Consider the following 55,436-nt stretch of genomic DNA (forward strand, 5'->3'; position numbering starts at 1 on the left):
TAAGCCGGGCATGAGCCGGATGGACCTGCTGGAGACCAACGCCAAGATCGTCCGGCAGGTCTCCGAGAACGTCGCCAAGTACGCCCCGAACGCCGTCGTCATCGTGGTGTCGAACCCGCTCGACGAGATGACCGCGCTGGCCCAGATCGCCACGCAGTTCCCGAAGAACCGGGTGCTCGGCCAGGCCGGCATGCTCGACACCGCCCGGTTCACCAACTTCGTCGCCGAGGCGCTGAGCGTACCGGTGAAGTCGGTGCGGACCCTGACCCTCGGCTCGCACGGCGACACCATGGTCCCGGTCCCGTCCAAGAGCACCGTGAACGGCAAGCCGCTGCGCGACGTCATGCCGGCCGAGCAGATCGAGGAACTGGTCGTCAAGACCCGCAACGGTGGCGCCGAGGTCGTCGCGCTGCTGAAGACCGGCTCGGCCTACTACGCCCCGTCCGCCGCCGCGGCGCGGATGGCGAAGGCCGTGGCCGAGGACTCCGGCGACGTCATGCCGGTCTGCGCATGGGTCGACGGCGAGTACGGCATCTCCGGCGTCTACCTGGGCGTCGAGGCCGAGATCGGCGCCCAGGGCGTGAAGCGGGTCGTCGAGACCGACCTGGACGCCGACGAGCTGGCCGCCCTGAAGGAGGCCGCCGAGGCCGTCCGCGCCAAGCAGGCCGACATCTCCTCCCTCTGACCCACCCCGCACCACCCGCCGAAGGGCGGCCGGCGGCCCGCCGGCCGCCCTTCGGCGTCCCCCGGCCCGACGGCGACCGGGTCCCGACGGGCCGCCTCGCGCTACCGCGCGTCGGTGGCGCCGGGGAACGCCGCCGCGCGTGGCTGGAGGGAAGGACCCGCCCGGTCCGGCAGCGCGGTGATCGTGATAGACCCGAGCGTGTGCGTCAGCGGCATCCGGGAAGGATGCCACCACGAGGCCGGCTGGGGCGCCCCGGGCGGTTTCCAGTACGCTCGTACTGCTTGAGCACGTGTCCCCCGAGAGGAGCGCCGGCCGATGGCGAAGATCAAGGTAAACAACCCGGTCGTGGAAATCGACGGCGACGAGATGACCCGGATCATCTGGAAGCAGATCCGGGAGCAGCTGATCCTGCCCTACCTCGACGTCGACCTGCACTACTACGACCTGTCGATCCAGTACCGCGACGAGACCGACGACCAGGTCACCGTCGACGCCGCCAACGCCATCAAGGAGCACGGCGTCGGCGTCAAGTGCGCCACCATCACCCCGGACGAGGCCCGGGTGGAGGAGTTCGGCCTGAAGAAGATGTGGCGGTCGCCGAACGGCACCATCCGCAACATCCTCGGCGGCGTGGTCTTCCGCGAGCCGATCATCATGTCGAACGTGCCGCGGCTCGTCCCGGGCTGGACCAAGCCGATCATCATCGGCCGGCACGCGCACGGCGACCAGTACAAGGCCACCGACTTCGTGGTCCCCGGCCCGGGCAAGGTCACCATCACCTACGCCCCGGCCGACGGCTCCGCGCCGATGGAGATGGAGGTCGCCGACTTCCCCGGCGGCGGCATCGCCATGGGCATGTACAACTTCGACGAGTCGATCCGGGACTTCGCCCGCGCCTCGTTCCGCTACGGCCTGGACCGCAACTACCCGGTCTACATGTCGACCAAGAACACCATCCTCAAGGCGTACGACGGCCGGTTCAAGGACATCTTCGCCGAGGTGTTCGAGGCCGAATTCAAGGCCGAGTTCGACGCCGCCGGCCTGACCTACGAGCACCGGCTGATCGACGACATGGTCGCCGCCGCGCTCAAGTGGGAGGGCGGTTACGTCTGGGCCTGCAAGAACTACGACGGTGACGTGCAGTCCGACACCGTCGCCCAGGGCTTCGGCTCGCTCGGCCTGATGACCTCGGTGCTGCTCTCCCCGGACGGCCGTACCGTCGAGGCCGAGGCCGCGCACGGCACGGTGACCCGGCACTACCGGCAGTACCAGAAGGGCGAGAAGACCTCGACCAACCCGATCGCGTCGATCTACGCCTGGACCCGTGGCCTGGCCCACCGGGGCAAGCTGGACGGCACCCCGGCGGTCACCGAGTTCGCGAACACGCTGGAGAAGGTCATCGTGGAGACCGTCGAGGGCGGCCAGATGACCAAGGACCTCGCGCTGCTCATCTCGCGGGACGCTCCGTGGCTGACCACCGACGAGTTCATGAACGCGCTCGACGAGAACCTGGCCCGCAAGCTCGCGGCCTGACGCGCAAGGAAGGGCCCCTTCTTAACGCCTGGCGTTGTAGAAGGGGCCCTTCTTAACACCTCAGAGCCCGTGCGGGCCGGCCCGGCGACACTCGACTGGCGTGACTTCGCTCGGTGCGCCCTCGTTGACTCTGGTGGACGAGATGCCAGTCGCGTCCAGGAAGGTCGGCCGCGATCACGCGCCGATCAGCCGACCTTCGTGGCTGCTGAGCGCAGCCAGCCGTCCCTTTCTGCGGGGGGCCCTGTCCCGGGCCCCCCGCGCCCTCACGCCTTGCGCCGATGGTTGAGAAGGGGCCCTTCCTCTACCGGAGGCGTTAAGAAGGGGCCCCGCCTTTCACGCGGTGCGCAGCAGTTCGGCGGCGCGCTCCGGGGCGATGTCGTTGATGAACACGCCCATGCCGGACTCGGAACCGGCCAGGTACTTCAGCTTGTCCTTCGCGCGCCGGACGCTGAACAACTGCAGGTGCAGGTGGCCCAGTTCCCGGTCGACGCGCACCGGCGCCTGGTGCCAGGCGGCGATGTAGGGCATCGGCATGTCGAACAGCCCGTCGAAGCGACGCAGCAGGTCGAGGTAGAGCGGGCCGAAGGCGTCGCGCTCGGCGTCGTCGAGCGCCGGGATGTCCGGCACCGGGCGGTGCGGGGCCACGTGCACCTCGAACGGCCAGCGGGCCGCCGCCGGCACGTACGCGGTCCAGTGTTCGTTGCTCGCCACCACCCGGTCGCCGGCGGCCCGCTCGGCGGCCAGCACGTCGGCGTAGAGGTTGCCCCCGGTGCGCTCGGCGTGCCGCCGGGCGGCGGCCAGCAGGCTCCGGGTCCGCGGCGTGACGAACGGGTACGCGTAGATCTGGCCGTGCGGGTGGTGCAGCGTCACCCCGATCTCCACACCCCGGTTCTCGAACGGGAACACCTGCTCCACGCCGGGCAGCTCGCTCAGCGCGGCGGTGCGGTCGGCGAGCGCGTCCAGCACGGTGCGCACCCGCAGCGGGGAGAGGCGGGCGAAGGACGCGTTGTGGTCGTCGGTGAAGCAGACCACCTCGCATCGGCCGAGCCCGGGCCGGACCGGGGTGAACGGCGTGATCTGGGCCGGCTCGTCGGCCGGGCGTTGGCTCAGCGACGGGAACCGGTTCTCGAAGACGACCACGTCGTAGTCGGGCGCCGGGATCTCGCTATGCCGGTCGGCGCGGGAGGGGCAGAGCGGGCACTGGTCGGCGGGCGGCAGGAAGGTGCGGGTCTGCCGGTGCACCGCCACCGCCACCCACTCGTCGGTCAGCGGGTCGTGGCGCAGTTGGGAGGCGGGCGGCGGTGGGGGCAGGTCCCGTCGGTCCGGCTGGTCGCGCACCGCGTCGTCCCGCTCGTCGAAGTAGATCAGCTCACGGCCGTCGGCCAGCTCGATCTGCGTACGCTTCACTCCGCCCCCTTCGTCGCCGGCACCGTCACCAGCTCACCGACCCTGTCCTCGAGTACCCGCCGCGCGTCGGGTGTCAACCGGTCGTCGGTGACCAGCACGTCCGCCGCGTCCAGGCCGACGATGGAGGAGATGCCGACCGTGCCCCACTTGGTGTGGTCGGCGAGCACCACGAGCGCGTCAGCGGCGGCCACCAGCGCCCGGTTCGTGTCCGCCTCCATCAGGTTGGGGGTGGTGAACCCGGCCCGCTCACTGATCCCGTGCACGCCGAGGAAGAGCAGGTCCAGGTGGAGCGCGGCGATCGCGGCCACGGCCAGCGGGCCGACCAGCGCGTCCGACGGGGTGCGGACCCCGCCGGTGAGCACCACGGTCTGGTCGGGCCGGCCGCCGACGTGCAGGATCTCGGCCACCGGCAGCGAGTTGGTGACCACCGTCAGGCCGGGCACGTCCACCAGCCTGCGGGCCAGTTCCGCGGTGGTGGTGCCGGCGGAGAGCGCGATCGCGGCGCCGGGGCGGACCAGCCGGGCGGCGTGCTCGGCGATGGCCGACTTCTCCGCGGACTGGCGCACCGACTTGGCCCGGAAGCCGGGCTCGTCGGTCGAGCCGGGCCCGGCGAGCGTCGCCCCGCCGTGCACCTTGGCGAGCAGCCCCTGCTCGTGCAGCGTCTCCAGATCCCGCCGGATGGTCATGTCGGAGACGCCGAACTCGGCGGCCAGGTCGGTGACCCGGACCCCGCCGGCGGCGCGGACCCGTTCCAGGATGGTCGTCTGCCGCTGTCGCGCCAGCATCCCCGCCTCGCCTCCCGAGCGTCACCGACCGTGTGAACGCGGTCGAACGTGTTCCAACAAAGACGAACACTACCGCGCAGGAGAAGTGGACGCGAGGTGGGACGACGACGGTCGGCGGGTCGGCGCCGGGGAGGATCAGGCCGGCTGGAGGCGGGGCTCCACCCAGCCGGTCTCGCCGAGGTGCTCCATCACCCGCTGCACCGCCTCGTCGACGGTCAGGTCCGAGGTGTCCACCACCAGGTCGGCGTCGGTGGGCTCCTCGTACGGGTCGTCGATGCCGGTCATCCCGGTGATCAGGCCGGCCCGGGCGCGGGCGTAGAGGCCCTTGCGGTCGCGCCGCTCACAGACGGCGAGCGGGGTCGCCACGTGGACCAGCAGGAAACCGGCCCCGGCCGCCTGCGCCATCTCCCGGGCGGTGGCCCGGGCGGCCGCGTACGGCGCGATCGGGCAGCAGATGCCGACGCCCCGGTGCCGGGCGATCTCGGCGGCCACCCAGCCGATCCGGCGCACGTTGAGGTCGCGGTCGGCCTTGCTGAAGCCCAGCCCGGCGGACAACTCCCGCCGCACCACGTCACCGTCGAGCAGCGTGATGGTCCGGTCGCCCTGCTCCCGCAGCACGTCCGCCAGGCCCCGGGCGATCGTCGACTTGCCCGAGCCGGAGAGCCCGGTCAGGAAGATCACCAGCCCGCGGTGCCGCCGGGGTGGGCGGGCCCGGGCCAGCTCCCGGGCCACCGCGGGCGGCGTGTGCCACTCGGGCAGCGGGAAGCCCCGGTCGAGCAGGTCGTCGATCTCCTCCCGGCTGAGCGCCAGCCGACGGTTGCGCGGCGGGATGTCCTCCCGCCAGCGCCACTGCCCGTCCCGGTTGTCGTACGCCAGCTCGCGCGGCACCAGCACCCGCAGGCCGGCGCCGGAGAGCATGCCCTCGGTGGAGAGCAGGTGGGTCACGCCGTAGGCGGCGGCCACCCGCGCCCGCAGCAACGCGTCGCTGATCTCGTCGGGCCGCCGGGCCAGCGGCACCGCCACCAGCGTGGCCGGCGGCATCCGGTCGCGGGCCGCGAACACGCTGCGCACCAGTGCCTCGGCCGGCAGGCCACCGGTCGACTCCTCGCCCACCGGAATGAGCACCAGCAGGTGCGCGCCGAGCGTACGGGCCGCGTGCGCGATCTGCGCCAACTGCGGGCGGTGCAGCGGGCGGTCGGCGAAGACGCCGAGCACCCGGCCCGGCGGCAGCAGCCCCCGCACCTCGTCCGGGCTGCGCCGCAGGCGCTGGAACGGCCCGTGGCCGCCGTCGCCCAACCGGCGTACCGCGCCGCCCACACCCACCGTGCCCTCGCGGGCCGGCCACACGTCGGTCACGTCCATGGCCGCCACCGGGGCGCCCTCGCCGTCGGTGAGCACCAGCGCCCGACGGGCCGGGTCGGTCAGCTCCAGCCCGTCCGCGAGCGCGGGCGGCACCTGGAGCGTCACCGGCACCGGCCACGGCGTGCCGTCGGCGAGCCGGCCGCGCCGGGCCAGCGCGGCCAGGTCCGCCCGGGTCATGAAGCCGGTCAACGGCGCGTACGCCCCGGTCAGCAACAACTCGAGATCGGCCAGCTCAGCGGGCCTGGGCGCGTACGACGGCGCATCCCGCAGAACATCCTCGGGCAGGATCCACCCGTTGCTCATCGAACCCCCAACTCGCCGGCCGGCACACAGTTTCGCAGCCCACCAGCGATCGGTCGAGAGCGCCACTCCACCTCCCGGCCACGCCGCTGTCGGCCGGCCGTCGCCGGTCGCTCAGCCGGCGGGGGCCAGCGCCGCCGCGCCGAACGAGACGGCGAACCGTTCGCACCAGATCGAGACGCTGGTCAGCCCGGTGAGATCGGTTCCGGCGGGAATCGGGTACGCCTGGTCGCCCCGGTTGCCCTTGAGCGGACCGAGCGCCACGTGCCGGCCGTCGTCGAAGACATGCCACCCGGACGGACCGGTCCGAACCGGCTGGTCGGTCAGCCAGACCTGAAGATCCGGGCCGTTGGAGGTGTCCAGCCCGACCAGCTCCAGCCGGTGCCGCCCGTCGGCGGTGCGGACGATCCGCGCGGCGCCCCTGGTCTCGTGCTCGTGGCTGACGAAGGAGCCGCCGCCGACCAGCACCGGGCCGGCCGGCGTCGACGCGGGTACGGCCGACGACGCCGGGCCGGACGGCGACAGCGCCGGCGCGGACGGCACCGCCACCAGCTCCTCGTGCACCTCGGTGTCGGTGACCAGCTTCCAGGGCTGGAACCAGTAGAGCGCGGTCGCCGCGCCGAGCGCGAGGACGGCGACGGCGACCCAGGTCAGCGGGGCGCGCAACAGACGCATCGGCATGCGTCGAGTCTCCCGGGCGCCGGCCGCCCGGTCACCGGTCCGGCCGCTTACGGAAGCCTTACCGGCGGCCTACGGGCGGAATCAGGGACATCCCCGAGCGTTTCCCGGTGCACCGGCGAGCCCTCGCTTCCTAGGCTGGCAGCGTGACACTGCTCGCGACCGAGTCGCTGACCAAGACGTACGGAGGCCGGGTCACCGCGTTGGCCGACCTCACCGTGTCGGTCGAGCCCGGGATCATCGGGCTGGTCGGTGCCAACGGCGCCGGCAAGTCCACCCTGATCAAGATCCTGCTGGGTCTGCTCCCGCCGACCACCGGCCGGGTGCGGGTGCTCGGCCTCGACCCCACCACCGACCCGGCCGCGGTCCGCGCCCGGGTCGGCTACATGCCCGAGCACGACGCCCTCCCGCCGGACCTGTCCGCCGCCGAACTGGTCACCCACCTGGGCCGGATGAGCGGGCTGCCGCGCACGGTCGCCCGGGAACGGGCCTCCGAGGCGCTGCGCCACGTCGGCCTGCACGAGGAGCGGCACCGAGCGGTCGGTGGCTACTCCACCGGCATGAAGCAGCGGGTCAAGCTCGCCCAGGCCCTGGTGCACGACCCGGACCTGCTGCTGCTCGACGAACCCACCAACGGCCTCGACCCGGCCGGCCGGGACGCGATGCTCGCCCTGATCCACCGGATCGGCACCGAGTTCGGCATCTCGGTGGTGGTCTGCTCGCACCTGCTCGGCGAGGTGGAGCGGATCTGCGACACGCTCGTCGCGATCGACGGCGGCCGGCTGCTGCGCGCCGACCGGGTCGCCGCCATGACCACCGCCACCGACGTGCTCGCGGTCGAGGTGAGCGAGGGCACGGAGGAGTTGGCCGCCCGGCTGGCCGCGCTCGACCTGCCGGTGTCCCGCGACGGGCGACTGCTGCTCGTCCCGCTCGCCGACGACCACACCTACGACCTGATCCTCGGCGCGGTGGCCGAGCTGGACCTGCCGTTGCACCGGCTGGACCAGCGGCGGCACCGGGTGGCCGAACTCTTCGCCCCGAGGGAGCCCAGCCATGCCTGAAGCCACCGGCGTCATCCACGACATCGGCTACCAGCGCTACACCGGCCCCCGGCTGGGTCGCCGGCAGGTCTTCGGCGCGCTCTACGGCCACGGTCTGCGTACCGTCTTCGGGCTGGGCCGCAGCGCCAAGGCGAAGATCTTTCCCTGGCTGGTGGTGGCCGTGGTCACCGTGGTGGCCGCCGGGCTGACCGCGGTGCGCAGCCAGATCGGCCAGGTGGTGCTGACCTACGCCCAGTTCGCCGACGCGATGAGCTGGCTGGTCATCTTCTTCGTCGCGGTGGCCGCGCCCGAGCTGGTCTCCCGCGACCTGCGCAGCGGCGTGCTGCCGCTCTACTTCTCCCGGCCGCTGCCGCGCGGCGACTACGCGCTGGCGAAGCTGCTGGCGCTCGTCACGTCGCTCTGGCTGCTGCTCGGTGGCCCGCAACTGGTGATGTTCCTGGGCGCCGCGTTCACCACCTCCCGGGGCATGCGCGGGGTGTGGGACGAGCTGCTCGACCTGCTGCCCGGGCTGCTCTACGCCGGCTTGTGGGCGGTGGTCTTCGCCTCGATCGCGCTGCTCGTCGCCTCGCTCACCGGCAAGCGCGCCTTCGCCGCCGGCGGCATCGTGGCGGTGTTCCTGATGACCACGCCGGTGGTCGGCGTGCTGAACATCATGCCCTCCCGGACGGTGAACGAGCTGTCCTTCCTCGCCTCCCCGTCGACGCTCGTCGGCGGCGTGGGCAACTGGGCGCTCGGCGACAAGCTGACCCAGGGGCGCGGCGGCATGCCGATCGGCGACTTCGGCCCGGTCTACGCCGTGGTCGCCGTCCTGCTGGTCGCCGCCTGCGTCAGCCTGCTGCTCCTGCGATACCGGAAGGTGGCCGCCCGATGACGGCGCTGCACACGCAACCGGCGGCCGACGTGCCCGCCGCGACGACCAGCACCCTCGACCTGGCGGGCGTCTCCCGCTGGTACGGCAACGTGGTGGCGGTCAACGACGTCACCATGCGGCTCGGCCCCGGCGTGACCGGCCTGCTCGGCCCGAACGGCGCCGGCAAGACCACGCTGCTGCACATGATGGCCGGGTTCCTCGCCCCGTCCCGGGGCACGGTGACGCTGGATGGGGAGCCGACCTGGCGCAACCCCGGCGTCTACCGGCGGCTCGGCCTGGTCAGCGAGCGGGAGGCGGTGCACACCTTCCTCAGCGCGTACGAGTTCGTGCTGGCCAGCGCGAAGCTGCACCGGTTGCCCGACCCGGAGGCGGCGGCCCGGCGGGCGATCGAGCTGGTCGAGATGGAGAGCGCGCAGGGCCGGCGGATCGGCACCTACTCCAAGGGCATGCGGCAACGCACCCGGGTGGCCGCCGCGCTGGTGCACGACCCGCAGGTGCTGCTGCTCGACGAGCCGTTCAACGGGATGGACCCGCGGCAGCGGCTGCACATGATGGCGCTGCTGCACCGCCTCGGCGACGCCGGCCGGACCATCCTGTTCAGCTCGCACATCCTGGAGGAGGTCGAGCAGGTCTCCGGCACGGTCCAGGTGATGGTCGCCGGCCGGCTGGCCGCGTCCGGCGACTACCGCACCATCCGCCGGTTGATGACCAACCGGCCGCACGTCTTCACGGTGCGCTCCACCGACGACCGGGCTCTGGCGGTGGCGCTGATGGCGGAGACCTCGGTCTCCGGCGTCGAGCTGGGCCGCGCCGGGCTGACCGTGCAGGCCGGTGACTACGGCGCGTTCACCCGGGCGCTGCCCAGGATTGCACTCCGCCACGACATCCGGGTCCGGCAGTTGCTGCCGGAGGACGAGTCGCTGGAGAGCGTCTTCTCGTATCTGGTGGAGGCCTGATGTCCACAGTCACCTGGATCACCGCCCGCGGCCTGTTCGGTCGCAGCCGGTTCCTCATGCTCCTGCCGTTGCCGCTGATCCTGATCGGCCTGGCGGTGCTCTGCCGGTCGCTCGGGGTGGACCCCGGCCAGTGGGGGCCGCCGGTGCTCGTCGGCCTCGGCCTCGCGGTGGTGCTGCCGGTGGTCGCCCTGATCGTGGGCACCGGCGTGCTCGGCGCCGAGATCGACGACGGCACCGTGGTGCACATCCTCACCAAGCCGCTGCCCCGCTGGCAGATCGTGCTGCCGAAGCTCGCGGTGGCGGCCGTGGTCAGCGCCGTCACCGTCGGCATCCCGCTCTACGTCGCGGGCGTGCTCGCCGACTCGGTACGCCTCGGGCTGGCCCTGGTCGCCGCGTCCGCGGCGGGTGCGCTCGCCTACTCGGCGCTGTTCCTGGCGCTCAGCCTGGTGAGCCGGCGGCCGGTGCTGCTCGGCCTGGTCTACGTGTTGATCTGGGAGGGTCTGCTCGGCCGGTTCGTCAACGGCACCAAGGTGCTCTCGGTCCAGCAGTGGGTGATCGCGTTGGCCGACCGGATGGCCCCCACGTCGCTGCTCGGCACCACGGTCTCGGTGTCCGTCGCGGCCGTGCTGACCGCCCTGGTGGCGGTCGGTTTCACGGTGCTGGCGATCGACCGGCTCCGGTCGTTCAGCGTGGCCGGCGAGACGAGCTGAGCCGGGCGGGACCCCGGCCCCGCGCGCTACGGCGGCGGAAAGGGGTCCCGCCCGACCTCCGTGGTTCTGTTACGTTGCGGCGGCGACAACACCAGACACGGGGAGAACAATTTCCGTTCCGCTCGACACGCCCTGCTGGCTCCGGCCGCGGCGGCGCTGATCATCATGTCCGGCTGCACCACCGACGGTGACGACACGTCGGTGGCCGAGCCCGCCGGATCGTCCGCGCCGGCCGCGTCGACGCCGACCGCGTCGTCGGTGTCACCCGCCCCGGTCGGTCTCGACGAGGCCACCCGGACCACCTGCGCCGCCGCCGAGAAGGACATCAAGGCGGCCCTGAAGGAGGTGGCCGAGGCGGAGAAGATCGGCCCGCCGGCCGGGCACTCCGCGGTGAGCGCGCAATACTCCGCCGGCGCGGCGACCCTGTACACGCACGCGTTCACCAGTAGCGACGAGGTCAACGGCGCGGTGAAGGCGGTCGCGACCGAGATGGGCGACCTGGCCGACACCTGGGCCGAGGCGCCGAAGAAGGCACCGAGCAAGGCGGATCTCGCCGCCGCCCAGGGCAAGCTCAAGACGGCCTGCGCGGCCGGCTAGCCCGCCGGGACGGGCGGTCGGCGTCTGCCGGCCGCCCGTCCCGTCCTCAGAACGCGCAGGCGATGACCAGCTCTCCGGTGCGGTCGGGAAGCAGGTCGAGCTTCGCGATCCGCCCCGCCGCTCGCAGGTCGTCGGCCACGGTGGTGAGCTGGTCGAGCACCGCCGCCGGCCCGAGCGCCTCGGCCAGCGGCACGTCCGCCTTCATCGACAGCTTCCGTTCCGACTTGGCCCGGCGCACCTGCCCCAACGCGTCGGCGGCCAGCCGCAGCAGCTCCGGGTCACCGGGCACGGCCATCGCGCGGCCCACCTCGTAGGTGGTCGGCCACGTGGAGCGGTGCACCGAGCCGTACCGCCACCAGGACCAGACCTCCTCGGTGACGAACGGCAGCACCGGGGCGAAGAGCCGCAACTGCACCGACAGCGCGGTCGCCAGCGCCGCCCGGGCCGAGTCGGCCGCCGGGCCGGAGCCGTAGGCGCGCTCCTTCACCAGCTCGATGTAGTCGTCGCAGAACCGCCAGAAGAACGCCTCCGTGGCCATCAGGGCGGCCGTGTGGTCGTACCCGTCGAGGGCGGTGGTCGCGGTGGCGACCACGCCGGACAGTTCGGCGAGCATCGCGGTGTCCAACGGTTGCGTCACCGGCGCCCGCAGCGCGTCGGCGGCGCCCAGCCCGAGCGCGAACCGGGACGCGTTGAGCACCTTCGTGGCCAGCCGGCGACCCACCTTGACCTGGGCCGGGTCGAAGGCCAGATCCATGCCCGGCTTGCCGTTGGCGGCCCAGTAGCGCACCGCGTCGGAGCCGTGCTGCTCCAGCAGCCCCATCGGCGTGACCACGTTCCCCTTGGACTTGGACATCTTCTTGCGGTCCGGGTCGAGGATCCAGCCGGAGAGCACCGCCGTGCGCCAGGGCAGCACGCCGTGCTCCAGATGGGCCCGGACCACGGTGGCGAACAGCCAGGTGCGGATGATGTCGTGCCCCTGCGGGCGCAGGTCCATCGGGAAGACCCGGCGGTGCAGGTCCGGATCGGTCTCCCAGCCGCCGACGATCTGCGGGGTCAGCGACGAGGTGGCCCAGGTGTCCAGCACGTCCTGCTCCCCGGTGAAACCGCCGGGGACGTCGCGCTGCGCCTCCTGGTAGCCGGGCGGCGGCTCGCTGCTCGGGTCGATCGGCAACATCGCCTCGTCCGGTGTGAGAGGGTGGGTCCAGTCCGGTTCGCCAGTGTCGTCGAGCCGGTACCACACCGGCACCGGCACGCCGAAGAACCGCTGCCGGCTGACCAGCCAGTCACCGGTGAGACCGCCCACCCAGTGCTCGTAGCGGTGCCGCATGTGCTCCGGCACCCAGCGCAGCTCGCGCCCCCGGGCCAGCAACTCCTCGCGCAGGTCCGCGTCCCGGCCACCGTTGCGCAGATACCACTGCCGGGTCGAGACGATCTCCAACGGCCGGTCGCCGCGCTCGTAGAACTTCACCGGGTGGGTGATCGGGCGCGGCTCGCCGACCAGGTCGCCCGCGTCGGCCAGCAACTCCACCAGGGTCCGCCGGGCGCCGTTGACCGTCTGCCCGGCCAGCGCCGCGTAGGGCCCGGCCGGCACCCCGGCCGGCGGCTCCGGCAGCAGCCGACCGTCCCGGCCGATCACCACCCGGGTGTCCAGCCGCAGCTCCCGCCACCAGGTCACGTCCGCCAGGTCACCGAATGTGCAGACCATCGCGATGCCCGTGCCCTTGGCCGGGTCCGCCAGCGGGTGCGCGCGCACCGGCACCTGGACCCCGAAGACCGGGGTACGCGCGGACGCGCCGACCAGGTCGCCGTAGCGCTCGTCGTCCGGGTGACAGACCAGCGCCACGCAGGCCGGCAGCAGCTCCGGCCGGGTGGTGTCGATCAGCACCTCGCGCCCGCCCGGCCCGGTGAACCGCAGCCGGTGGTAGGCGCCCGGCCGCTCCCGGTCCTCCAGCTCCGCCTGGGCCACCGCGGTGCCGAAGCCCACGTCCCAGAGCGTCGGCGCCTCCGCCTGGTAGGCCTCGCCCCGGGCCAGGTTGCGCAGGAACGCGCGCTGGCTGGCCGCCCGGGCCGCCCGCCCGATCGTGGTGTAGGTCAGCGACCAGTCCACCGACAGGCCGAGCCGGCGCCACAGCGCCTCGAAGACCTTCTCGTCCTCCACGGTCAGCGTCTCGCACAGCTCGATGAAGTTGCGCCGGGAGATCGCGGTCGGGTTCTTCCGCGCGTCGTCGCCGACCGGGGCGGCCGGCGGCCGCCAGTCCCTGCCGTACGGCAGCGCCGGGTCGGGGCGCACCCCGTAGACGTTCTGCACCCGGCGTTCGGTGGGTAGCCCGTTGTCGTCCCAGCCCATCGGGTAGAACACCGTCCGCCCGCGCATCCGCTGGAACCGGGCCACCGTGTCGGTGTGCGTGTAGGAGAAGACGTGCCCCATGTGCAGCTCACCCGACACGGTCGGCGGCGGGGTGTCGATGGAGTAGACGTCCGACCGCTCCTTCGACCGGTCGAACGCGTACGTGCCGTCGGACTGCCAGCGGCGGGACCAGGTCTCTTCGAGTCCGTCCAGGCTCGGACGCTCGGGGACCCCGGCGCGGGCCGTCCTCGTCGTGTCGGTCATCTGCCGATGGTAGGCAGGTGCACCGGACCGCTCCACGGCTTTCGCGGGCCAGCCGACGAACCGGGCGAACAGCGCTTGCGGTGACGGTGCCTCGTTCGGGTTGAGGCGGTGCAGGTCGGTCGCCGCTTCGTAGAGCTGCCCGCACAGGTAGACCGACATGCCCACCCGATCATCCGCGTACTCGGCGACCAGGGCCAGGCGGGCGACCGCGCACGGCCATGGCTGGGCGCAACGCTTGCAGAGCCAGATCGGGCGTAACGGCAGGTGCGGGCGGCCGGCGCCGCTCATGCCCGCACCGACGCCTTGCCGCGGGGCGGGCGACGGCTGGAAGGCACTGCCCGAGTGGGAGCAGTGAGCCAGCGCAGCCCAGCGGGCTGTACGAACAGTTCCCGCTTGGCGACCGCCTCTCCCGCGACGTTCAGCGCGTAAGCCTCGATCCAGGTCCAGCCGTCGTAGCAGTGCCGGTCGGTGATCTCTCGAATGACGCGGACGATGATCGGACGGACGAACTGGACGCTTGCGGAGCGGGCCAGGTGCAAGACGTCTCCGCCCTTGATCAAGCCAGTGGTCGCCGGCATCCTTCCCCTTCCGTTGCTGGGAAGGGGCCGTCCCTGGCTGCTCGGCCACGGACGGCCCCGGGCAGTGCTCCCGCCGGAAATCGGGCCTCCCCCGGGTAGCACCGCTCATCTGCCACCCTGCCGAGAGCGACGGGATCAGTACACAGCGTGCATGTATGGTGCCGAGATATCCGGGGCGTCCATAGGGGAGGCGGGATGAACCACGTACTCCAAGCGGCGATGGCCGCGGCCGGTGAGACAGCCGAGAGCCTTGCAGCTCAGACCGGCGTAGACCCGAAGACGGCGGCGCGTTGGATCTCCCCGGGACGTGTGCCGCAACCACGCCGACGCGCGCAGCTGGCCGCACTCCTTGGCCGGGACGTGGGGGACCTATGGCCCGATGTCCTGAAGCGACGTGAGCCCCAGTGGCTGCGCGAGTGGGTCGACTGGGAACGGGAGGCCGTAGCCCTCCGCTGGTTCGAGCACTGCTGGATACCTGGCCTGCTTCAGACCGAGTCGTACGCGCGGGCGACGCTTGCCGGTGAGGCGCTGACCTCGGCGGAGGTGGACGAGCTGGTTGCCTCACGCATCGAGCGGCAAGCCATCCTGCGCCGGGAGTGCCCACCCCTGTACGTCGCCGTCATCTTCGAAGGGGTGCTGTACCAGTCGGCGTACGGCGATCGTGAGCTGATGCGCGAGCAGGTCGAGCACCTTGCCCGCTGCGCAGCTCTCCCCATGGTGCAGGTGCACATCGTGCCGAGGGGGGTTGGCATGTATCCAGGGCTCGGCGGGGGCTTCATCATCGCCGAGCTACCCAGCGGTGAGCATGTCGCGCACGTCGACAGTCAGGGGCCGGCGCAGATCGTAAATGAGGCTGCGCCCGTTGCTACGCTCAGTCGCAGGTGGGAGCGCATCAGGGGTGAAGCCCTCTCCCGCAACCAGTCTCTAGACCTGATCAGAGAAGCGGCAGGATCATGGACATGACCGGTGCGCAGTGGCGCAAGAGCACGAAGAGCGGCAACAACGGTGGCTCATGTGTCGAGATCGCCGACAACCTTCCCGGCGTCGTCCTGGTCAGGGACACAAAGGACCGCGACGGCGGAACGCTGACCTTCGGGCCGGCATCCTGGCGGGGCTTCGTCAACCTGGCCAAGAAGATCGGCCCCTCGGGCTGACCAAGGACCAAGAGCAGCCCCGGCACCCATCAGGATGCCGGGGCTGCTTCGTGTCGGGGTACGTGAGAAATGGTTATCACCAGCCGCCCTGTTGCATCGAACGTACGAACAGCCGTCCGATATGGTGTCTCCGGCGCACGACATTAAACCCGAACTACTCCCTGAGAAGCAGGCCGGCGCGCCCGTCCTGACGCTAGCGGGGGACGGACCCCCGACCTCTGAATCTCAGGGAGCGTGGCGAGTGACGACGCGCCGAAAGGGACCTTCGGGCCCCATGAGGTACCGACCGACCAGCACCAATCGGTGGCGGGAGGTCACGGAGTGGGCGGCACTGATACTCAAAGTGCTTGCCTACGCCGCAGGGCTCGCGGTGACGGTAGCCAGCCGGGGATGCGGGCCCAACTGACCAACCGTCAGCCAACCCCACATCCCCACCCGAGGAAGGTAAGGCCCCTCGCCCGGCTCCCATACCTGTGGCGGGGGGTACTTCCTGTGCTGTGCTGTCGTGCACGGTCTCGTTCGGTCGTGCACGGTCTCACTCTGTCTCAGACGATACACAACACGGAAGAATGCCAAGCGGCGATGTAGCGCCATTTTTCTGCGCCGTGTAGCGAGTATGCGAGCTTGCTCGTCTAGTTAGCGACGCCTTCTCGCCGCCTATCGTCGTGTCCGGAAGTCTCCGCAGAGCTTGATAGGGCCGTGACCTCCGATATTTCCGGGGTCGGGACATGCAAACTGCGGAGCTTCACTCCCGGTGAGGTGGCCAACTGCATCTCAGGACGGTAGGGGCGGGAACCGTGGCCCGAATCTTGAGATGCGTAAAGATCTTGGTATGAAAGTGCCCCTATGGGGGCCATTTCGTACCAAGATCGCCTCGCGCCTCGCGCCTCGCGCCTCGCGGACGATCGGCCTGAGACGCGTTCAGAGCAGCGAGTCGCGCCACTGGCGGTGCAGCGCGGCGTAGCGGCCCCCGGCGGCGGCCAGGTCGGCCGGCGAGCCGTCCTCGACGATCCCGCCCGCGTCCAGCACCAGCACCCGGTCGGCGATCTCCACAGTGGAGAGCCGGTGCGCGATCACCAGCGCGGTGCGGTCACGCAGCACGTTCCGCAGCGCCCGCTGCACCAGGCGTTCGGTCGGCACGTCGAGCGACGACGTGGCCTCGTCGAGGATCAGCACCCGGGGGTCGGCCAGGAACGCCCGGGCGAACGCGACGAGCTGCCGCTGCCCGGCGGAGAGCCGGCCGCCACGCCGGTGCACGTCGGTGGCGTACCCATCGGGCAGCGCGGCGATGAACTCGTGCGCGCCGATGGCCCGCGCGGCGGCGACCACCGCGGCGTCGTCGGCGTCCGGGCGGCCGAACCTGATGTTCTCCGCCACGGACCCGCTGAACAGGTGGGTCTCCTGGGTGACCAGCACCACCGCCCGGCGCAGCTCGGCGTCGGCCAGGTCGCGCAGGTCCACACCGTCGAGGCGGACCGCGCCGGCGTCCGGGTCGTGGAACCGGGCCAGTAGCTTGGCCACTGTGGACTTGCCCGCACCGGTCGGCCCGATCAGCGCGACCGTCTGCCCCGCCGGCACGGTCAGCTCCAGGCCGGACAGGATCGGCGTCTCCGGACGGTAACCGAAGGAGACCGAGCGGAAGTCCACCGCGCCGCGAGGCGGCCCGGCGGGCAGCGGCGCCGGCCGGGCCGGCTCGGCCACCGCCGGCCGCTCGTCGAGCACCCCGGCCAGCTTCTCCAGCGCCGCGGTCGCCGACTGGAGCGAGTTGTAGAACTGGCTCAACTCCTCCATCGGCTCGAAGAACCGCCGCAGGTAGAGCAGGAACGCGGCGAGCACGCCCACCTCGGTGTGGCCGCCCAGCACCCGCCAGCCCCCGTACGCGAGCACCGTCGCGGCGGTGAGGTTGCCGATCAGCCGGATGCCGGGGGAGTAGACCGCGATCAGCCGGAACGCGCGCAGGCTGGCCCGCCGGTAGTCGTCGTTCACCGCGTCGAAGATGCGCTGGTTGCGGGTCTCGCGGCGGAACGCCTGCACCGCCCGGATCCCGCGCAGCGACTCGACGAAGTGCACGATGACCAGCGCCACCGCCTCCCGGGTGCGCCGGTAGGCCCCGGCCGACGCCCGGGCGAACCAGCGGGACAGCCAGAACAGGAACGGGAACGCGAACAGGGTGACCGCGGCCAGCGGCAGGTCCAGCCAGAGCAGGATGCCCGCCACCGACAGCACGGACAGCACGGCCATGACCAGCCGGTCGATCCCGCCGTCGACCAGCTCGCCGATCGACTCCAGGTCGCTGGTCAGCCGGGACACCATCCGACCGGACGTGTAACGCTCGTGGAAGCCGACGTCGAGCCGCAGGAAGTGCGCGTAGACCCGGCGGCGCAGGTCGAGCAGGACGGCCTGGCCGATCCGGGCGGCGAGGGCGAGGAACGCGCGCCGGGCCGCGTACTCGACGGCGGTGGCCACCACGAAGGCGGCGGCCACCGCGACCAGCGGGCCCGCGTCGCCGGCCCGCAGCGGACCGATGCCCCGGTCGATGCCGAGCATGACCAGGTACGGACCGGCCATCGCGGCCGCGTTCTGGGCCAGCAGCAGCGTCACGGCCAGCCCGAGCGGGCGCCGGTGCGGGCGGAGCAGTTGCCGCAGCAGGAGCCGGCTACGGGCGCGGAGCCGGGTCACCGCCGCGGGTGACGAGTCCTCGGCGCGGCTTCGGTCGGCGTCCGGGTCGGTGGCCCGCCCTCGCCACCGGGACAGGTCGCCGTCGGGCTCGGGCTCGTCGGTGCCGGCGTGGCGCGGGGCGGCGGCACGTCCGTTGGACGCGCCACCCCGCGGCAGGACGCGTGGGGCGCGCCAGGTCACGAGCGCACCAGGCCGACGCCGCCGGCACGGCGCTCCGGCTCGGCGGAGAGCACCGCCCGGTAGGCCGGCACTTCCGCCAGCATCTCCGAGTGGGTGCCGACGGCGACGATCCGGCCGCCCTCCATCAGCGCCACCCGGTCGGCGAGCGCCACCGTGGAGGGTCGGTGCACGACCAGCAGCGCCGTCGTGTCCCGCAGCACCCGTCTAAGCGCCGCCTCGACGAGTGCCTCGGTGTGCACGTCGAGCGCGGAGAGCGGGTCGTCGAGGACCAGCAGCGCGGGCCGCCCGAGCACGGCCCGGGCCAGCGCCAACCGCTGCCGCTGGCCGCCGGAGAGGGACAGTCCCTGCTCGCCGATCCGGGTGGCCAGCCCCCACGGCAGCTCGTACGCGAAGTCGGCCTGTGCCAGCGCCAGCGCGGCCCGGACCTCCTCGTCGCCGGCGTCCGGCCGGCCCAGGGTGAGGTTCTCCCGGACCGACATGGAGAACAGCGTCGGTTCCTCGAAGGCCACCCCGACCAGCCGGCGCAGCGAGCCGAGCCGCAGGTCGCGCAGGTCGTGCCCGTCGAGCGTGATCCGGCCGCCGGTTACCTCGTGCAGTCGAGGGACCAGCGAGAGCAGCGTGCTCTTGCCGCACCCGGTGGCGCCGACCAGGGCGAGCGTCTCGCCCGGTTCGAGGGCGAGATCCAGCTCGTGCAGCACCGGGGTGGGCGCGCCCGGGTAGCGGAAGCTCACCCGCTCGAACCGGAGCCGGCCATGGACCTCGCCTCGTCGCAACGGCCGGGCGTGCGGCGCGTCCACGATGGTCGGCGGCGTGTCGAGCACCTCCTGGATCCGGTCGGCGGCGGTGGCGGCCTCCTGCCCGTTGGCGATGATCCAGCCGAGCGACTGCACCGGCCAGATCAACATGAGCTGGAGGCTGACGAAGGCGACCAGTTGCCCGATGGTGAGCGCGCCCCCGGCCACGGCCGCGGCGCCGGCCACCAGGACCGCGCCGAGCGTCAGGTTGGGCACCAGGTCGAACAGCGCGGACGTGCGGGCCAACAGCCGGGCCTTGCCGACCCCGGTGTCGTGCAGCCGGTGGGCGCCGGCGGTGAACCGGGCGGCCAGCTCCGGGCCGCGCCCGTACGCCCGCATGGTGCGCAGGCCCTGCGCCGTCTCCTCGACGAGCGTGGCGACGTCGCCCTGCTGGTCCTGCATGCGGCGGGACGCCGCATGGTAGTGCCGGGCGAACCGGCGGCTGATCAGGAACAGCGGCACGGCGCTGGCCGCGACCAGCAGCCCCAGCCACGGGTGCAGCCGGATCAGCAGCACCACCACCGCGACGTAGGTGATCAGGTTGAGCACCAGGAAGAGCAGGCCGAAGGAGAGGAACCGGCGGATCACCGAGAGGTCGCTGGTGATCCGGGAGAGCAGTTGGCCGGACTGCCAGCGGTCGTGGAAGCCGGCCGGGAGGCGTTGCAGGTGCGCGTAGATGTCGGCCCGGATGGCCGCCTCCATGCCGACCGAGGAGGAGGACTGCGTCCAGCGCCGGATGAAGATCAGCACCGCCTCGGCGAGCCCGAGCAGCAGCGCGAGCATGCCGAGGCGGAGCAGCCCGGCCTCGTCGTGCCGGGCGACCGGGCCGTCCACCACCCGCTGCACCACCAGCGGGACGGCCAGGCTCGCCGCGGTCGCGGCCAGCGCCGCGACCAGGAGCCAGGCGAACTCCGCCGCGTATGGGCGCAGGTAGGGCCGCAGCCGCCAGAGGTTGCGCAGCGGCTGGGACCGGGCGTCGGGTGGCGCCGCGGGATTGCCGTCGCTGGGCGCGGGCACCAGCCGACGGTAGCGGCCCGGTGCGACGGTGCGGGGTCAGCTAGCCGTCACCCGTCCCTCATGCCCGAGAAGCCACTTCTTCACGTCCAGCCCCCAGCGGTAACCGCCGAGCGTGCCGTCGGTGCGCAGCACCCGGTGGCAGGGGACGAAGAGCGCGGCGGCGTTGCGCGCGCAGGCCGCCGCGGCGGCGCGGACCGCGGCCGGCCGACCGGCCAGCGCGGCGAAGCCGGTGTAGGTCACCGGGTCGCCCGGCGTGACGTCGCGCAGCACCCGCCAGGCGTGCGCCAGGAAGCGCCCATCGGTGTGCTGCTCCACCTCGACCGCGTCGATCGCGGCCAGGTCACCGTCGAGGTAGGCCCGGACGGCGGCGGTCACCGGGCCGAGGTCGGTCCGCTGCCGCAGGTCGCCGCGCAGGCTGAGGTGCGCCAGCGGCACCAGCGTCGCCGGGTCGGCGGTGAAGCCGGCGGCGCGCACCGCCCCGGAGGGACCGGCGAGCACGCTCAGCGGGCCGGCGGGCGTGTCGATGACGGTGCTGTCCAACGTGGTCATGCCGCTCTCCAGAGTCGGATCGTCGCGTAGGACCGCCAGGGGCGCCAGCGGTCGGCGTGGGCGTGCAGGGTCTTCGGGTCGTCGGGCAGGCCGAGCGCGGCGGCGCCGCGGCGGACGCCCAGGTCGGTGGCGAGCACGACGTCGGGGTCGCCGAGCGCGCGCATGGCCAGGTAGCCGGCGGTCCACGGCCCCACCCCGGGCAGCGCGGAGAGCTGCCGCACCGCCTCCTCCCGGTCGCCGCCCGGCTCCAGGTCCAGTTCGCCGTCGGCGATGGCCCGGGCCAGCGCCCGGATCGTCTCCCGCCGGGCACCGGGCATCCGGAACGCGGCATCCGGCGCCGCGAGCACCTCGGCCGGGCTCGGGAACGCCCGTAGCCCGCCGTCGGCGGCCGCCGCGTCGGCGCTCCGGACGGCGGCGAGCAGGTGGCCGAGCGTGGTCCGGGCGGAGCGGAGCGAGACCTGCTGGGTGGTGACGGCACGGACGGTCATCTCGAAGCCGTCCACCGCGTGCGGGAGCCGGACCCCCGGCTCGGCGGCGACCGCCGGCGCCAGGGCCGGATCGGCGGCCAGGGCGGAATCCACCGCGACCGGGTCGGCGTCGAGGTCGAGCAGGCGGCGGCAGCGGGCCACCGCGGGGGCCAGGTCGCGCATGTCGGCCAGCCGTAGGGTGGCGGCCACGTGCCCGTCGGCCGGGGTCAGCGCCACCGCGCCGGGCCCGTGCGGCAGGCGCAGGCCCCGGTGGTACGTCCCGTCGCCGACCTTCTCGACGCCGGGCAGCGCGCGCAGCGCGAGGAAGTCGAGCAGCGCGCCCGCGTGCAGCGGCGGCCGATGAGCCAGGCGCAGCGAGAGGGTGCCCGCGCCGTCGGCCGCCGGTCGGCTGCTCCGGCCGGCCCGCAGCTCGGACGGGGTGGTGCCGTAGACCTCGCGGACCGTGTTGTTGAACTGCCGCACGCTGCCGAAACCGGCGGCGAAGGCCACCTCGGCGAGGCCGAGCCCGGTGGTCTCGACCAGGATCCGGGCGGTCTGCGCGCGCTGCGCCCGGGCCAGCGCGAGCGGACCGGCGCCCAACTCCGCCCGGAGCATCCGGTGCAGGTGCCGCTCGGTGTAGCCGAGCCGGGTGGCCAGCCCGGGCACGCCGTCGCGGTCGACCACGCCGTCGGCGATCAGCCGCATCGCGCGACCGACCAGGTCGGCCCGGGCGTCCCAGAGCGGGGAGCCCGGCGCGGCGTCGGGCCGGCAGCGGCGGCAGGCCCGCAGCCCGGCACCCTGGGCGGCGGCGGCGGACGGGAAGAACCGGACGTTCTGCCGTTTCGGCGTCATCGCCGGACAGGACGGCCGGCAGTAGATCCCGGTCGAGGTGACACCGGTGTAGAACCAGCCGTCGAACCGCGGGTCGCGGCTGTCGACGGCCCGGTAGCACCGCTCGAAGTCCAGTTCCATGACACCGATCCTGCCTCGCAGGTCGAACGCTCGGCTGGCGGGATTCGGACGTGACGTGCGGCAGCGCCGCCAGCTCGGGGAGGTGGCGGTTTCCCGGGTCCCCGGATGCCGCCACCGCGGCGAGGTGGCGTGGATCTTGGCGACCGACCCGGGAAACTGTCGTAAGTGGTCGGTACCGTCCCGCCACCAACTCAAGAAAAGGTGCGTGGCATGGCGAGCGTGGCCGGGCGGGGTGTCCGCTGATGCGATCGGGGCGAGCGCGCATCGACGCCGCGGTGGTGCAGGGCTTCTACGACCGGATGCGGGCGGTGGCGCCGGCCGCCTACGGCGCGATCGAGCGGGACCGGGTCGGCGACCCGGGGCGACCCTTCCCCGACACCGCCTGCGGCCGGCTGGTCGGCTCGCTCGACCCCGCCGGGCTGCGGGCGCTGGGCATGTGGGCGCACCACTGGTGCATGCGGTTCTACGACGACGACACCCGGGCCGGGGTGCGGTTGGTGCGGGAGATCGCCGCCCGGTCCGGCCTCGGCTGGACCGTCGACGAGGTGCGCTGGCTGCTCGACCGCTCCCACGAGGCCGGGCCCGCCGTCGCGCACCGGTTCGCGCTGCCGCTCGCCGCCGCCGCCGAGCTGCCGCCCGACGGGGTGGCCGACGCGGTGGCCGACGACGCCCGGCCCGACGGGTGGCGCCGGCTGCGGGCCGGCTGAGGGGGCGACACCCCGACCTCGGGTCCAGCGGCCGGCGCGCCGGGCCGGCCGCCGGTCGCGGTCCGGTCCGGAAGCTGGCCGAGCACCAGGGCGGCGACGGCCACCGCGAAGCCGGCGAGCTGGACCGGCCCGAGCGCCTGGCCGAGCACCAGCCACCCCAGCGCCGCGGCGGTCAGCGGGCTGAGCGCGCCGAGCATCGACACCTGCGCCACCGGGAGCCGAGCCGCGCCCCGGAACCACAGCACGTACGCCAGCGCGGTGCCGACCAGCCCGAGCCACGCGTACCCGAGCAGGGCCGGTCCGTCGGGCGCGGGCGGTGCGCCCTCGACGGCGGCGGCGACCGGCACGATCAGCAGGCCGCCGGCGACAAGCTGCCAGCTGGTGGCCGCCAGCGTGCCCACCCCCGGCGGTCGGCCCCAGCGGCGGGTGAGCACCAGCCCGGTGGCCATGGCCGCGGTGCCGGCGAGGCCGGCGGCGACGCCGAGCGGGTCGAGCCCGGCGCCGGGCCGCAGCACGACCAGCGCGACGCCGGCCGGGGCGGCCACGGCGGCGAGCAGCGCGGGGCGGCCCGGCCGGTCCCGGAGCAGGGTGACGGTGAGCACCGCGACCAGCAGCGGCTGGGCGGCGCCGAGCACCGCCGCGGTGCCGCCGGGCAGCCGGTAGGCGGCGAGGAAGAGCAGCGGGAAGAACGCCCCGATGTTGAGCGTGCCGAGCAGGGCGGCCCGCCCCCACCAGATGCCGTGCGGTCGGCGGCGGGTCAGGGCCAGCAGCAGCAGGCCCGCCGGCAAGGCCCGGATCGCCCCGGCCCAGAGCGGGCGGTCGGCGGGCAGCAGTTCTGCGGTCACCAGATAGGTGGTGCCCCAGGTGGCGGGCGCGAGCGCGGTGAGCGCGACGTCGGTCCGGCGGGTCATCACGGCCTCTTTCTATGACACTAAGTATCTTAGCCCTAAGCCACTTGGTGTCGAGTAAAAGCGGAAGGGCGAGGTACGGCACAATCGACAGCCGTGGCAACGGACGAGGTCGACGCGATCGTCGAGCAGTGGCGTCGGGAACGGCCCGGCATGCGGCCCGAGCCGATGGCGGTCTTCGGTCGCATCTACCGGCTGGCCCGGCTGGTCGGCGACCGCCAGGAGAAGGTGTACGCCGGCTGGGGCATCGGTCGGGGCGAGTTCGACGTGCTCGCCGCGCTGCGCCGCGCCGGCGCGCCGTACACCCTCGCGCCGAAGGCGCTCACCGCCACGCTGATGCTCACCTCCGGCGGGATGACCGGCCGGCTCGACCGACTGGAGCGGGCCGGGTTGGTGCGGCGCGCGCCCGACCCGGCCGACCGGCGGGCGCTGCGGGTCAGCCTCACCGACGCCGGCCGCCGGGTGGTCGAGGAGTCGGCGGAGGCCGGGCTGGAGGTGCAGCGCCGGATCCTCGACGCGCTGCCCCCCGCCGAGCAGGACCGGCTGGCCGACCTGCTGCGGACGCTGCTCGCCGCCGCCGAGGCGGCGGAACCGGCGCCGGACGGGGCACAATGATCTCGACAGCCACCGGCCGGAAGGACGCCCGTGCCCGCCTCTGAACCGACGATCGTCGCCACCAGCATGGGCTACTTCAGCCGGCGCCGGGGCCCGTGGGACGCCCGGCCCAGCCAACTCTTCGAGCACATGGCCGAACTGGCGCAGGCCGGCGACGCGCCCCGGGTCTGCTACCTCGGCCAGGCCGTCGGCGACCAGCCCACCGGCCTCACCGTGTTCTACGGCGCGTTCGCGAACACCCGGTACCGCGCGTCGCACCTGGCGCTCTTCCCGATGCCCACCGTCGACGACGTCCGGGCGCACCTGCTCGCCCAGGACATCATCTGGGTCGGCGGCGGCAGCGTGGCGAACCTGTGCGCGGTGTGGCGGGTGCACGGCCTGCCGGAGATCCTGCACGAGTGCTGGCAGGCCGGCGTGGTGCTCGGCGGCGTCTCCGCCGGCTCGATCTGCTGGCACACCGGTGGCGCGACCGACAGCTACGGCCCCGACCTGCGGGCCTTCACCGACGGGCTGGGCTGGCTCCCGTACGGCAACGGGGTGCACTACGACAGCGAGGAGCAGCGCCGGCCGCTGATGCACCGGCTGGTCGCCGACGGGACGCTGCCGACCAGCCACTGCACCGACGACGGCGTCGGGCTGGTCTACCGGGGCACCGAGCTGGCCGAGGCGGTGGCCGACCGGCCGGACGTGGCCGCGTACGAGCTGGTGCGCGCCGAGGACGGCACGGTGCGGGAGACCCGGATCGAGCCCCGGCTGCTGCCCGCCGGGCCGGACGGCCGGTAGACCGCGTAAGCTGGCTCGTCGTGAGTCTCACCATCGGCATCGTCGGCCTGCCCAACGTGGGCAAGAGCACCCTGTTCAACGCGCTGACCAAGAACGACGTGCTCGCGGCGAACTACCCGTTCGCCACCATCGAGCCGAACGTCGGCGTGGTCGGGCTGCCCGACGACCGGCTGGGCAAGCTGGCCGAGATCTTCTCCTCGCAGAAGGTGCTGCCGGCGCCGGTCTCGTTCGTCGACATCGCCGGCCTGGTCCGGGGCGCGTCCAAGGGGCAGGGCCGGGGCAACGCGTTCCTGGCCAACATTCGCGACGCCTCGGCGATCTGCCAGGTGGTGCGCGCCTTCTCCGACCCGAACGTGGTGCACGTCGACGGCAAGGTCTCCCCGGCCGACGACATCGAGACGATCAACACCGAGCTGATCCTGGCCGACCTCCAGACGCTGGAGAAGGCGCTGCCCCGGCTGGAGAAGGAGGCCAAGCTCCGTAAGGACCGGGCCGCCGCGGTCGAGGCCGCGAAGAAGGCCGCCGAGGTCCTGGACCAGGGCGTCACGTTGTACGCGGGCGCGGCCGCCGCCAAGGTCGAGCTGGAGCACCTGCGCGAGCTGCACCTGCTCACCACCAAGCCGTTCCTCTACGTCTTCAACGTCGACGAGGCCGAGCTGGGCAACGCCGAGTTCCTCGACGAGCTGCGCGGCCTGGTCGCGCCCGCCGAGGCGGTCTTCATGGACGCCAAGATCGAGTCGGAGCTGGTGGACCTGCCCGAGGACGAGGCCCGCGAGCTGCTGGAGTCGATCGGGCAGTCCGAGCCGGGTCTGAACCAGTTGGTCCGGGTGGGCTTCCGGACGCTCGGGCTCCAGACGTACCTCACCGCCGGCCCCAAGGAGGCGCGGGCCTGGACCGTCCCGGTCGGGGCGACCGCGCCGGAGGCCGCCGGGGTGATCCACAGCGACTTCCAGCGCGGCTTCATCAAGGCCGAGGTGGTCTCCTACGACGACCTGGTCACGGCCGGCTCGATGGCGGCGGCGAAGGCCGCCGGCAAGGTCCGGATCGAGGGCAAGGAGTACGTCATGCAGGACGGCGACGTGGTGGAGTTCCGCTTCAACGTCTGAACCCGGCTCGTTTCCGCATTCCTGCCAGCCGCCGCTAGCGTGTGCTCCGTGAACCTCACGACCACCTCACCTTCGGCTGTCGGGTCGGCCCGGTGATCGGCTCTCCGGCGCCCGCCGCGACGCTCGTCAACGGTGGCGAGGTTGCCGGCGACAACCCGATCTTCGGTCGCAAGCTCAGCCGGGAAGAGGGGTTGGGGCACCCTCGGCTCGCCGAGTTCTGGCACGTCGTCGACCTGATCCTGGAGCAGGACGACCTCGTGCGCCGGCACCTCTACGGAGCGGTGGCGGAGTAGCCACGCGATCAGCTCTTGCGGCCTGGCACCAGCCTGGTCAGCTCAATCGTGATCGGGAACGGCACCGCTGTGCGTAGCTCGTGCCGATGGATTCCGGCCGGCGCGTACGAGCGAGTGGGCCCGTCGAGCTCGTACGCGTGAACCGCCGGTGATCCGTCCTCGTCCTCGACCCGCCAGTAATTGGCGATACCCGCCTCCGCGTACTTGCGCAGCTTGACGCTGCGGTCCCGGTGCGCGGACTCCGGTGAGACCACCTCAACGACCAGGAGTGTCTCCTCGGGCGTGTAGAAGGTGCGGGACGGGTCGTAGGGCGCCGTCGTGGCAAGGAGATCGGGCTCGGGGCGGTTCCATCTGTCGAGCCGGATTGTGATTTCCCGGTCGACCTCGATGCCTGGCGGCGCCTGGTCCGTCAGAGAGTTCACCAGTGCGGTGACCATCCGGGCGTGCCAGACCCGCTGGGGGGACATCATGAAGACGAGCGCTCCATCGATGAGTTCGGTGTGCCGCGGCGCTTCGGCCAACTGGTCCAGGTCCTCGGAATACCAGCCCTCAGGGCGAGGTGGCCGCATCCACTCGGGCACCGCAGTCATGACCTCACGGTAGCACCAGGTAACGGGTCTGACCTGCGCGCGTACACCGTCGGTGCGGACGTCGTCCGGGTCGAGCCGCATCGATGTGGGTATCAGAGTGCGGCACCGTAACAGGCGGTGGGTTGCGCGAGAAGCTTGGCGTGACGGACGACATGTACGGGCACGTCGTCGAGACCGACGGCGCCGTGGTGCGGTTCATGCTCGGCGGCCGTGGAGATGCCGAGACCGTCGACAACGTCGACGCGCACATCTACCTCGCCGACGGTAGCCACCGGTACGCCACCTTCTTCACCCTCGGCGCCGTGCAGGAGGTCCTGACCCGGCATGCCCGCACCGGAGAGACAGGCGGTGGTCGTTACTTCTGGTGTTCGGATCAGGTGAGGAAACCTAGGCGGTCCGGGGCCGATCAGAGATCTTGGTACGAACACGTGCACCCGCCGGTACCCGTGCGTACCAAGATCTGCTGAGTCGTTGTCGACATCAGGTCTACAGGCGCACGGACCGCCACCCCGCGTCGGCGTAACTGCAGGGAACAAGGCTCGTGGCATCACGATGGCGTCGGCATGGTTGCTGCTCAAGCGGGCCTGATGCGCGGATCCGCCAAAGTGTGGTGCCATAGTGATGCCATGAAGGCTTGCCGCGGTGCCATGCTGTGTGCCACAGTAGTGCCATGGACTTGACCTCGTATGTGAGCAACCTCGGGCGGGAGTTCGCCGCGCTCGCCGAAGCCGGTGGTGAGGAGTCGCGTGCGCTGGTCGAGCGCCTGACCGGGCCGCTGGAGTCGGCGATCCGGATGACCCTGCTGGACGCGTTGTCGGCCGCCGCCGACGAGATCACCCGGGAGTTGGCCCCGGGCTCGGTCGAGCTGCGACTGCGGGGCCGCGACCCCGAGTTCGTGGTGACCGTGCCGCCCACCGAGCCGCTCCTCGCCACGCCCGAGGCCGGCGTGGCGTCCGACATCGACCTGCCGGTCACCGAGGACGGCCCGGTCGCCCGGATCAACGTCCGCATGCCCGAGCCGCTCAAGGCCGCGGTCGAGGTGGCCGCGGCCGCCGAGGGGCGGTCGGTGAACGCCTGGCTGGTCCGGGCCGCCGCCGCCGGCCTGCGGGGCGCCGACCGGGAGCCTCGTCCCGAGCCACCCCACATCGGGGCGCGGTCCCAGCGGCGGTTCACCGGCTGGGTGCGCTGACCGCGCCGCGCCGCACCACTTCTCCTCTCACGTCCCCCTGACCTGCGGGGACGACCCACCCACCCAGGATGCGGGGACAACCATGCCTGTTTTCGACACGCCCGAATCGATCTCCGTCACGATGGATCTCGGTATCGCCTCGGTGCGGATCGCCGCGAGCGACCGCGCCGACACCGTGGTCGAGGTCCGCCCGAGCAACGGCGACGACGAGTCCGACGTGCAGGCCGCCGCGCAGGTACGCGTCGACTACACCGACGGCACGCTCCAGGTCACCGGCCCGAGGCGTGCCTTCGACTTCTCGAAGAAGAGCAGGTCGGTGGAGGTCTCCATCGAGCTGCCGACCGACTCCCGGCTGGCCGCGCACCTGCTGATGGGCGACGTGGTGGCCGCCGGTCGGCTCGGCGAGACCCGGGTCAAGACGACCGGGAACGTCCGGCTGGAGCTGACCGGGCCGCTGCGCCTGCACACCGGCGTCGGCCGCGTCACCGTCGACGGCGTCACCGGCGACGCGGAGATCTCCACCGGCTCCGGCACCGTCCAGATCGGCCGGGTCGAGGGCACCCTGGCGGTCAAGAACTCCAACGGCGACACCACTATCGACGCGGCCACCGGCGACGTACGGGTCCGCAACGCCAACGGCGCCATCGAGGTGGCCCGCGCCGGCGCGGGCGTGGACGCGAAGACCTCCAACGGCGGTATCCGCGTCGCCGAGGTGGTACGCGGCTCGGTGGTGCTCGGCACGGCCATGGGCGACCTGGACATCGGTGTCGCCCAGGGCACCGCCGCGTGGCTGGAGGTCAACACCGGCTTCGGCCAGGTGCGCAACCTCCTGGAGAGCACCGCCCGGCCCGACGGTGCCGAGCAGACCGTCGAGGTGCGCGGCCGCACCTCCTACGGCGACATCACCGTCCACCGGTCCTGAGGGAGAGCGACCATGACCACGAATCAGATCTCGGTCACCGGGCTCCGGAAGTCGTTCGGCGACCACGTCGTGCTCGACGGCATCGACCTGCGCGTACCCGGGGGAACGGTCTTCTCGCTGCTCGGCGCGAACGGCGCGGGGAAGACCACCACCCGGATCCTGTCCACCCTGCTCGCCGCCGACGCCGGCGAGGTGCGGGTGGCCGGGCGCGACCTGGCCCGCGAGCCGGACGCGGTGCGCGCCGCGATCGGCGTCACCGGGCAGTTCTCCGCGGTGGACAAGCTGCTCACCGGCGCGGAGAACCTGCGGCTGATGGCCGACCTGCACCACCTGTCCCGGAACGAGGGCCGGCGGCGGACCGCCGGGCTGCTCGAACGGTTCGGCCTCACCGAGGCGGCCGGCAAGCCGGCGTCGACCTACTCCGGTGGCATGCTGCGCCGGCTCGACCTGGCGATGACGCTGGTCGGTGACCCGCGCGTGATCTTCCTGGACGAGCCGACCACCGGGCTCGACCCGCGCAGCCGCCGCGACATGTGGCAGATCGTCCGCGACCTGGTGGCCGGTGGCGTCACCATCTTCCTGACCACCCAGTACCTGGAGGAGGCGGACGAGCTGGCCGACCGGATCGCGGTCCTGGACCGCGGCCGGGTGGTCGCCGAGGGCACGCCCGACGAGCTGAAGCGCCGCATCCCCGGCGGGCACGTCCGGTTGCGGTTCGCCGACCCGCAGGCCCTCGAAGCGGCCGTACGGGTGCTCGACCGGGCCACCCGCGACACCGACGCGCTCGCCCTGCGGGTGCCCGGCGACGGCAGCCTGCGCTCGCTACGGGCGCTGATCGGCCAGCTCGACGACCGGGGCGTCGAGGTCGACGAGCTGTCCGTGCACACCCCCGACCTCGACGACGTCTTCCTCGCCCTCACCGGCGACCCCAGCCACGGGAAGGTGACCGCGCGATGAGCATCCCGGTCCAGGCCGAACTGCGTTTCCACCCGTTGCGCGACTCGGTGACGATGCTGCGCCGCAACCTCCGGCGCATGCTGCGCTACCCGTCGATGACCGTGATGCTCGTCGGGATGCCCGTGGTGTTCCTGCTGCTCTTCGTCTACGTGCTGGGCGGCACGCTGGGCGCCGGGTTGGCGTCCGGCGGTGGGCGCGCCGAATATGCCAACTACGTGGCGCCGGCGATCATCCTGATGACCGTGGCGGCCACGGTCCAGGGGACCGCCATCTCGATCGCCATGGACATGACCGAGGGCATCATCGCCCGGTTCCGCACCATGCACATCGCCCGGGTCTCGGTGCTGACCGGCCACGTGCTCGGCAGCATGATCCAGGCGGCGATCAGCCTGGCCGTGGTGATCGGCGTGGCGTTGCTTGTCGGCTTCCGACCCACCGCCGGTCCGGCCGGCTGGTTCGGCGCGGTCGGCCTGCTCGCGGCGGTCACGTTCGCGCTGGTCTGGCTGGCCGTCGCGCTGGGCCAGGTGAGCGAGAGCGTGGAGACCGCGAGCAACCTGCCGATGCCGCTGATCCTGGTGCCGTTCCTCGGCAGCGGGTTCGTGCCCACCGACTCGATGCCCGCCGGGCTGCGCTGGTTCGCCGAGTACCAGCCGTTCACCCCGATCATCGAGAGCCTGCGCGGCCTGCTGATGGCGCAGCCGATCGGCGACGACGGCTGGGTCGCGCTCGGCTGGTGCGCCGCCATCGCGCTCGGCGGGTATCTCTGGTCCCGGCGACTGTTCAACCGCGAGTCGCGGTAGCGCCCGGCGCTCACCCCCGGTCCGCGTCAGCGGATCCGGGGGCTGCGCCGTTCGATGAGCGTGACGTCCCGCCAGACGCCGTGGTGGCGCCCGATCCGCTCCCGGGTGCCGACCACCCGGAACCCGCGGGCCGCGTGCAGGGCCAGGCTGGCGGCGTTCTCCGGGAACACGCCGGACTGGATGGTCCAGACGCCTGCCGCCTCGGTGGAGGCGATCAGCGCGTCCAGCAGCGCGCCGCCGACACCACGCCCGCGCGCCTCCGGGTGCACGTAGACGGAGTGCTCGACCACCCCGGCGTAGACGCAGCGGTCGGAAACCGCCGAGCAGGCCACCCAGCCGAGCAGCCGCCCGGTCGGGTCGAGCGCCACCCACCGGTGGCCGGGCATCCGGGCCGAGGCGAACCGCTCCCAGCCGGGCGGCTCGGTCTCGAACGTGGCGTTGCCCTCGGCGATGCCCAGGCGGTAGATCTCCAGCACGGCGTCGGCGTGCGCGTCGTCCATCGCGGCAATGGTCACGGTCATCGACGGGAACGTTATCCGAGCCGGTAGACGGAGATGTGCGCGCGGCTCTCCGCGTCGAACGGGGTGCGGTCCCAGTCGGCGTACCGGTCGGCGAGGCGCAGGCCGGCCCGCTCCGCCATCTCGTCGATCTGCTCCGGCCAGGCGTAGCGCATCGCGAACGGCTGCAGGTGTACGCCGCCGGCGTCGAACGTGATCGTCTGCCGCAGGAACGTCTGTGCCGCCCGGTCGTACCGGTGCATCCGGATGGTCGCCGAGTCCTCGGTCACCTCCCGGACCTGGACCTGCTCGTCCCGGTCGAAGTCGGCCGGGTCCGGCACGAACGCCTCGATGACGAACGCCCCGCCCGGGGCCAGCACCCGGGCGACGTTGCGGAAGCACGCCGCCTGGCGCTCCGCGTCGACCAGGTTGAACAGCGTGTTGAACACCAGGAGGACCAGCCGGTACGGCCCGGACACCGGAACGTCGGCCATGTCGCCGATGGTGACCGGCAGGTACTCGCCGCCCGGCTTGGCGCGCAGCTTCGCCACCATCTCCGGGGACGCCTCCACGCCTTCCACGGTGAGGCCGCGGGCGGCCAACGGCAGGGCCACCCGGCCGGTGCCGACGGCCAGTTCGAGCACCGGGCCGCCGTCGGCCAGGGGCGCGAGGAAGTCGACGGCCGGTGCGGGGTCGGGGTTGCCGGGGCTGTCGTAGGTGGCGGCCCAGAGTCGGCCGAAGTGGCCGGGATCGTCGAAGACTGACATCACGCCAGCAGACCAGCGACCGTCCGGGGTGGACAACCGGATTACCGGGCCCGCAGGGCGTCGTCCACACCGGTCTCCCGGCGGCCGAGGTGCACCGGGTCGCGGCGGGACAGCACGTCGAACGCGGCCTTCACGCCGGCGCCGTACTCCCGGGTGGTGCTGATGCGCCACTGCTCGGCGAACCGGCGGACGGTGTCGTCACCGACGCCGTTGGTCTCGATGCCGACCTCCCGGCAGAGCGCCACCGCGCGGGGCAGGTGGAACGTCTGGGTGACCACGGTGGCCCGCCGCACGCCGAAGATGCGCCGGGCCCGCGCGCACGAGTCGTAGGTGTCGAAGCCGGCGTGATCGAGCACGATCTTCTCGGCCGGCACGCCCCGCTCGACCAGCCAGCGGCGCATCGCGTCCGGCTCGTCGTAGTCCCAGTCCATGTGGTCGCCGGAGACCAGCACCACCTTGACCTTGCCGGCCGCGAACAGTTGTCGCGCGATCTCCAGCCGGGCGGCCAGGAACGGCGACGGCGTGCCGTCGGCCTCCACCTTGGCGCCGAGCACCAGCGCCACCGGCGCGTCCGGCACGTCGGCGGCGGTGAACACGTGCCCGGCGGCGTCGCCGCGGATCCAGGCCACGCTGGCCGCGGTCACCGCGGCCAGCACCACCATGCCGGCCGCGGCGACCAGGACGAGTCGGCGGAGCAGGCGTACGGCCCGCCGGTGTGTGGCGCGCCAGGCGCACCAGCGTGCGATCAACCCCCGCATGGCGGCGATTGTGCCAGCCCGGTCAGGAGATGTGGTGCAGGATCACGTTGTGCACGTGGTGGGCCTTGTCCGCGCCCCGGAACTCCACCTCGTAGGAGTGCGCGCCGACGTGCACGGCGATCGCTCCGGTGGAGAAGAAGGAGCCACCCCAGGACTTGTTGCTCACCACGCTCACGCTGGTGACCTTCGGGTACGGGATGCTCGTGATGGCGTACTTCTTGCCGACGAACGAGCGGTCCTGGATGATCACCCGCCGGTCGGTCAGGCCGATGAAGCCGGTACCGGTGCCGATCGCGTCGTAGACGGCGATGATCTGTTCACCGGGCAGCAGGCCGCTCTGGATCTGCTGGAACTGTTCCTTGCGGTCGTACGTGGGGCCAGACATGTCCTCGACGGTAGGACAGCCGCGCCAGCGCTCAGTGCTCGGTGACGGCGCGGACCGCGTCCTCGATGCGGGCCGCGAGCAGAACCTCACCCTCGGTGAGTGGTTCGCCGTCGTCGTGTCCGAGCCGGATCTGGGTCCGGTCGGCCCGGCGGCTGATCTCGGGGCGCAGGCGCAGCGCGTCGGCCACCACGGCCACCCGCTCGGTGAGCGCGGCGTGCTGGGTGTCGTCGAGGACGAGCGTGCGGCGGATCTGCTCACCCTCCCGCGTCCATCCGGACAGCAGGGCGAGCGCGTCACTGAGGTAGTCGTGCTTCGCCCGGCTGCTGAACAGCACGCGCATCACCGCACCTCCCAGGCGTCGTTGCCGGCTTGTGGCCAAATCGTCGCCATCCCGTGTCCCAGTCGACGCCCTCTAGTCTGTCGTCGCACAGATGGTGTGTCCACGCCCACACTTCCGTGTTCTGTTGGCCTGATGGCCGACTCAGTTACCCAAACCGCCGATTGATCTGGCACGCTGGTGGCCCGTGCGGACCGAACGGTTTAGCGAGAGTGGGCAGGCCGACCGGCGGGAGCCGAGGGTGGTCGTCGGAGCGGCGATCATCGTGGCCGGCCGGGTCCTCGCCTGCGAGCGCTCGGCGCCCCCCGAGGTGGCCGGGCGCTGGGAGTTCCCCGGCGGCAAGGTCGAGCCGGGCGAGACCGAGACCGACGCGCTGGCCCGCGAGTGCGCCGAGGAGTTGGGCGTCCGGGTCGAGGTCGGCGCCCGGGTCGGCCGGGACGTGCGGATGGCCCACGGCCGCTCCGTCCTGCGGGTCTACGCGGCCCGCCTGCTCCACGGCGACCAGCCGGAGGCCCTGGAACACGCCGAGCTGCGCTGGCTCTCCGCCGCCGAGCTGGACAGCGTCGACTGGCTGCCGGCCGACGTGCCGATCGTCCCCGCGCTGCGCCCGCTGCTCGCCGGATCCTGAGCCGCGCCGGCCGGGCTCGTCGTCCCCCGCCGCGAACCGCCGGTCGGGTCCGCCCGGGTCGAGGCCGCGCCGGACCGGACCGGCGCCGAACCGGACAGCCGGCCGGAAACGGGACGGGGGCCGGCGGCGTGTGCCGCTGGCCCCCGTCATCGTCGTGTCGCTGCTCAGTGCTTCGGCTCGTCCTGCTGCGGGTGGGCGAAGTTGAGGTGCTCGGCCGGCAGCGGGAACTCCACGTCGTCGCCGAACGGCGACGGCGCGGCGGCCCGGTCGAACGTCAGTTCGGTCAGCGGCAGCTTGCCACTGGCGTCGACCGCCGGCGCCGTCGGGTGCGGCACCTCCCGCTGCCAGTTGACGCCCTGCTGGGCCTGGCGCTCGGCGCCGCTGTCGTGCGAGCCGCCGGCGTGCGAGTGCACCCCGCCGTGGGCCGCGCCGCTGGTCACCGCACCGCTGGAATGCCCGCTGGTCGCGCTGGTCTGAGGCACCTGACCCCTCCGGAAGATCTTGTTACCGAGCCACACAAGGGGATCGTACCTGCGGTCGACGACCCGCTCCTTCATGGGGATGATCCCGTTGTCGGTGATCTTGATGTGCTCGGGGCAGACCTCGGTGCAGCACTTGGTGATGTTGCAGAAGCCGAGACCCATCTCGGACTGCGCGTACTCCTTGCGGTCGGTGCGCGCGTCGAGCGGGTGCATGTCCAGCTCCGAGGCCCGGATGAAGAACCGGGGGCCGGAGAACGCCTGCTTGTTCTCGTCGTGGTCACGGATCACGTGGCAGACGTTCTGGCACAGGAAGCACTCGATGCACTTGCGGAACTCCTGCGACCGCTCCACGTCGATCTGCTGCATCCGGTAGTCGCCGGGCGCCACGTCGGCCGGCGGCGCGAACGCCGGAGTCTCCCGGGCCTTCTCGTAGTTGAACGAGACGTCGGTGACCAGATCCCGGATCACCGGGAAGGTGCGCAGCGGGGTGACCGTGACGGTCTCCGCCTCCTCGAACGTCGACATCCGCGTCATGCAGCCCAGCCGCGGCTTGCCGTTGATCTCCATCGAGCAGGAGCCGCACTTGCCGGCCTTGCAGTTCCACCGGCACGCCAGGTCCGGCGCCTCGGTGGCCTGGAGGCGGTGGATGACGTCGAGGACGACCTCGCCCTCGTTCACCTCGACCGTGTAGTCCTGCAGGTCGCCGCCGGTCTCGTCGCCCCGCCAGATGCGGAACTGCCGCTTGCTTCCCATCAGTTGCTCGCCTCCTCGGTGAGGGCGTCGAACTCGGCGAGTTCCTCATCGGTCAGGTACTTGGACAGCTCGGCCCGGTCGAAGAGCCCGATCAGCTTCGGGCGCATCTTCGGCAGCGGCTTGTGGGTCAGCCGGACGGCGTCGCCGTCCAGCGCGCAGACCAGGTTGACCCGCCGCCACTTCGGGTCCATCGCCGGGTAGTCCTCCCGGGTGTGCCCGCCGCGCGACTCCTGCCGCTCCAGCGCCGCCTTCGCGGTGCACTCCGACACCACGAGCATGTTGCGCAGGTCGAGCGCCAGGTGCCAGCCCGGGTTGTAGCGCCGTCCGCCGACCGCGCTCACCTTCGCCACCCGCTCCCGCAGCTCGGCCAGCCGGCCGAGCGCGTCGGCCAGCTCGCCCTCCCGGCGGATGATGCCGACCAGGTCGCCCATCACCACCTGGAGGTCCTGCTGGAGCTGGTAGGGGCTCTCGCCGGTGTCACGCTGCAACGGCGCCAGCGCCGTCTCCACCGCGGCCTCCACCGCCGCCACCGACACCGCCGGGCGTGCACCGAGCTGATCGGCGTACGTCGCCGCGTGGCCGCCCGCCCGCTTGCCGAAGACCAGCAGGTCGGACAGGGAGTTGCCGCCGAGCCGGTTGGAGCCGTGCATGCCACCGGAGACCTCGCCGGCGGCGAAGAGCCCGCGTACCGTGCCCGCCGCCGCGCCGGAGTCGGGGTCCACCTCGACGCCGCCCATCACGTAGTGGCAGGTCGGGCCGACCTCCATCGGTTCCTTCGTGATGTCGACGTCGGCCAACTCCTTGAACTGGTGGTACATCGAGGGCAGTCGGCGCCGGATCTCCTCCGCCGACTTCCGGGACGCGATGTCCAGGTACACGCCGCCGGCCGGCGTACCCCGACCGGCCTTGACCTCGCTGTTGATCGCCCGGGCGACCTCGTCGCGGGGCAGCAGTTCCGGCGGACGCCGGTTGTTGTCCGGGTCGGTGTACCAGCGGTCCGCCTCCTCCTCCGTCTCCGCGTACTGCTTGCGGAAGACGTCGGGGACGTAGTCGAACATGAACCGCTTGCCCTCGGAGTTCTTCAGCACGCCGCCGTCACCGCGCACCGACTCGGTGACCAGGATGCCCTTCACCGAGGGTGGCCAGACCATGCCGGTCGGGTGGAACTGGAGGAACTCCATGTTGATCAGCGTGGCCCCGGCGCGCAGCGCCAGCGCGTGCCCGTCCCCGGTGTACTCCCAGGAGTTCGAGGTGACCTTGTAGGACCGGCCGACACCGCCGGTGGCCAGCACCACGGCCGGCGCCTCGAAGAGGATGAACTCGCCGGACTCCCGGTAGTAGCCGAACGCGCCGGCCACCCGGTCGCCGTCCAGCAGCAGCTCGGTGATCGTGGTCTCGGAGAAGACCCGGATCCGCGCGTCGTAGCTGCCGAACTCGCGCTTGTCCTCCTGCTGGAGGGAGACGATCTTCTGCTGGAGCGTGCGGATCAGCTCCAGGCCGGTCCGGTCACCGACGTGCGCCAGGCGCGGATACTCGTGGCCGCCGAAGTTGCGCTGCGAGATCTTGCCGTCCTTGGTCCGGTCGAAGAGCGCACCGTACGTCTCCAGCTCCCAGATCCGCTGCGGTGACTCCTTCGCGTGCAGCTCGGCCATCCGGAAGTTGTTGAGGAACTTGCCGCCGCGCATGGTGTCCCGGAAGTGCACCTGCCAGTTGTCCCGCGAGTTCACGTTGCCCATCGCGGCGGCGGCGCCGCCCTCGGCCATCACCGTGTGCGCCTTGCCGAACAGCGACTTCGAGATGATCGCGGTCTTCTTGCCGGCCAGCCGGGCCTCGATCGCCGCGCGCAGACCGGCGCCGCCGGCCCCGATCACGACGACGTCGTAGTGGTGTCGTTCGATTCGCGTTTCAGTCATGTCAGGGGCCCTCAGTTGATGAACCGCAGGTCGTTGAACCAGCCGGCGGCGATCGCCATCACGTAGAAGTCGGTGAACGCCAGGGTGCCCAGCGTGATCCAGGCGAGCTGCATGTGCCGGACGTTCAGCCAGGACACGCCGGTCCACGCCTTGTATCGCACCGGGTGCTTGGAGAAGTGCTTGAGCCGGCCGCCGATGATGTGCCGGCAGGAGTGGCAGGAGATCGTGTACGCCCAGAGCATCACCACGTTGACCAGCAGGATGACGTTGCCCAGGCCGAAGCCGAAGCCCTCCGGGGAGTGGAAGGCGTAGATCGCGTCCCAGGTGTTGATCAGCGAGATGATCGCGGCGGCGTAGAAGAAGTAACGGTGCAGGTTCTGCCCGAGCAGCGGGAAGCGGGTCTCCCCGCTGTAGCTGTCGTGGCCGTCCGGCACCGCGCAGGCCGGCGGCGACAGCCAGAACGACCGGTAGTAGGCCTTGCGGTAGTAGTAGCAGGTCAGCCGGAACAGCAGCAGGAACGGCAGGGTCAGCGCCGCATCCGGGATGATCCACCAACCGGGCAGGAAGCTGCCGAAGTGCGAGGCGCCCTCGACACACCGCTCGGTGACGCAGGGGGAGTAGAACGGCGTCAGGTAGTGGTATTGATCCACCCAGTACCACTTGTGCATGAACACCCGGACGGTCGCGTAGATGACCCAGGCGCTCAGCCCGACCACGGTGACCAGCGGTGCGAGCCACCAGCGGTCGGTCCGCAACGTCTTCGCCGCGATGGCGGCACGCGCCCGCGCTCCCCGCGGTCTCGTTGCCGTTGATGTCATACGAGTCATCTCCCTGACGTCACTGTCACGTCCTGCGCACGCGTGGGACCACGCCGTTGAACCGGCGCGGCTAAGTGACACACGTTACGCCGATCTTCACGGCCCGGCCGCGCAACGCAGTGTCCCGTGTGTCCCGCCTGTTGGAAAGACCCGGATCATGATCAATATGGTTGTGTCGGCGGTCGGCGCGCCGACCGGTCGCCGGCACGGGCCGACCGGTCAGCCGGACGCGCCGCCGGTGAAGTTCCACGAGGACAGTCGCACCGCCGGCGCCTCCCACCAGGACCCGTCGGACCGGTCCGGCTGACGCACCGGCGACCGGCCCAGGCCGAGTACCCGCCCCGGGCCCAACGCGCGCGGATAGGACTCGGTGAACCGGAAGTCGCGCACCGCCCGGACCGGCACACCGTCCTCGATCAGCCAGACGCCGTTGCGGGTCAGCCCGGTGACCACCAACTGCTTCGGATCCAGCACCCGCGTGTACCAGAAGTCGCTGACCAGCAACCCACGCCGCACGCCGGCGACCAGGGTGGCGGTGTCCGGGTCGCCCACCGCGCCGGTCACCCCCGCGCCCACCGCCCCGGCCGGACCGCCGGCGGTCACCCGCGCCGCCCGGTCCGCCGGCAGCAGGCGCACGTTGCGCGGGATCGGGCCGAAGGTCGACCCGCCGGGCATGCCGTGCCCGGTGGACCCGACACCCGCCTCGGCGCCGCTGCGCCGGTCGTGTGCCACCGCGCCGGTGGTGCCCGCCGTCACCAGGGGCAGCGCCCGTCGGGCCGTGCCCTCCAGGTCGAACGGCAGTGTCGAGCCGTGCAGCGGGTCGTCCACGAGCGTCACCGCCGGGTCGAACTGGACCGTGCCCGGCTCGGCGAAGGACTGGCGTTCGGCGTGCCGCTTGCCGTTGAAGCCGTACCAGGCGAGGTTCTGGAGCAGGTCGGCCCCCGCGGCCGGTTCGAGCACCACCTCGTAGCGCCCCGGCGGCAGCTCGACCGGGTCGGCGGCGGCGCGTGCCTTGGCCGCCGCGCGGGCGCCGAGCGCGGCGCCGTCCAGGTCGGTGAGGCGGTCGGCGCAGTGCCGGGCCACCCCGTCCGCGCCGCCGGCGCGGGCGATGCCGTCCATGGCCGCCTCGGCGGCCCGCCCCACCGTCGAGTGCCCGGCCGAGTTGGCGAACGCGCCGGACCGGTAGGACGTGCGGCAGTAGCCGGCCGCCTCCAACCCCTCGACCGCGTCCACGAACGCGCGCACCCGGGCGGCCCGTTCGTCCGGCGACGCGAACGCGGTCGCCTCGTCGAGCGCCGGGCCGGGCGGCACCGGAGCCGGCGTGGTGAGCCCCGGCCAGGCCGGGTCCGGCGGGACCAGCCGGGCCGCCACCCGGGTCCGCTCGACCAGCGCGGCCAGCCCCTCCGGGTCGACCTGGCTGCCGCCGCCGGTGGCCGTCCGGCCGTCGACGTGCAGCCGGAGCTGCACGGCGGTGCCGGACTCGGCCACGTTCTGGTGGATGAACGAGTTGGCGAACCGGGTCAGGGCCAGGTCGGAGTGGGTCACCACCACCTCCGCCTCGGCGGCCGCGCCGGCCGCGCGCCGGACCAGCTCCACCACGCGGGCCGCGAGATCCCGTTCGTCGCTTCGCTCGTTCACGCGTGCACCCCCACGCGAACGCCGCGGAACCGGGCCGGCGCGGCTGGGTGGCCGGTGTGCCCGATCTGGCCCGGCTGCCCCTTGCCGCAGTTGGGGGTGCCCCAGGCGACCGTCTCCGAGGAGAGCATGTCCATCGAGCGCCAGAAGACCGGGCCGATCCCGGTGTAGGTCGGGTTGCGCAGCATCCGGCCCCGCCGGCCGTTGCGTATCTCCCAACCGACCTCGCAGCCGAACTGGAAGTTCAGCCGCTTGTCGTCGATCGACCAGGAGCGGTTGATGTCCATCAGCACCCCGTCGTCGGTGGCCGCGATGATCTCGTCGAGAGTGTGCGGGCCCGGTTCCAGGCCCACGTTCGTCATCCGCACCATCGGCAGCCGGGCCCAGCCGTCCGCGCGGACGCTCCCGCCGTAGCCCAGGCCGGCGACGGCGGCCGAATCCCGGCCGGCGAGCACACCGACCCACCGCCCCTCGCGGACTGCGTCCCGGGCGACCGCCGGGGAGCCCTCGTCGTCGAAGCCGAAGCTGCCCAGCGCTCCCGGGATGGTCGGGTCGATGGTCACGTTCATCAGCTCGGAGCCGTAGCGCAGCGAGCCGAGGCGGGCCAGGTCGAGCCAGGAGGTGCCGGCGAAGGCCGCCTCCCAGCCGAGGATGCGGTCCAGCTCGATGGCGTGCCCGACCGACTCGTGGATCTGCAGCGCGAGCTGCTCGCCGCCGAGGATCAGGTCGGTCTCGCCGGCCGGGCACTCCGCTGCGGTGAGCAGCTCCCGCGACTCCTCGGCGACCCGGGCGGCGTGCGCGGCCAGGTCGAGCGAGGTGACCAGCTCCCAACCGGTGGTGCCGTACTGCCCGCGGTAGCTCGGGTAGGACCGCCGCTGCGTCTCGCCGTCGCCGATCGAGGTGGCCGAGATGCCGCCGCCGCACTCCCGGATGCGCTGGTCGATCCGGTGGCCCTCGCTGGAGACGAACCACTTGGTGGTGTCCCAGATCTGGTAGAGCCCCTCGGCCAGGTCGGCGCCGTGCTCGCGCATCGTGGCGGTGGCGCCGACCAGCAGGTCGCCCTTGTCCGACAGCGGCACCCCGAGCGGATCGACGGCGCAGTCGGAGGCCCAGCTCGCCACCGCCGCGTCGACCGGCACCAGGTCGATCGGCGGGCCCGGGACCCGCGCGCTCGCCCGTGCGATCGCCGCGGCGCGCCGCCCGGCGTCGCGGGCCGCGGCGTCGGACAGCTCGGGTACGGCGTGGAAGCCCCAGCCGGAGCCGACCAGGGCGCGCACCCCCAGGCCGACGCTCTCGTGCTGGGTCAGCTCCTCGACGTCGCCGTTGCGCGCCGACATCGACTCGTAGCGCCGGTGCATCACCCGCGCGTCCGCGTAGCGGGCTCCCGCGTCGAGGGCGGCCTGGACGGCGGCGGTGGCCGCGTCGAATCCCATGCGCCCGACCATAGGCGAGCGCACCGACATCCGTCAGTCGAGCAGATCCTCCGGCCGGATCGCGACCCGGACGGGATCCGTCAGCTCCAGCGTCTCGCCCGCCTTGGTGACGGACCGCTCGACATAGTGTGCGCCCCGCCGTTGGTACAGGTGCATCGTCAGGGACTCCTGGTCGACGAGGAGGTACCACTCGATGCCGGCGGCCGCGTAGTAGTGCATCTTGAGCACCTTGTCGGTGGCGGCGTTGCTGGGGGAGATGATTTCGCAGACCAACCGGACACTGCTCGCCTCGATCACCGGAACGCAGAGGTCGACGTCTTCGACGATGGCGAGGTCCGGGATCGGGATCCGACCGGGCCTGAGCCGGACGCTTACCGCTTCCAGCACGCGGAGCCCGGCTTGGCGTACCGGTGTCCGTAGGGCGGCGCGCAGCTCGCCGGAGATGTTCTGATGCCGTGGGGTGGGACCTGGGGTCACGCAGAGGCTCCAGTCGAAGAGTTCGACGCGTTCCTGCGTCTCGCCGAGGGCGAGGTACTCCTCTTCTGTCCACGGGCCGTCGTGGCCGAACACCGCCGTGGTCATGGCTACCTCTCTCATGTCGGCGGGAATCGTCCCTTGGTCACCACGACCATGGTCGCACCTTGGGTGCGACGACGGGGCGGTGACGCCTAGTCGCGATGGTGAATGTCCCAGGTGACGGACTGCGGGTCGGAAACCCAGTCGTTACGCTCTGACCGCTGACAGCCCGAGTTTTGTAGCTTATTTTCGCCTCCAGAGGTTTCCTGTAGGTTCCCTACATCACCGAGGAGGAGGCGGTCATGGGCAGGTCGGAGGCGGTGCCGTCCGGGGAGCCGGACCGCTCGGAGGTGCCGGAGCAGCGCTCCGGCGAAGCGCCCTATCTCCAGGTCAGGGACCTGCGGGTGCGCTTCGAGACCGAGGACGGCGTGGTCAGGGCCGTGGACGGGGTGTCGTTCGCCGTCGAGCGTGGCCGCACGCTGGGGATCGTGGGGGAGTCGGGTTCCGGTAAGAGCGTGACGTCGTTGGCGATCCTCGGTCTGCATCACTCGAAGCGGGCGTCGATCACCGGGGAGATCGCGGTGGGTGGTCGTCAGCTCGTCGGCCTGCCCGACGAGGAGGTGCGGCGGCTGCGCGGTCGGGACATGGCGATGATCTTCCAGGATCCGTTGTCGGCGTTGCACCCGTACTACACGGTCGGGAAGCAGATCGCGGAGGCGTACCGGGTGCACCATCCGAGGGTCGGGAAGCGGGAGGCGCGCACCCGGGCGGTGGACATGCTGAACCGGGTCGGCATCCCGCAGCCGGCGAAGCGGTTCGAGCAGTACCCGCACGAGTTCTCGGGTGGGATGCGGCAGCGGGCGATGATCGCGATGGCGCTGGTCAACGACCCCGACCTGCTGATCGCCGACGAGCCGACCACGGCGTTGGACGTGACCGTGCAGGCGCAGATCCTGGACCTGCTCAGCGACCTCCAAGAGGAGTTCCGCTCGGCGATCATCCTGATCACCCACGACCTGGGCGTGGTCAGCCAGGTGGCCGACGACGTGCTCGTCATGTACGGCGGTCGGGCGGTGGAGCACGGCAGCGTGACGCAGGTGTTGCGGCGGCCGCAGCATCCGTACACCTGGGGGTTGTTGTCGTCGGTGCCCTCGCTGCACGGCGACGCGGACGCGGACCTGGTGCCGATCCCCGGTAACCCGCCGTCGCTGATCAACCTGCCGTCGGGGTGCGCGTTCCATCCCCGCTGCCGTTACGCCGACGTCAACGGCGACCGCTCCCGCACGGAGGTGCCCGAGCTGCGCGCCGCCGGCCAGCCGGGGCACCGGGTGGCGTGTCACCTGTCCGCCGAGGAGCGCACCCGCCTCTCCCGGCAGGACGTCGCCCGGACGGGAGTGGCCCGATGAACGCCGACCCGAGCGCGGGCCAGCCGGCCGCGACCGAGGCGTCGCCCGCGGCGTCGTCGGAGGCCGAGCCGCTGCTGCGTGTGCGCGGGTTGACCAAGCACTTCCCGGTGCGTGAGGGCTTCCGCGCCAGGGGGGCGGTGCGGGCGGTCGACGGGCTGGACTTCGACGTGCGCCCCGGCGAGACCCTCGGCCTGGTCGGGGAGTCCGGCTGCGGTAAGACCACCACCGGGCGGATGCTGGTCCGGCTGCTGGAACCCACCGCCGGCAGCATCACCTTCGCCGGCCGCGACATCACCCACGCCGGCCGCCGGGACCTACGCGCCCTGCGCCAGGACCTGCAAATCATCTTCCAGGACCCCTACGCCTCGCTGAACCCCCGCCACACCGTCGGACGGATCGTGGCCATGCCGTTGCAGGTCAACAACATCAGCCCACCCGGCGGGATCAAACGCCGCGTGCAGGAGTTGCTGGAGTTGGTCGGGCTCAACCCCGAGCACTACAACCGCTACCCCCACGAGTTCTCCGGCGGGCAACGCCAACGCATCGGCATCGCCCGCGCCCTCGCGTTGAAGCCGAAGCTCATCGTCGCCGACGAACCCGTCTCCGCGTTGGACGTCTCCATCCAGGCCCAGGTCATCAACCTGCTACGCGACCTGCAACGCGACCTCGACCTGGCGTTCGTGTTCATCGCCCACGACCTTGCCGTCATCCGCCACTTCTGCCACCGCGTCGCCGTCATGTACCTCGGCAAAATCGTCGAGATCGGCGACCGCGACACCATCTACACCCACCCGCAACACCCCTACACCCGAGCCCTGCTCTCGGCCATCCCCGACGTCACCACCCTCGGCCCCGCCGGCCGCATCCGCCTCACCGGCGACGTCCCCACCCCGCTCAACCCACCGTCCGGCTGCCGCTTCCGCACCCGCTGCTGGAAAGCCACCGACCACTGCGCCACCGAAGAACCCACCCTCACCACCCGCGACGGCGGCACCCAACACACCGCCTGCCACCACCCGGAGAACGGGCCCGCTGACGCCGGTGCGCCCGCGACGGTCGGCGGCGACGCCGTCCAACCGGCGGGGGTCGGCGGCGGCGACAACCCGCAACTGAAGGAGGTGGCGGAATGAGTCTCTCCCCGGTCGAGGGCGTAGCGCTCGCGGAGATCGAGTCCCCCGGTGAGGGGGACGAGCGCCGGAACAAGGAGTTCGTCGGTCGCTCACCCGGTCAGCTCGCGCTGGCGCGGCTCCGGCGGGACCGCACCGCCATGGTCAGCGGCGCGTTGCTCGTCTTCTTCGTGCTGGTCGCGCTGGCCGTGCCGCTGATCCAGGCGCTGTACGGGGTGGGCCCGAAGGAGCAGTTCCAGAGCCGCCTCGACGGCTACGGCATGCCGTTGGGCTACGCCGGCGGCGTCACCGGCGAGCACTGGTTCGGCCTGGAGCCCGGTCTGGGCCGGGACATCTTCATCCGGATGGTGCACGGCCTGCGGACGTCGTTGTTCATCGCGTTCGCCGCCGCCGTGCTGACCGCGGTGATCGGCGTGACGCTGGGTACGCTCGCCGGCTACCTCGGCGGCTGGCTGGACTCGGTGATCAACTGGATCACCGACCTGACCCTGGCCATGCCGTTCCTGATCATCGCGCTGGCGCTGATGCCGACCGTCGCGCTGCGCTTCTACGGCCAGCGGGAGGCCGTCCCGGCGTACTTCCAGATCGGTGTGCTCATCGCGATCTTCGCGCTGTTCGGCTGGACCAGCACGGCCCGGCTGGTGCGCGGTCAGATCATCGCGTTGCGCGAGCGCGAGTTCGTGGAGGCGGCCCGGGCCAGCGGCGCCGGGTTGGGGCACATGCTGTTCCGCCAGTTGCTGCCGAACGTCTGGGCGCCGATCCTGGTGGCCTTCTCGCTCGCGGTTCCGCAATACATCACCAGCGAGGCGGCGCTGTCGTTCATCGGCGTCGGCCTGACGGATGAGACGCCGAGCTTCGGGCGGATGATCTACCGCAGCCTCGACTACCTGCAGACCGATCCGTCGTACGTGTTCTTCCCCGGCATCACGATCTTCGCGCTCGTGCTCGCCTTCAACCTCTTCGGCGACGCGCTGCGCGACGCGCTCGACCCGAAGTCGTCCCGGTAGGAGGCCGACCCATGACGCGTTTCCTCGTCCGCCGGCTGCTCTCGGCCGCGCTCACCCTGTTCGCGGTGAGCGTGCTCAGCTTCCTGATGTTCTTCGCCCTGCCGCGTGACCCGGTGACCGGGATGTGCCCGAAGAACTGCAACCCGGAGCGGCTGGAGCGGGTGCGGCAGGAGCTGGGCCTGCGCGACCCGCTGATCAGCCAGTACGCCGGTTACATGAAGGGCATCGTCACCGGCCGGGATCTGGGCAGCGCCCAGGGTGGCCGCTGCGACGCGCCCTGCCTCGGCTGGTCGTACGTCTCCAACGAGGCGGTGTCGGACACCATCGCCCGGGTGTTGCCGGTGACGCTGAGCATCGTCATCCCGGCGGCGGTCCTGTGGCTGCTGCTCGGGGTCGGGCTCGGCATGCTCTCGGCGCTGCGCCGGGGCAGTTGGTTGGACCGGGCGGCGATCGGCTTCTCGCTGACCGGCGCCTCGTTGCAGCTCTACTTCGTCGGCGCGGTGCTGCTCATCGTCTTCGTCTACAACCTGCGGTTGCTGCCGGTGCCGAGCTACACCTCGTTGTTCGACAATCCGTTGAAGTGGAGCAGCGGGCTGGTGCTGGCCTGGGTGGCGCTGGCCTTCCTCTTCTCCGCCATCTACGCCCGGCTGTCCCGGGCACAGATGTTGGAGACGCTGTCGGAGGACTTCGTCCGCACCGCGCGGGCCAAGGGGCTGGCCAAACGCTCGGTGTACGGGCGGCACGCGCTGCGCGCCGCGATCACGCCGGTGGTGACCATCGCCGGCCTGGACGTGGGCGGGGCGCTGGGTGGGACGGTGATCACCGAGACGACGTTCGGTCTGAACGGGATGGGGCGTACCGCTGTCGACGCGGTCCGCTCGGGAGACCTGCCGACCATCATGGCGACCGTGTTGATCGCGGCGGTCTTCGTGGTGTTGGCGAACGTGGTGGTGGACCTGCTCTACGCGGTGATCGACCCGCGGGTGCGGCTCGGCTGAACCGCGACGAAATTTATCGACAACTGTTACCCAACTTGTAGTTTTTCTTCTTTACGATCCTCGGGACGTCGGCGGATGCGCTCGGCGAACGGGTGGAGGAGGTAGGACATGCGACCACGCGCAGCGGCCGCCGCGGGCGGTGCCATCGCACTGGTTGTGGCACTCGGCGCCTGCTCGGAGAACACGGGCGAAGGCACCAAGGTGGACACCAACCGGCAGCAGACCGGGGTCATCGCGACCGACCCCAAGGACTCACAGGGGCCGGCCGCCGAGATCGACGGCGCGGCCAAGGGCGGGACGTTCACCATCATCCGGGAGACCCCCATCTCCCACCTGGACCCGCAGCGGACGTACTCGTTCGCCGGTCTGATGGCCAGCCCGCTCTTCGCCCGCTACCTGACCACCTGGAAGGACGACGGCAAGGGCGGCCTGGTCCTGGTGGGCGACCTGGCCGAGACGCCGGGCACGAACGTCGACAACGACTGCAAGGTCTGGGAGTTCAAGGTCAAGGACGGGGTGAAGTTCGAGGACGGCAGCCCGATCACCGCCAAGGAGATCGCGTACGGCATCGCCCGCTCCTTCGACCCGGACCTCACCAGCGGCCCGACCTACATCCAGGAGTGGCTGGCCGACACCCCGCAGTACGACACCAAGTGGGACTTCAAGAAGAACAAGACGTCGCTGCCGCCGGGCCTGACCACGCCGGACGACAAGACGCTCCGGTTCGAGTTCGCCAAGCCGCGCTGCGACCTGCCGTTCGCGGTCTCGCTGCCCACCACGGCGCCGCTGAAGCCGGAGAAGGACACCGGGGTCAACCTGGACCAGAGGCCGTTCTCGTCCGGTCCCTACAAGATCGCCAAGAACCAGGTGGGCGTCCAGCTCACGCTGGACCGCAACCCGAACTGGGACGCGAAGACCGACCCGGTGCGCCACCAGTACCCAGACCAGTTCGTCTGGACCTTCGGCCCGACCCAGGACGCCGCCAACAACCGGGTGATCGCCGACAACGGCGCGGACCAGAGCGCGCTGGCGTTCAACTCGGTGCCGCCGGCGCTGGTCGCCAAGGTGGCCGGTGACCCGGCGCTGAAGTCCCGCACGCTGCTGTCCCCGACCCCGAGCGCCAACCAGCTCGTGATCAACACCCAGCGGGTCAAGGACCTGAAGATCCGCCAGGCGCTCAACTACGCGATCGACCGGGAGGGCCTGGTCAAGGCGCTCGGCGGCCAGACCGTCGCCCAGCCGATGACCACCCTGATGCCGCCGTCGACCATCGGCTACAAGGCGTACGACGCCTATCCGGCGGGCGCCAACGGCAACCCGGACAAGGCGAAGGAACTGCTCGGCGGCCAGACGCCGGAGCTGGTCCTCGGCGTCGCGGACAACACCGACGAGCAGCAGATCGCGGTCCAGCTCAAGGGCAACCTGGAGCGCGCCGGCTTCAAGATCACCGTCCGGAACATCCCGGACGACGCGAAGCTGGACGAGGTCAAGAAGAAGGACAACCCCTGGGACCTCTACATCGGCAACTGGGCCGCCGACTGGCCGAGCGGCGCCTCGATCCTGCCGGTGCTCTACGACGGCCGCACCATCAAGGCCGAGGGCAACAGCAACTCGTCCTACTTCAACGACGACAAGATCAACGCCGAGATGGACCGGATCCTGGCCATGCCCCCGGCCGACCAGGGCCCGGAGTGGGGCAAGCTGGATGAGCGGATCATGAAGGAGTTCGCGCCGGTGGTGCCGCTCTACGTCGACGTGGCGTACAACGTGCACGGCTCCAAGGCCGGCGGCGTCTTCATCTCGTCCGTCTTCGGCTACCCGAACTTCGTCAACGCGTTCGTCAAGCAGTAACGCCCACGATCTCGTCCGGCTGAGCCCCGGACCGGCGCTGGTGCCGGCCGGGGCTCAGCCGTTTGCGGAGTCCGGGTCTCGGGCCTACTCCTCGTCGTCTGCCGGCCGGGGTGGTCGGTGGTCCCGGATGTAGCGCTCGACGTCCCGCTTGAGCCAGACCGCGCCGACCGACTGGGTCCGGCACCTGACGGTCACCCGCAGCCGGATCCGCCACGTCGACTCATGACCGCCTCCAGCGACACAGCCAGCACGTGCGGGAGTTAATAGGGGCCCCCGCCTATGCAGAAAGCGTTAACAGGGGCCCCCTCCTTACAAGCAGCGGCGGAGGAAATCCAGCTCGAGGCGGAGCAGGCGCTCGGACACGCCGCCGGCCGCCAGGTGGCTCGCGCCGGGCAGCGGCAGCACCGCGTGCGGGCGGCCGGTGGACAGCAGCGCGGCGGAGAGCCGCAGCGTGTGCGCGGCCAGCACGTTGTCGTCGACCAGGCCGTGCACCAGCAGCATCGGCCGCGCCTCCTCCGGGTCGCCGACCGGTTCGGCGGCCAGCTCGACCAGCGAGTGGTGGGCGTAGACGTCCATGCCGTCCTCCGGCATGCCCAGGTAACGCTCGCTGTAGGCGGTGTCGTACAGCGCCCAGTCGGTGACCGGCGCGCCCGCGATCGCGCAGCGGAACAGCTCCGGGTGCCGTAGCACCGCCAGCCCGGCCAGCCAGCCGCCGAACGACCAGCCGCGCACCGCGACCCGGCCCAGGTCCAGGTCGGGATGCTTGCCGGCGAGCGCGGTCAGCGCGTCCACCTGGTCGGCGAGGATCACGTCCGCCACCCGGCGGTGGATCGCCTTCTCGAACGAGGGCGCGATGCCCGGGGTGCCCCGGTTGTCGACGGTCACCACCGCGAAGCCCTGGTCGGCCCACCACTGCCGCTCCAGCCAGGCGTCGCGTGCCGCGACCACCTCCTGGTGGCCGGGCCCGCCGTAGATGTCCACCAGCACCGGCAGCCGGGTGCCCTTGACGTGCTCGCCGGGGTAGAGCACCGCGCTGGGCAGCCGCCGGTCGGTCACCCGCACCAGCGTCGGTCGCGGGGCGGACGAGCTGGTGGCGGCGAGCGAACGCAACTCGGCCACCTCGCGGTCGCCGTGCCACACCCGCCAGCGGACCCCGGCGTGCTCCAGCGAGGCGACGCCCACCGCCAGCGTGGACCCGCCGATCGAGGCGGTGTGCCAGCCCGGGTCGCTGCCCATCCGGCGGGCGTCCATCCCGCCGCCGACAGCGGTTCGCACCCGATAGAGGTGGCGCTGGCTGGGTTCGCCCTCGCTCGCCTCGACCAACAGGTCGGCCGCGGTGCCCGGGCCGGCCGGCAGCCGCCCGACCACCCGCCGCACGTAGAGCGAGGGCGGGGTGAGCAGCGTGCCGTCGGCGAACAGGCACCTGGCGTCGTACCCGTCGTGGGCCAGTTCGCCGCCGACCAGCACCCGCCCGTCGGGCAGGTGCGCCGGGGTGCCCGGGATCGGTTCCACCCAGCGCGGGTCGGCCAGCTCGGCGTGCACCTGCGTCTCCCCGGTGCGCGGGTCCACCGCGAGCACCAGGCCGTGCTGCTGGGAGCGGCGCAGCACCGTGATCAGTGGCCCGCCGTCGGCCCACTCGACCGAGTTGAGGTAGGGGTAGGTCTCGCGGTCCCAGTGCACGTCGACCCAGCCGCCGTCGAGGTCGAGCAGGTGCAGGCTCACCTCCGCGTTCGGGCCGCCCGCGACCGGGTACGCCACCGACGTCGGTGGGCTCGCCGGCTCGGCCGGGTCGTACAGGTACCAGCGGGGCAGGCGGGACTCGTCCACCCGGGCGGCGAGCACCGAGCGCCCGTCCGGCGCCCACCAGTAGCCCCGGTGGCGGTGGAACTCCTCGGCCGCGACGTGCTCGGCCAGCCCCCAGGTCACGCCGCTGTCCTCGCCGGCGAGCAGGTTGTCCGCGCCGTCCGGCTCGACCACCCGCAGCTGGCCCCGGCGGACACCCTCGGCGGTGTCGGTGACGTAGGCGAGTCGTTCGCCGGTCGGGTCGGGCCGGGGATCGATCACCGGCCCGACGGCGGCCACCTCGATCACGTCGCCGTGCACCAGGTCGGCCCGGAACAGCCGCCCGGCCAGCGCGAACGCGGCGACCCGTCCGGCGGCGTCCAGCGCGTACGAGCCGATGCCGCCGGAGCTGAGCCGCAGCCGTTCGCGCAGCGCCCGTTCGCCGGGCGCCAGGCGGGCCGGCTCGGCGTCCGCGCCCAGCAGCACCGTCGGGTCGGCGACCAGACACTCCGCGCCGGTGTCGACATCGAGGAGCCAGAGCGCGTCGGCCGGGTCCTCCGGCCCCGCCGACCGCAGGAAGAGCACCCGGGAGCCGTCACCCGCGACGGTCACGGCGCGCGGCGCTCCGTGGCTGAACCGACGGGTACGGGCGGCCAGCTCGGGAAAGTCCACGCCTGCAGATCGTAGGCGGGCTCCCGGCGTGATGTGGCCGACCTGGGCGGACGCATGACCGCCGGAGGGGCAGGACCGCCGGTTAGAGTGACGGGCGTGACGACGCTGCCCGACCGACGCCTCCTGCTGGTCCACGCGCATCCCGACGACGAGTCGATCGGCACCGGCTCGACGATGGCGCACTACGCCGCCGCCGGCGCCCACGTCACGCTGGTGACCTGCACGCTGGGCGAGGAGGGCGAGATCCACGTGCCGGCGCTGTCCGGTCTCGCCGCGGCCGAGGCCGACCAGCTCGGCGGCTACCGGATCGCGGAGCTGGCCTCGGCCTGCGCCGCGCTCGGCGTGGCCGACCACCGGTTCCTCGGCGGCGCGGGCCGCTACCGCGACTCCGGGATGATGGGGCTGGCCACCAACGACCACCCGCGGGCGTTCTGGCGGGCCGATCTCGACTCCGCCGCCGGGCACCTGCTGGCGGTCGTCCGCGAGGTCCGCCCCCAGGTCCTGATCACGTACGACCCGAACGGCTTCTACGGCCACCCCGACCACATCCAGGCGCACCGGGTGGCCATGCGCGCCGTCGAGCTGGCCGCGGCCGAGGGGATCGCCCCGGCGAAGGTCTACTGGACGGCCATGCCGCGCAGCGTGCTGGACGCCGGCCTGGAGGCGTTCACCGAGTCGTCCGACAATCCTTTCGCCGGCATCTCCGACGTGGCGGAGTTGCCGTTCGGCACGCCCGACGCGCAGATCGCGGCCCGGATCGACGCCACCGACCAGCACGCCGCGAAGGAGGCGGCGATGCGCGCCCACGCCACCCAGATCCCGGCCGACTCCTGGCTCTACTCGATCGCCGGCAACTTCGGTGCCGAGTTCATGGGCGTCGAATACTTCACGCTCGCGGTCGGCGAGAAGGGACCCGGCAACGGCCCGTACGGCTGGGAGGACGACCTCTTCGCGGGGTTGGCCCCGGACGCGCCGGACCGCGCCCCGGTCGCGGCGGCCGGTCTCCGGTGACGTCGCCCGCCGCGCCCGTGTCGGTCCTGCCCGAGCCGTCGCCGTCCGCTCCGCCCGGCCGGGCGGAGCGGGCGCTCGACCGCGCGCTGCGGGTGGCCGGCGGCGTGGTGGCGGTCTGGGCCGGCGTGCTGGCCGCGCTGCTCGACCTGATCTTCGCCACCTGGGCCTGGGAGACCGTGCAGGGCCGCGCCGGCGGCACCCAGGCTCTGGTCGGGATCGGGTTGGCGGTGGCCGGTGTCGCCGCGGTGGCGGCGTCGACGGTGCTGCTCGGCTGGTTCGCGCACGCCTCGACCGGCAGCCGGTGGGGGGTGGCGCTGGCCGCGCTGCCGTGGTTCCTGGTGATCGTGGTGGGCGGTTTCCGCACCACCGAGGGCGATCTGGCGTTGGCCGGCGACAACGTGCTCGGCCTCGCGCTGATCGTGACCGGCGCGGTCACCTTCGCGGTGCTCGGCTTCCGGCACCTCGTGGCGCCACCGCCCGCACAACCGTGAGGTGCTGACGCCGCACAGCCGGCGGTGGTAGACATTCCTGCCAGAGACCCGCCGCGGGGGCGGGGCGGTACGGCGGGAGGCGTGCGATGGGTCAGCGGTGGCGTGCGGTGGTTGTGCTGACGGCCGCGTTGTTCGTGGTCAACGTGGTGGCCCGGCTGGTCATCAGGTTCGCCTTCCCGGACGACGACACCGCGGCCAGCCGGGTCTCGTTGGTGATGTTCCTGGCCATCGGTCTGATCCTGGCCGGCGCCGCGTTCCGCTGGGGCGCCGCCCGGCCGCTCGGGCACTGGGCCGGTGACCTGGCCCTGGTGGTGGTCGCGGCGCTGGCGCTCACCGTCTTCGTCGGGCCGCTGCTGGTCGGCGAGAACCCGTTCGGTGGTGGGGCCGGCCTGTTCTTCGCCCAGATCTGGCTCTATCTCGCGGCCACCGCGGCGGGTGTGCTGGTCGGCTACCTGACCCTCACCGCGCTCGGCCGGGACTTCCGCTCCCGCCAGCTCAAGCGGTACGCCGAGCTGAAGCAGTCCCGGCCCCGCAAGGTCGTCCGGCGTTGAGTCAGGGCGCCACCCGGGTGAGATAGGTGTGGTGGGTGGTGAAGCCGAGCCGGCGATAGAGCGCCACCGCGCCCACGTTCGTCTGCTCCACCTGGAGGAACGCCTGCGTGGCGCCCTCGGCGGCGGCCCAGCCGGCCAGGGCCCGCACGACCGCCCCGGCGTAGCCGCGCCGGCGGGCCTCCGGCAGCACCTCGAGCAGGCTCACCCCGAGCCAACGCCCCGCACCGGTGACGGTGCCCCGGCCCACCGCGAGCAGTCGGCCGTCGACCCGCAGCTCGGCGAAGCGGATCCGGTCCACGGCGGTGAGCACGTGAAGGGCGGCCTGCGGCAGCCCGCCCTTGCGGTCGGCGGCGACCGCCAGCCAGTCGTCGGCGGGTACCCGGGCCAGTGTCACCGGGGGAGCGTCCCCGCCGGTCGACGCGTTCGTGGGTGGCCCCGCCCCGTGCGCCGTCCCGACGGCGCGGCCTGGCGTCGTCAGGGTGACCAGCGGGACGGTCTGCACCAGCACCGGCGGGCGGGACGTCCAGCCGCGCGCGTCCAGCTCCGCGCCGACCGGGGCGGCCAGCGGCAGCGGCGTGTTCACCAGGGCGTGCTGGCCGTGGTCGGCGTACCAGCGGTGCACCGCGTCCAGCGCCTCGGGCAGCGGGCGGTCCGGGTCGCCGATCGGCAGCGCGCTGTTCGCCCGGCCGGTCCAGCCGGCGGCGGCCCGCAGCCGCCAGTCGCCGAGCCGCCCGCGTACCGGCGCGGGCCAGGCCTCGTCGGCGGCGGTCTCCAGGGCGATCACCGCGGCGGCGGTCGGCCGGCGGGCCGGCGGCACCCGCCTGGCGCGGTGCACCTCGCCGACCGGGACGCGCAGCGGCCCGCGGTCGGTGGCGAGGGTGATGTGGGTCTCGCTCAGCTCCACCAGCTCCCCGAGCGCGTCGGAGAAGAGCGGCCGGCCCTCGCGAATCCCCACAATCCGGCGAACCACGATCCGGTGTCCCACGTCCTGCTGTCGGAGCACGATCGACCCCCTCCCCGGCGAGATACTAGGCTCTTACCGTTGCGGATGATCGCGACGAGTCTTGCGGAGGAGAAGACCGGTGACCTACATCATCGCCGAGCCGTGCGTGGATGTGCTCGACAAGGCATGCATCGAGGAGTGCCCGGTCGACTGCATCTACGAGGGCAACCGGATGCTCTACATCCACCCCGACGAGTGCGTCGACTGTGGTGCCTGCGAGCCGGTCTGCCCGGTGGAAGCGATCTTCTACGAGGACGACGTGCCGGAGCAGTGGAAGGACTACACCGGCGCGAACTACGAGTTCTTCGAGGACCTGGGCTCGCCCGGGGGCGCCTCGAAGATCGGCAAGGTGGAGAAGGACGCCACCTTCGTCGCCGCGCAGCCGCCGCGCGGCGAGGGCCACTGAGCCGGCCCACGCCGGTCTCGGCACGGCTGCCCGAGTTCACCTGGGACACGCTGGACGCCGCGGCCGCCACGGCCGCGGCGCACCCGGGTGGTCTCATCAACCTCTCCATGGGCACGCCGGTCGACCCGGTGCCGCCGCTGATCCGGCAGGCGCTCGCCGACGCGTCGGACGCGCCGGGCTATCCGCTGACCGCGGGCACGCCCGCCCTGCGGGACGCCATCGCGGCCTGGGTGGCCCGGGCCTGCGGCGCGGGTGTCGACGGGCTGGGGGTGCTGCCCACGATCGGCTCCAAGGAGCTGGTGGCCTGGCTGCCCACGCTGCTCGGGCTCGGCCCGGGTGACGTGGTCGTGGTGCCGTCGGTCGCCTATCCGACATACGAGGACGGGGCCCGGCTGGCCGGCGCGACGGTCGTGCGCAGTGACTCGCTGACCGCGCTCGGCCCCGACCCCCGGGTCCGCCTGGTCTGGGTCAACTCGCCGGGCAACCCGACCGGCCGGGTGCTGCCCGCCGCCCACCTGCGCAAGGTGGTCGAGTGGGCCCGCGAGCGCGGCGCGGTGGTCGCCAGCGACGAGTGCTACCTGCCGTTGGGCTGGGACGCCGAACCCGTCTCGGTGCTCTCGCCGCAGGTGTGCGGCGGGTCCTACGCGGGCGTGCTCGCGGTGCACTCGCTCTCCAAGCGCTCCAACCTGGCCGGCTACCGGGCCGGGTTCGTGGCCGGCGACCCGGCGCTGACGGCCGAGCTGCTCAAGGTGCGCAAGCACGCCGGCATGATCGTGCCGGCCCCGGTGCAGGCGGCCATGGTGGCCGCGCTCGCCGACCAGGCGCACGCCGACGCCCAGCGGGAGCGCTACCGGGCCCGGCGGGAGACGCTGCGCGCCGCGTTCACCGGCGCCGGCTTCACGGTCGAGCACTCCGAGGCCGGGCTCTACCTCTGGCTGACCCGCGACGAGGACTGTTGGGACACGGTCGACTGGCTGGCCCGGCGCGGCATCCTGGTCGCCGCCGGCGTCTTCTACGGCCCGGCCGGCGCCCGGCACGTGCGGGCGGCGCTGACCGAGTCCGACGCGCACGTCGACGCGGTGGCCGGCCGGCTCGCCGAGTCCTGACCGCCGGCCGCCGACCCCGTCAACGGGGCCGGCGGCCGGCGCGGCTCAGCCGTTGATCCGCCGGAACACCGTCAGCAGCGTGTCCCGGCTGCGCTTTTCCAGGAACTCACTGGCCATCAGCTCCTGCATCTGCACGGTGCGGCCGTCGAAGAGCGTCAGCGTGGCCTTCAGCGGCACCTCCCGCCGCACCTCCACCGAGGTGATCTCCTCGTAGGGCAGATAGGGGTGGCGGGCGGCCAGGTCGGCGACCGGCACCGAACCGACGAGCGCGGTCAGCCGCTTCTCGC

At 72.4% G+C, this 55,436-nt stretch carries 55 protein-coding genes and 1 pseudogene (2 of these 56 cut by a window edge); 30 read left to right on the forward strand and 26 right to left on the reverse strand.

Translation table 11 applies throughout. The features are described 5' to 3' along the window. Together mdh and O7618_RS30270 are read left to right on the forward strand one after the other, a co-directional pair. Positions 1-685: the 3' portion of a malate dehydrogenase gene (mdh, locus tag O7618_RS30265; RefSeq protein ID WP_278109539.1), read on the forward strand. It extends 266 nt beyond the left edge of the window; 685 of the gene's 951 nt are visible here — the last part of the coding sequence; its start codon lies off the left edge, out of view; it ends in the stop codon at positions 683-685. Positions 686-1,000: 315 nt separating this feature from the next. Next, positions 1,001-2,218: an NADP-dependent isocitrate dehydrogenase gene (locus O7618_RS30270; protein ID WP_278109540.1), complete on the forward strand. Its 1,218-nt coding sequence runs from the start codon at positions 1,001-1,003 to the stop codon at positions 2,216-2,218. A 333-nt stretch (positions 2,219-2,551) separates the two neighbouring features. Here the strand turns inward: O7618_RS30270 and galT are convergent, their stop codons facing one another. The 4 genes from galT to O7618_RS30290 form a co-directional block, all read right to left on the reverse strand. Beyond that, positions 2,552-3,625: a galactose-1-phosphate uridylyltransferase gene (gene galT / locus O7618_RS30275; protein WP_278109541.1), complete on the reverse strand. Its 1,074-nt coding sequence runs from the start codon at positions 3,623-3,625 to the stop codon at positions 2,552-2,554. Continuing rightward, a complete protein-coding gene (locus O7618_RS30280) occupies positions 3,622-4,410 on the reverse strand; it encodes a DeoR/GlpR family DNA-binding transcription regulator (protein WP_278109542.1) in 789 nt (262 codons plus the stop codon). The genes galT and O7618_RS30280 overlap by 4 nt, the downstream gene beginning before the upstream one ends. A 135-nt stretch (positions 4,411-4,545) precedes the next feature. Beyond that, a complete protein-coding gene (gene cysC, locus O7618_RS30285; RefSeq protein ID WP_278109543.1) occupies positions 4,546-6,075 on the reverse strand; it encodes an adenylyl-sulfate kinase in 1,530 nt (509 codons plus the stop codon). 111 nt (positions 6,076-6,186) lie between these two features. Next, positions 6,187-6,753, reverse strand: coding sequence for a DM13 domain-containing protein (locus O7618_RS30290; RefSeq protein ID WP_278109544.1), 567 nt, complete (start codon positions 6,751-6,753; stop codon positions 6,187-6,189). Between the two features lie 143 nt (positions 6,754-6,896). Here O7618_RS30290 and O7618_RS30295 point away from each other — a divergent pair, with 143 nt between their 5' ends. Genes O7618_RS30295 through O7618_RS30315 form a run of 5 tightly spaced genes read left to right on the forward strand, consistent with a single transcriptional unit; the run spans position 6,897 to position 10,945 of the window. Next, a complete protein-coding gene (locus O7618_RS30295; RefSeq protein ID WP_278109545.1) occupies positions 6,897-7,811 on the forward strand; it encodes an ABC transporter ATP-binding protein in 915 nt (304 codons plus the stop codon). Next, positions 7,804-8,682 carry an ABC transporter permease gene (locus O7618_RS30300; RefSeq protein WP_278109546.1) on the forward strand — a complete coding sequence of 293 codons (879 nt, stop codon included), beginning with the start codon at positions 7,804-7,806 and terminating at the stop codon, positions 8,680-8,682. The genes O7618_RS30295 and O7618_RS30300 overlap by 8 nt, the downstream gene beginning before the upstream one ends. Next, positions 8,679-9,638: an ABC transporter ATP-binding protein gene (locus O7618_RS30305; protein ID WP_278109547.1), complete on the forward strand. Its 960-nt coding sequence runs from the start codon at positions 8,679-8,681 to the stop codon at positions 9,636-9,638. Before O7618_RS30300 ends, O7618_RS30305 begins: the two co-directional genes overlap by 4 nt. Beyond that, positions 9,638-10,348 (forward strand): ABC transporter permease subunit, encoded by a 711-nt coding sequence (locus O7618_RS30310; protein ID WP_278109548.1) that lies wholly within the window; start codon positions 9,638-9,640, stop codon positions 10,346-10,348. Before O7618_RS30305 ends, O7618_RS30310 begins: the two co-directional genes overlap by 1 nt. Positions 10,349-10,408: 60 nt before the next feature. After that, positions 10,409-10,945 (forward strand): hypothetical protein, encoded by a 537-nt coding sequence (locus O7618_RS30315; protein WP_278109549.1) that lies wholly within the window; start codon positions 10,409-10,411, stop codon positions 10,943-10,945. Between the two features lie 46 nt (positions 10,946-10,991). Here the strand turns inward: O7618_RS30315 and valS are convergent, their stop codons facing one another. Further along, entirely contained in the window at positions 10,992-13,556 is a 2,565-nt protein-coding gene (valS, locus tag O7618_RS30320) for a valine--tRNA ligase (RefSeq protein ID WP_278110202.1), read from the reverse strand. Positions 13,557-13,840: 284 nt separating this feature from the next. After that, positions 13,841-14,134 (reverse strand): hypothetical protein, encoded by a 294-nt coding sequence (locus O7618_RS30325; protein WP_278109551.1) that lies wholly within the window; start codon positions 14,132-14,134, stop codon positions 13,841-13,843. Positions 14,135-14,329: 195 nt separating this feature from the next. Between O7618_RS30325 and O7618_RS30330 the strand changes: the two genes are divergently transcribed. After that, entirely contained in the window at positions 14,330-15,097 is a 768-nt protein-coding gene (locus O7618_RS30330) for a DUF5753 domain-containing protein (RefSeq protein ID WP_278109552.1), read from the forward strand. Further along, positions 15,094-15,288, forward strand: a complete 195-nt coding sequence (locus tag O7618_RS30335) for a DUF397 domain-containing protein (RefSeq protein WP_278109553.1) — start codon at positions 15,094-15,096, stop codon at positions 15,286-15,288. The genes O7618_RS30330 and O7618_RS30335 overlap by 4 nt, the downstream gene beginning before the upstream one ends. Before the next feature lie 921 nt (positions 15,289-16,209). Here the strand turns inward: O7618_RS30335 and O7618_RS30340 are convergent. Genes O7618_RS30340 through O7618_RS30355 form a run of 4 tightly spaced genes read right to left on the reverse strand, consistent with a single transcriptional unit; the run spans position 16,210 to position 21,946 of the window. After that, positions 16,210-18,147 carry an ABC transporter ATP-binding protein gene (locus tag O7618_RS30340; RefSeq protein WP_347405399.1) on the reverse strand — a complete coding sequence of 646 codons (1,938 nt, stop codon included), beginning with the start codon at positions 18,145-18,147 and terminating at the stop codon, positions 16,210-16,212. Then, positions 18,144-19,958, reverse strand: coding sequence for an ABC transporter ATP-binding protein (locus tag O7618_RS30345; protein ID WP_278109554.1), 1,815 nt, complete (start codon positions 19,956-19,958; stop codon positions 18,144-18,146). The genes O7618_RS30340 and O7618_RS30345 overlap by 4 nt, the downstream gene beginning before the upstream one ends. Positions 19,959-19,994: 36 nt before the next feature. Next, complete coding sequence (locus tag O7618_RS30350) at positions 19,995-20,507, reverse strand: methylated-DNA--[protein]-cysteine S-methyltransferase (RefSeq protein ID WP_278109555.1); 513 nt, start codon at positions 20,505-20,507, stop codon at positions 19,995-19,997. Continuing rightward, the gene (locus O7618_RS30355; RefSeq protein WP_278109556.1) at positions 20,504-21,946 is read right to left on the reverse strand and encodes an AlkA N-terminal domain-containing protein; all 1,443 of its coding nucleotides are present in this window, start codon (positions 21,944-21,946) and stop codon (positions 20,504-20,506) included. Before O7618_RS30355 ends, O7618_RS30350 begins: the two co-directional genes overlap by 4 nt. A 242-nt stretch (positions 21,947-22,188) precedes the next feature. Here O7618_RS30355 and O7618_RS30360 point away from each other — a divergent pair, with 242 nt between their 5' ends. After that, positions 22,189-22,653 (forward strand): hypothetical protein, encoded by a 465-nt coding sequence (locus O7618_RS30360; protein ID WP_278109558.1) that lies wholly within the window; start codon positions 22,189-22,191, stop codon positions 22,651-22,653. A 92-nt stretch (positions 22,654-22,745) separates the two neighbouring features. Here O7618_RS30360 and O7618_RS30365 read toward each other — a convergent pair. Beyond that, positions 22,746-23,564 (reverse strand): annotated as a pseudogene (locus O7618_RS30365) (EamA family transporter); the annotation flags it as partial. A gap of 93 nt (positions 23,565-23,657) precedes the next feature. On the opposite strand from O7618_RS30365, the gene O7618_RS30370 reads away from it, so the two are divergent. The 4 genes from O7618_RS30370 (at position 23,658) to O7618_RS30385 (ending at position 26,358) form a co-directional block, all read left to right on the forward strand. Continuing rightward, positions 23,658-24,176, forward strand: coding sequence for a MarR family transcriptional regulator (locus O7618_RS30370; RefSeq protein WP_278109559.1), 519 nt, complete (start codon positions 23,658-23,660; stop codon positions 24,174-24,176). A gap of 30 nt (positions 24,177-24,206) precedes the next feature. Continuing rightward, positions 24,207-24,959: a peptidase E gene (locus O7618_RS30375; RefSeq protein ID WP_278109560.1), complete on the forward strand. Its 753-nt coding sequence runs from the start codon at positions 24,207-24,209 to the stop codon at positions 24,957-24,959. Positions 24,960-24,979: 20 nt separating this feature from the next. Next, positions 24,980-26,065: a redox-regulated ATPase YchF gene (gene ychF, locus O7618_RS30380; RefSeq protein WP_278109562.1), complete on the forward strand. Its 1,086-nt coding sequence runs from the start codon at positions 24,980-24,982 to the stop codon at positions 26,063-26,065. A gap of 92 nt (positions 26,066-26,157) precedes the next feature. Beyond that, entirely contained in the window at positions 26,158-26,358 is a 201-nt protein-coding gene (locus O7618_RS30385; RefSeq protein ID WP_278109563.1) for a hypothetical protein, read from the forward strand. Between the two features lie 8 nt (positions 26,359-26,366). Here O7618_RS30385 and O7618_RS30390 read toward each other — a convergent pair whose 3' ends face one another. Then, entirely contained in the window at positions 26,367-26,948 is a 582-nt protein-coding gene (locus O7618_RS30390; protein WP_278109564.1) for a Uma2 family endonuclease, read from the reverse strand. 83 nt (positions 26,949-27,031) lie between these two features. Between O7618_RS30390 and O7618_RS30395 the strand changes: the two genes are divergently transcribed. The 5 genes from O7618_RS30395 (at position 27,032) to O7618_RS30415 (ending at position 30,816) form a co-directional block, all read left to right on the forward strand. Beyond that, positions 27,032-27,415, forward strand: coding sequence for a hypothetical protein (locus O7618_RS30395; RefSeq protein ID WP_278109565.1), 384 nt, complete (start codon positions 27,032-27,034; stop codon positions 27,413-27,415). A 203-nt stretch (positions 27,416-27,618) separates the two neighbouring features. Beyond that, entirely contained in the window at positions 27,619-28,137 is a 519-nt protein-coding gene (locus O7618_RS30400) for a toxin-antitoxin system HicB family antitoxin (RefSeq protein WP_278109566.1), read from the forward strand. Positions 28,138-28,219: 82 nt separating this feature from the next. After that, positions 28,220-29,059 (forward strand): DUF4097 family beta strand repeat-containing protein, encoded by an 840-nt coding sequence (locus O7618_RS30405; protein ID WP_278109567.1) that lies wholly within the window; start codon positions 28,220-28,222, stop codon positions 29,057-29,059. A 12-nt stretch (positions 29,060-29,071) separates the two neighbouring features. After that, positions 29,072-30,016 (forward strand): ATP-binding cassette domain-containing protein, encoded by a 945-nt coding sequence (locus O7618_RS30410; RefSeq protein WP_278109568.1) that lies wholly within the window; start codon positions 29,072-29,074, stop codon positions 30,014-30,016. Then, positions 30,013-30,816, forward strand: a complete 804-nt coding sequence (locus O7618_RS30415; protein WP_278109569.1) for an ABC transporter permease — start codon at positions 30,013-30,015, stop codon at positions 30,814-30,816. Before O7618_RS30410 ends, O7618_RS30415 begins: the two co-directional genes overlap by 4 nt. A gap of 26 nt (positions 30,817-30,842) precedes the next feature. On the opposite strand, the gene O7618_RS30420 is transcribed toward O7618_RS30415, so the two are convergent. Genes O7618_RS30420 through O7618_RS30440 form a run of 5 tightly spaced genes read right to left on the reverse strand, consistent with a single transcriptional unit; the run spans position 30,843 to position 33,563 of the window. Continuing rightward, positions 30,843-31,337: a GNAT family N-acetyltransferase gene (locus tag O7618_RS30420; RefSeq protein ID WP_278109570.1), complete on the reverse strand. Its 495-nt coding sequence runs from the start codon at positions 31,335-31,337 to the stop codon at positions 30,843-30,845. Between the two features lie 11 nt (positions 31,338-31,348). Further along, on the reverse strand, positions 31,349-32,080 hold the full coding sequence (locus tag O7618_RS30425; RefSeq protein WP_278109571.1) for a class I SAM-dependent methyltransferase: 732 nt from the start codon (positions 32,078-32,080) through the stop codon (positions 31,349-31,351). 41 nt (positions 32,081-32,121) lie between these two features. Continuing rightward, positions 32,122-32,838, reverse strand: a complete 717-nt coding sequence (locus tag O7618_RS30430) for an ElyC/SanA/YdcF family protein (protein ID WP_278109572.1) — start codon at positions 32,836-32,838, stop codon at positions 32,122-32,124. A gap of 22 nt (positions 32,839-32,860) precedes the next feature. After that, the gene (locus O7618_RS30435) at positions 32,861-33,223 is read right to left on the reverse strand and encodes a PH domain-containing protein (protein WP_278109573.1); all 363 of its coding nucleotides are present in this window, start codon (positions 33,221-33,223) and stop codon (positions 32,861-32,863) included. Between the two features lie 31 nt (positions 33,224-33,254). Further along, positions 33,255-33,563, reverse strand: a complete 309-nt coding sequence (locus tag O7618_RS30440; protein ID WP_091071967.1) for a 4a-hydroxytetrahydrobiopterin dehydratase — start codon at positions 33,561-33,563, stop codon at positions 33,255-33,257. 184 nt (positions 33,564-33,747) lie between these two features. On the opposite strand from O7618_RS30440, the gene O7618_RS30445 reads away from it, so the two are divergent. After that, positions 33,748-34,188, forward strand: coding sequence for a (deoxy)nucleoside triphosphate pyrophosphohydrolase (locus O7618_RS30445; protein WP_278109574.1), 441 nt, complete (start codon positions 33,748-33,750; stop codon positions 34,186-34,188). A gap of 164 nt (positions 34,189-34,352) precedes the next feature. Here the strand turns inward: O7618_RS30445 and O7618_RS30450 are convergent, their stop codons facing one another. The 6 genes from O7618_RS30450 to O7618_RS30475 form a co-directional block, all read right to left on the reverse strand. After that, positions 34,353-35,423: a succinate dehydrogenase/fumarate reductase iron-sulfur subunit gene (locus tag O7618_RS30450; RefSeq protein WP_278109576.1), complete on the reverse strand. Its 1,071-nt coding sequence runs from the start codon at positions 35,421-35,423 to the stop codon at positions 34,353-34,355. Next, complete coding sequence (locus O7618_RS30455) at positions 35,423-37,336, reverse strand: fumarate reductase/succinate dehydrogenase flavoprotein subunit (protein ID WP_278109577.1); 1,914 nt, start codon at positions 37,334-37,336, stop codon at positions 35,423-35,425. Before O7618_RS30455 ends, O7618_RS30450 begins: the two co-directional genes overlap by 1 nt. Before the next feature lie 11 nt (positions 37,337-37,347). Continuing rightward, positions 37,348-38,154, reverse strand: a complete 807-nt coding sequence (locus O7618_RS30460) for a hypothetical protein (RefSeq protein ID WP_278109578.1) — start codon at positions 38,152-38,154, stop codon at positions 37,348-37,350. A gap of 219 nt (positions 38,155-38,373) precedes the next feature. After that, positions 38,374-39,792: a metallopeptidase TldD-related protein gene (locus O7618_RS30465; protein WP_278109579.1), complete on the reverse strand. Its 1,419-nt coding sequence runs from the start codon at positions 39,790-39,792 to the stop codon at positions 38,374-38,376. Beyond that, the gene (locus tag O7618_RS30470) at positions 39,789-41,222 is read right to left on the reverse strand and encodes a TldD/PmbA family protein (protein ID WP_278109580.1); all 1,434 of its coding nucleotides are present in this window, start codon (positions 41,220-41,222) and stop codon (positions 39,789-39,791) included. Before O7618_RS30470 ends, O7618_RS30465 begins: the two co-directional genes overlap by 4 nt. A 33-nt stretch (positions 41,223-41,255) precedes the next feature. Then, positions 41,256-41,804: a Uma2 family endonuclease gene (locus O7618_RS30475; protein WP_278109581.1), complete on the reverse strand. Its 549-nt coding sequence runs from the start codon at positions 41,802-41,804 to the stop codon at positions 41,256-41,258. A gap of 236 nt (positions 41,805-42,040) precedes the next feature. Between O7618_RS30475 and O7618_RS30480 the strand changes: the two genes are divergently transcribed. From O7618_RS30480 to O7618_RS30500, 5 genes are all read left to right on the forward strand, one after another. Continuing rightward, positions 42,041-43,144: an ABC transporter ATP-binding protein gene (locus tag O7618_RS30480; protein WP_278109582.1), complete on the forward strand. Its 1,104-nt coding sequence runs from the start codon at positions 42,041-42,043 to the stop codon at positions 43,142-43,144. Further along, positions 43,141-44,274 (forward strand): dipeptide ABC transporter ATP-binding protein, encoded by a 1,134-nt coding sequence (locus tag O7618_RS30485; protein WP_278109583.1) that lies wholly within the window; start codon positions 43,141-43,143, stop codon positions 44,272-44,274. The genes O7618_RS30480 and O7618_RS30485 overlap by 4 nt, the downstream gene beginning before the upstream one ends. Further along, positions 44,271-45,278 (forward strand): ABC transporter permease, encoded by a 1,008-nt coding sequence (locus tag O7618_RS30490; RefSeq protein WP_278109584.1) that lies wholly within the window; start codon positions 44,271-44,273, stop codon positions 45,276-45,278. Before O7618_RS30485 ends, O7618_RS30490 begins: the two co-directional genes overlap by 4 nt. Before the next feature lie 11 nt (positions 45,279-45,289). Continuing rightward, on the forward strand, positions 45,290-46,276 hold the full coding sequence (locus O7618_RS30495; RefSeq protein ID WP_091068506.1) for an ABC transporter permease: 987 nt from the start codon (positions 45,290-45,292) through the stop codon (positions 46,274-46,276). A 108-nt stretch (positions 46,277-46,384) separates the two neighbouring features. Beyond that, positions 46,385-48,127 (forward strand): ABC transporter substrate-binding protein, encoded by a 1,743-nt coding sequence (locus tag O7618_RS30500; RefSeq protein WP_278109585.1) that lies wholly within the window; start codon positions 46,385-46,387, stop codon positions 48,125-48,127. A gap of 309 nt (positions 48,128-48,436) precedes the next feature. Here O7618_RS30500 and O7618_RS30505 read toward each other — a convergent pair whose 3' ends face one another. Beyond that, positions 48,437-50,581 carry a prolyl oligopeptidase family serine peptidase gene (locus O7618_RS30505; RefSeq protein ID WP_278109586.1) on the reverse strand — a complete coding sequence of 715 codons (2,145 nt, stop codon included), beginning with the start codon at positions 50,579-50,581 and terminating at the stop codon, positions 48,437-48,439. A gap of 87 nt (positions 50,582-50,668) precedes the next feature. On the opposite strand from O7618_RS30505, the gene mshB reads away from it, so the two are divergent. From mshB to O7618_RS30520, 3 genes are all read left to right on the forward strand, one after another. After that, entirely contained in the window at positions 50,669-51,592 is a 924-nt protein-coding gene (gene mshB / locus O7618_RS30510) for an N-acetyl-1-D-myo-inositol-2-amino-2-deoxy-alpha-D-glucopyranoside deacetylase (RefSeq protein WP_278109587.1), read from the forward strand. Next, positions 51,589-52,083 carry a hypothetical protein gene (locus O7618_RS30515; RefSeq protein WP_278109588.1) on the forward strand — a complete coding sequence of 165 codons (495 nt, stop codon included), beginning with the start codon at positions 51,589-51,591 and terminating at the stop codon, positions 52,081-52,083. Before mshB ends, O7618_RS30515 begins: the two co-directional genes overlap by 4 nt. Positions 52,084-52,169: 86 nt before the next feature. Continuing rightward, positions 52,170-52,634 (forward strand): hypothetical protein, encoded by a 465-nt coding sequence (locus tag O7618_RS30520; protein WP_278109589.1) that lies wholly within the window; start codon positions 52,170-52,172, stop codon positions 52,632-52,634. A gap of 1 nt (position 52,635) precedes the next feature. On the opposite strand, the gene O7618_RS30525 is transcribed toward O7618_RS30520, so the two are convergent. Next, positions 52,636-53,637, reverse strand: coding sequence for a GNAT family N-acetyltransferase (locus tag O7618_RS30525; protein WP_278109590.1), 1,002 nt, complete (start codon positions 53,635-53,637; stop codon positions 52,636-52,638). A gap of 79 nt (positions 53,638-53,716) precedes the next feature. Here O7618_RS30525 and fdxA point away from each other — a divergent pair, with 79 nt between their 5' ends. Both fdxA and dapC read left to right on the forward strand, forming a co-directional pair. Continuing rightward, positions 53,717-54,043 (forward strand): ferredoxin, encoded by a 327-nt coding sequence (fdxA, locus tag O7618_RS30530; protein WP_007464872.1) that lies wholly within the window; start codon positions 53,717-53,719, stop codon positions 54,041-54,043. After that, the gene (gene dapC, locus O7618_RS30535; RefSeq protein WP_278110204.1) at positions 54,040-55,149 is read left to right on the forward strand and encodes a succinyldiaminopimelate transaminase; all 1,110 of its coding nucleotides are present in this window, start codon (positions 54,040-54,042) and stop codon (positions 55,147-55,149) included. The genes fdxA and dapC overlap by 4 nt, the downstream gene beginning before the upstream one ends. A 45-nt stretch (positions 55,150-55,194) precedes the next feature. Here the strand turns inward: dapC and O7618_RS30540 are convergent, their stop codons facing one another. Next, positions 55,195-55,436: the end of a M48 family metallopeptidase gene (locus O7618_RS30540; protein WP_278109591.1), read on the reverse strand. The gene runs 1,600 nt beyond the window's last position; the window shows 242 of its 1,842 coding nt (coding positions 1,601-1,842); the start codon falls outside the window, past its right edge — the gene reads right to left on this strand; its stop codon occupies positions 55,195-55,197.

Origin of the sequence: Micromonospora sp. WMMD980, assembly GCF_029626035.1 — a bacterium.
Lineage (GTDB): Bacteria > Actinomycetota > Actinomycetes > Mycobacteriales > Micromonosporaceae > Micromonospora.

Bases quoted from the DNA above. Each gene is read 5' to 3' on its own strand.
- O7618_RS30270 (WP_278109540.1), top strand. From the start codon at position 1,001: ATGGCGAAGATCAAGGTAAACAACCCGGTCGTGGAAATCGACGGCGAC.
- O7618_RS30280 (WP_278109542.1), bottom strand. From the start codon at position 4,410: ATGCTGGCGCGACAGCGGCAGACGACCATCCTGGAACGGGTCCGCGCC.
- cysC (WP_278109543.1), bottom strand. From the start codon at position 6,075: ATGAGCAACGGGTGGATCCTGCCCGAGGATGTTCTGCGGGATGCGCCG.
- O7618_RS30290 (WP_278109544.1), bottom strand. From the start codon at position 6,753: ATGCCGATGCGTCTGTTGCGCGCCCCGCTGACCTGGGTCGCCGTCGCC.
- O7618_RS30300 (WP_278109546.1), top strand. From the start codon at position 7,804: ATGCCTGAAGCCACCGGCGTCATCCACGACATCGGCTACCAGCGCTAC.
- O7618_RS30305 (WP_278109547.1), top strand. From the start codon at position 8,679: ATGACGGCGCTGCACACGCAACCGGCGGCCGACGTGCCCGCCGCGACG.
- O7618_RS30310 (WP_278109548.1), top strand. From the start codon at position 9,638: ATGTCCACAGTCACCTGGATCACCGCCCGCGGCCTGTTCGGTCGCAGC.
- valS (WP_278110202.1), bottom strand. From the start codon at position 13,556: ATGACCGACACGACGAGGACGGCCCGCGCCGGGGTCCCCGAGCGTCCG.
- O7618_RS30325 (WP_278109551.1), bottom strand. From the start codon at position 14,134: ATGCCGGCGACCACTGGCTTGATCAAGGGCGGAGACGTCTTGCACCTG.
- O7618_RS30330 (WP_278109552.1), top strand. From the start codon at position 14,330: ATGAACCACGTACTCCAAGCGGCGATGGCCGCGGCCGGTGAGACAGCC.
- O7618_RS30335 (WP_278109553.1), top strand. From the start codon at position 15,094: ATGACCGGTGCGCAGTGGCGCAAGAGCACGAAGAGCGGCAACAACGGT.
- O7618_RS30350 (WP_278109555.1), bottom strand. From the start codon at position 20,507: ATGACCACGTTGGACAGCACCGTCATCGACACGCCCGCCGGCCCGCTG.
- O7618_RS30355 (WP_278109556.1), bottom strand. From the start codon at position 21,946: ATGGAACTGGACTTCGAGCGGTGCTACCGGGCCGTCGACAGCCGCGAC.
- O7618_RS30360 (WP_278109558.1), top strand. From the start codon at position 22,189: ATGCGATCGGGGCGAGCGCGCATCGACGCCGCGGTGGTGCAGGGCTTC.
- O7618_RS30390 (WP_278109564.1), bottom strand. From the start codon at position 26,948: ATGACTGCGGTGCCCGAGTGGATGCGGCCACCTCGCCCTGAGGGCTGG.
- O7618_RS30395 (WP_278109565.1), top strand. From the start codon at position 27,032: ATGTGGGTATCAGAGTGCGGCACCGTAACAGGCGGTGGGTTGCGCGAG.
- O7618_RS30400 (WP_278109566.1), top strand. From the start codon at position 27,619: ATGGACTTGACCTCGTATGTGAGCAACCTCGGGCGGGAGTTCGCCGCG.
- O7618_RS30405 (WP_278109567.1), top strand. From the start codon at position 28,220: ATGCCTGTTTTCGACACGCCCGAATCGATCTCCGTCACGATGGATCTC.
- O7618_RS30410 (WP_278109568.1), top strand. From the start codon at position 29,072: ATGACCACGAATCAGATCTCGGTCACCGGGCTCCGGAAGTCGTTCGGC.
- O7618_RS30415 (WP_278109569.1), top strand. From the start codon at position 30,013: ATGAGCATCCCGGTCCAGGCCGAACTGCGTTTCCACCCGTTGCGCGAC.
- O7618_RS30420 (WP_278109570.1), bottom strand. From the start codon at position 31,337: ATGACCGTGACCATTGCCGCGATGGACGACGCGCACGCCGACGCCGTG.
- O7618_RS30425 (WP_278109571.1), bottom strand. From the start codon at position 32,080: ATGTCAGTCTTCGACGATCCCGGCCACTTCGGCCGACTCTGGGCCGCC.
- O7618_RS30430 (WP_278109572.1), bottom strand. From the start codon at position 32,838: ATGCGGGGGTTGATCGCACGCTGGTGCGCCTGGCGCGCCACACACCGG.
- O7618_RS30435 (WP_278109573.1), bottom strand. From the start codon at position 33,223: ATGTCTGGCCCCACGTACGACCGCAAGGAACAGTTCCAGCAGATCCAG.
- O7618_RS30440 (WP_091071967.1), bottom strand. From the start codon at position 33,563: ATGCGCGTGCTGTTCAGCAGCCGGGCGAAGCACGACTACCTCAGTGAC.
- O7618_RS30450 (WP_278109576.1), bottom strand. From the start codon at position 35,423: ATGGGAAGCAAGCGGCAGTTCCGCATCTGGCGGGGCGACGAGACCGGC.
- O7618_RS30455 (WP_278109577.1), bottom strand. From the start codon at position 37,336: ATGACTGAAACGCGAATCGAACGACACCACTACGACGTCGTCGTGATC.
- O7618_RS30460 (WP_278109578.1), bottom strand. From the start codon at position 38,154: ATGACATCAACGGCAACGAGACCGCGGGGAGCGCGGGCGCGTGCCGCC.
- O7618_RS30470 (WP_278109580.1), bottom strand. From the start codon at position 41,222: ATGGGATTCGACGCGGCCACCGCCGCCGTCCAGGCCGCCCTCGACGCG.
- O7618_RS30475 (WP_278109581.1), bottom strand. From the start codon at position 41,804: ATGACCACGGCGGTGTTCGGCCACGACGGCCCGTGGACAGAAGAGGAG.
- O7618_RS30480 (WP_278109582.1), top strand. From the start codon at position 42,041: ATGGGCAGGTCGGAGGCGGTGCCGTCCGGGGAGCCGGACCGCTCGGAG.
- O7618_RS30485 (WP_278109583.1), top strand. From the start codon at position 43,141: ATGAACGCCGACCCGAGCGCGGGCCAGCCGGCCGCGACCGAGGCGTCG.
- O7618_RS30490 (WP_278109584.1), top strand. From the start codon at position 44,271: ATGAGTCTCTCCCCGGTCGAGGGCGTAGCGCTCGCGGAGATCGAGTCC.
- O7618_RS30495 (WP_091068506.1), top strand. From the start codon at position 45,290: ATGACGCGTTTCCTCGTCCGCCGGCTGCTCTCGGCCGCGCTCACCCTG.
- O7618_RS30500 (WP_278109585.1), top strand. From the start codon at position 46,385: ATGCGACCACGCGCAGCGGCCGCCGCGGGCGGTGCCATCGCACTGGTT.
- O7618_RS30520 (WP_278109589.1), top strand. From the start codon at position 52,170: ATGGGTCAGCGGTGGCGTGCGGTGGTTGTGCTGACGGCCGCGTTGTTC.